The sequence below is a fragment of the Methylophilus sp. OH31 genome (genome assembly GCF_000576615.1).
Lineage (GTDB): Bacteria > Pseudomonadota > Gammaproteobacteria > Burkholderiales > Methylophilaceae > Methylophilus.
This window is the reverse complement of the sequence record NZ_BAUS01000002.1, coordinates 1-55,334: the sequence shown is the minus strand read 5'-3', so window position 1 is coordinate 55,334 and position 55,334 is coordinate 1. Positions and strand designations below refer to the sequence as shown.

Annotated in this window: 67 protein-coding genes, 1 tRNA gene and 1 pseudogene (1 of these 69 running past the window's edge); 21 read left to right on the top strand and 48 right to left on the bottom strand. The window is 50.3% G+C overall.

The features are described from left to right. The 3 genes from OH31_RS01925 to OH31_RS01915 form a co-directional block, all read right to left on the bottom strand. Positions 1-666 carry the 5' portion of a homoserine kinase gene (locus OH31_RS01925; RefSeq protein WP_019881297.1) on the bottom strand. It extends 261 nt beyond the left edge of the window, so the window shows 666 of its 927 coding nt (coding positions 1-666); it begins with the start codon at positions 664-666; its stop codon lies beyond the left edge, outside the window. Between the two features lie 40 nt (positions 667-706). Further along, positions 707-1,051, bottom strand: coding sequence for a DUF2782 domain-containing protein (locus tag OH31_RS01920; RefSeq protein ID WP_024929398.1), 345 nt, complete (start codon positions 1,049-1,051; stop codon positions 707-709). 115 nt (positions 1,052-1,166) lie between these two features. After that, a complete protein-coding gene (locus OH31_RS01915) occupies positions 1,167-1,892 on the bottom strand; it encodes a TIGR00730 family Rossman fold protein (RefSeq protein ID WP_024929397.1) in 726 nt (241 codons plus the stop codon). A 95-nt stretch (positions 1,893-1,987) separates the two neighbouring features. Here OH31_RS01915 and polA point away from each other — a divergent pair, with 95 nt between their 5' ends. From polA to OH31_RS01900, 3 genes are all read left to right on the top strand, one after another. Continuing rightward, positions 1,988-4,747: a DNA polymerase I gene (gene polA / locus OH31_RS01910; protein ID WP_024929396.1), complete on the top strand. Its 2,760-nt coding sequence runs from the start codon at positions 1,988-1,990 to the stop codon at positions 4,745-4,747. Positions 4,748-4,798: 51 nt separating this feature from the next. Beyond that, positions 4,799-5,017 (top strand): hypothetical protein, encoded by a 219-nt coding sequence (locus tag OH31_RS01905; protein ID WP_024929395.1) that lies wholly within the window; start codon positions 4,799-4,801, stop codon positions 5,015-5,017. A 121-nt stretch (positions 5,018-5,138) separates the two neighbouring features. Next, on the top strand, positions 5,139-5,378 hold the full coding sequence (locus OH31_RS01900) for a GlsB/YeaQ/YmgE family stress response membrane protein (protein WP_019881289.1): 240 nt from the start codon (positions 5,139-5,141) through the stop codon (positions 5,376-5,378). A gap of 20 nt (positions 5,379-5,398) precedes the next feature. Here OH31_RS01900 and OH31_RS01895 read toward each other — a convergent pair whose 3' ends face one another. Further along, positions 5,399-6,997: a diguanylate cyclase domain-containing protein gene (locus OH31_RS01895; protein ID WP_242402169.1), complete on the bottom strand. Its 1,599-nt coding sequence runs from the start codon at positions 6,995-6,997 to the stop codon at positions 5,399-5,401. Positions 6,998-7,268: 271 nt separating this feature from the next. Between OH31_RS01895 and OH31_RS01890 the strand changes: the two genes are divergently transcribed. Further along, complete coding sequence (locus OH31_RS01890) at positions 7,269-8,009, top strand: molybdopterin-binding protein (RefSeq protein WP_024929393.1); 741 nt, start codon at positions 7,269-7,271, stop codon at positions 8,007-8,009. Between the two features lie 6 nt (positions 8,010-8,015). Beyond that, positions 8,016-8,294, top strand: a complete 279-nt coding sequence (locus OH31_RS01885; RefSeq protein ID WP_081624275.1) for a YkgJ family cysteine cluster protein — start codon at positions 8,016-8,018, stop codon at positions 8,292-8,294. Here OH31_RS01885 and lgt read toward each other — a convergent pair. The 5 genes from lgt to OH31_RS01860 form a co-directional block, all read right to left on the bottom strand. Further along, positions 8,291-9,082: a prolipoprotein diacylglyceryl transferase gene (gene lgt / locus OH31_RS01880; protein ID WP_024929392.1), complete on the bottom strand. Its 792-nt coding sequence runs from the start codon at positions 9,080-9,082 to the stop codon at positions 8,291-8,293. The two genes, OH31_RS01885 and lgt, sit on opposite strands and share 4 nt — an antisense overlap. 44 nt (positions 9,083-9,126) lie before the next feature. Beyond that, positions 9,127-10,401: an MFS transporter gene (locus OH31_RS01875; protein ID WP_024929391.1), complete on the bottom strand. Its 1,275-nt coding sequence runs from the start codon at positions 10,399-10,401 to the stop codon at positions 9,127-9,129. Between the two features lie 113 nt (positions 10,402-10,514). Next, the gene (locus OH31_RS01870; protein WP_036298557.1) at positions 10,515-11,966 is read right to left on the bottom strand and encodes an efflux transporter outer membrane subunit; all 1,452 of its coding nucleotides are present in this window, start codon (positions 11,964-11,966) and stop codon (positions 10,515-10,517) included. A gap of 8 nt (positions 11,967-11,974) precedes the next feature. Continuing rightward, positions 11,975-15,109: an efflux RND transporter permease subunit gene (locus OH31_RS01865; protein WP_019881279.1), complete on the bottom strand. Its 3,135-nt coding sequence runs from the start codon at positions 15,107-15,109 to the stop codon at positions 11,975-11,977. 102 nt (positions 15,110-15,211) lie between these two features. Next, on the bottom strand, positions 15,212-16,378 hold the full coding sequence (locus OH31_RS01860; protein WP_019881277.1) for an efflux RND transporter periplasmic adaptor subunit: 1,167 nt from the start codon (positions 16,376-16,378) through the stop codon (positions 15,212-15,214). Between the two features lie 198 nt (positions 16,379-16,576). On the opposite strand from OH31_RS01860, the gene OH31_RS01855 reads away from it, so the two are divergent. The 8 genes from OH31_RS01855 to OH31_RS01820 all read left to right on the top strand — a co-directional run bounded on the left by OH31_RS01855 (position 16,577) and on the right by OH31_RS01820 (position 25,313). Further along, positions 16,577-17,203, top strand: coding sequence for a TetR family transcriptional regulator (locus OH31_RS01855; protein ID WP_024929389.1), 627 nt, complete (start codon positions 16,577-16,579; stop codon positions 17,201-17,203). An 80-nt stretch (positions 17,204-17,283) separates the two neighbouring features. Beyond that, positions 17,284-18,312 (top strand): tRNA dihydrouridine synthase DusB, encoded by a 1,029-nt coding sequence (dusB, locus tag OH31_RS01850; RefSeq protein WP_019881274.1) that lies wholly within the window; start codon positions 17,284-17,286, stop codon positions 18,310-18,312. Continuing rightward, a complete protein-coding gene (locus OH31_RS01845) occupies positions 18,312-18,548 on the top strand; it encodes a helix-turn-helix domain-containing protein (protein WP_019881273.1) in 237 nt (78 codons plus the stop codon). Before dusB ends, OH31_RS01845 begins: the two co-directional genes overlap by 1 nt. Positions 18,549-18,624: 76 nt before the next feature. Further along, entirely contained in the window at positions 18,625-20,229 is a 1,605-nt protein-coding gene (gene purH / locus OH31_RS01840; protein ID WP_036298554.1) for a bifunctional phosphoribosylaminoimidazolecarboxamide formyltransferase/IMP cyclohydrolase, read from the top strand. 106 nt (positions 20,230-20,335) lie between these two features. Further along, positions 20,336-21,604, top strand: a complete 1,269-nt coding sequence (gene purD / locus OH31_RS01835; RefSeq protein WP_024929387.1) for a phosphoribosylamine--glycine ligase — start codon at positions 20,336-20,338, stop codon at positions 21,602-21,604. 21 nt (positions 21,605-21,625) lie between these two features. Next, entirely contained in the window at positions 21,626-22,540 is a 915-nt protein-coding gene (hemF, locus tag OH31_RS01830) for an oxygen-dependent coproporphyrinogen oxidase (RefSeq protein WP_036298552.1), read from the top strand. 2 nt (positions 22,541-22,542) lie between these two features. Next, entirely contained in the window at positions 22,543-23,847 is a 1,305-nt protein-coding gene (locus tag OH31_RS01825) for a M18 family aminopeptidase (RefSeq protein WP_024929385.1), read from the top strand. 68 nt (positions 23,848-23,915) lie between these two features. Next, positions 23,916-25,313, top strand: a complete 1,398-nt coding sequence (locus OH31_RS01820; protein ID WP_024929384.1) for an amino acid permease — start codon at positions 23,916-23,918, stop codon at positions 25,311-25,313. 64 nt (positions 25,314-25,377) lie between these two features. Here OH31_RS01820 and OH31_RS01815 read toward each other — a convergent pair whose 3' ends face one another. From OH31_RS01815 to OH31_RS01795, 5 genes are all read right to left on the bottom strand, one after another. Beyond that, positions 25,378-25,701, bottom strand: coding sequence for a c-type cytochrome (locus OH31_RS01815; protein ID WP_024929383.1), 324 nt, complete (start codon positions 25,699-25,701; stop codon positions 25,378-25,380). A gap of 204 nt (positions 25,702-25,905) precedes the next feature. Continuing rightward, positions 25,906-26,841: a D-hexose-6-phosphate mutarotase gene (locus OH31_RS01810; RefSeq protein WP_024929382.1), complete on the bottom strand. Its 936-nt coding sequence runs from the start codon at positions 26,839-26,841 to the stop codon at positions 25,906-25,908. Then, a complete protein-coding gene (gene ilvD, locus OH31_RS01805; RefSeq protein ID WP_024929381.1) occupies positions 26,841-28,697 on the bottom strand; it encodes a dihydroxy-acid dehydratase in 1,857 nt (618 codons plus the stop codon). Before ilvD ends, OH31_RS01810 begins: the two co-directional genes overlap by 1 nt. Before the next feature lie 111 nt (positions 28,698-28,808). Further along, complete coding sequence (locus tag OH31_RS01800) at positions 28,809-29,003, bottom strand: YbdD/YjiX family protein (protein ID WP_024929380.1); 195 nt, start codon at positions 29,001-29,003, stop codon at positions 28,809-28,811. A gap of 9 nt (positions 29,004-29,012) precedes the next feature. After that, positions 29,013-31,064, bottom strand: coding sequence for a carbon starvation CstA family protein (locus OH31_RS01795; RefSeq protein ID WP_024929379.1), 2,052 nt, complete (start codon positions 31,062-31,064; stop codon positions 29,013-29,015). A gap of 261 nt (positions 31,065-31,325) precedes the next feature. On the opposite strand from OH31_RS01795, the gene OH31_RS01785 reads away from it, so the two are divergent. Next, on the top strand, positions 31,326-31,559 hold the full coding sequence (locus tag OH31_RS01785) for an ANTAR domain-containing protein (protein ID WP_242402168.1): 234 nt from the start codon (positions 31,326-31,328) through the stop codon (positions 31,557-31,559). A 103-nt stretch (positions 31,560-31,662) separates the two neighbouring features. Beyond that, a tRNA-Val gene (locus OH31_RS01780) sits at positions 31,663-31,738 on the top strand. An 18-nt stretch (positions 31,739-31,756) separates the two neighbouring features. On the opposite strand, the gene radC is transcribed toward OH31_RS01780, so the two are convergent. After that, positions 31,757-32,431 (bottom strand): DNA repair protein RadC, encoded by a 675-nt coding sequence (radC, locus tag OH31_RS01775; RefSeq protein ID WP_024929378.1) that lies wholly within the window; start codon positions 32,429-32,431, stop codon positions 31,757-31,759. A 12-nt stretch (positions 32,432-32,443) separates the two neighbouring features. After that, complete coding sequence (locus OH31_RS01770) at positions 32,444-33,211, bottom strand: hypothetical protein (protein WP_024929377.1); 768 nt, start codon at positions 33,209-33,211, stop codon at positions 32,444-32,446. A 100-nt stretch (positions 33,212-33,311) separates the two neighbouring features. Between OH31_RS01770 and coaBC the strand changes: the two genes are divergently transcribed. The 5 genes from coaBC to rpmG all read left to right on the top strand — a co-directional run bounded on the left by coaBC (position 33,312) and on the right by rpmG (position 37,847). Beyond that, positions 33,312-34,508 carry a bifunctional phosphopantothenoylcysteine decarboxylase/phosphopantothenate--cysteine ligase CoaBC gene (coaBC, locus tag OH31_RS01765; protein ID WP_024929376.1) on the top strand — a complete coding sequence of 399 codons (1,197 nt, stop codon included), beginning with the start codon at positions 33,312-33,314 and terminating at the stop codon, positions 34,506-34,508. A 100-nt stretch (positions 34,509-34,608) separates the two neighbouring features. Next, positions 34,609-36,750: a TonB-dependent receptor gene (locus tag OH31_RS01760; protein ID WP_024929375.1), complete on the top strand. Its 2,142-nt coding sequence runs from the start codon at positions 34,609-34,611 to the stop codon at positions 36,748-36,750. A 123-nt stretch (positions 36,751-36,873) separates the two neighbouring features. Further along, positions 36,874-37,326 carry a dUTP diphosphatase gene (gene dut / locus OH31_RS01755; protein WP_019881252.1) on the top strand — a complete coding sequence of 151 codons (453 nt, stop codon included), beginning with the start codon at positions 36,874-36,876 and terminating at the stop codon, positions 37,324-37,326. Between the two features lie 96 nt (positions 37,327-37,422). After that, positions 37,423-37,659 carry a 50S ribosomal protein L28 gene (gene rpmB, locus OH31_RS01750; protein WP_018986249.1) on the top strand — a complete coding sequence of 79 codons (237 nt, stop codon included), beginning with the start codon at positions 37,423-37,425 and terminating at the stop codon, positions 37,657-37,659. Positions 37,660-37,691: 32 nt separating this feature from the next. Then, complete coding sequence (gene rpmG, locus OH31_RS01745; protein WP_011478679.1) at positions 37,692-37,847, top strand: 50S ribosomal protein L33; 156 nt, start codon at positions 37,692-37,694, stop codon at positions 37,845-37,847. Between the two features lie 75 nt (positions 37,848-37,922). On the opposite strand, the gene OH31_RS01740 is transcribed toward rpmG, so the two are convergent. Both OH31_RS01740 and mgtE read right to left on the bottom strand, forming a co-directional pair. Continuing rightward, positions 37,923-39,221, bottom strand: coding sequence for a mechanosensitive ion channel family protein (locus OH31_RS01740; protein WP_036298549.1), 1,299 nt, complete (start codon positions 39,219-39,221; stop codon positions 37,923-37,925). A gap of 6 nt (positions 39,222-39,227) precedes the next feature. Next, the gene (mgtE, locus tag OH31_RS01735; RefSeq protein WP_019881250.1) at positions 39,228-40,685 is read right to left on the bottom strand and encodes a magnesium transporter; all 1,458 of its coding nucleotides are present in this window, start codon (positions 40,683-40,685) and stop codon (positions 39,228-39,230) included. Positions 40,686-40,763: 78 nt separating this feature from the next. On the opposite strand from mgtE, the gene OH31_RS01730 reads away from it, so the two are divergent. Next, a complete protein-coding gene (locus tag OH31_RS01730; RefSeq protein WP_024929373.1) occupies positions 40,764-41,006 on the top strand; it encodes a glutaredoxin family protein in 243 nt (80 codons plus the stop codon). Between the two features lie 59 nt (positions 41,007-41,065). Here OH31_RS01730 and rplQ read toward each other — a convergent pair whose 3' ends face one another. The 30 genes and pseudogenes from rplQ to OH31_RS14635 all read right to left on the bottom strand — a co-directional run. Beyond that, positions 41,066-41,452, bottom strand: coding sequence for a 50S ribosomal protein L17 (gene rplQ / locus OH31_RS01725; protein ID WP_019881247.1), 387 nt, complete (start codon positions 41,450-41,452; stop codon positions 41,066-41,068). Positions 41,453-41,485: 33 nt separating this feature from the next. After that, entirely contained in the window at positions 41,486-42,472 is a 987-nt protein-coding gene (gene rpoA, locus OH31_RS01720; RefSeq protein WP_019881244.1) for a DNA-directed RNA polymerase subunit alpha, read from the bottom strand. A 56-nt stretch (positions 42,473-42,528) separates the two neighbouring features. Then, positions 42,529-43,158, bottom strand: coding sequence for a 30S ribosomal protein S4 (rpsD, locus tag OH31_RS01715; RefSeq protein WP_019881243.1), 630 nt, complete (start codon positions 43,156-43,158; stop codon positions 42,529-42,531). 47 nt (positions 43,159-43,205) lie between these two features. Next, on the bottom strand, positions 43,206-43,595 hold the full coding sequence (gene rpsK, locus OH31_RS01710; protein WP_018986256.1) for a 30S ribosomal protein S11: 390 nt from the start codon (positions 43,593-43,595) through the stop codon (positions 43,206-43,208). A 40-nt stretch (positions 43,596-43,635) separates the two neighbouring features. Continuing rightward, positions 43,636-43,998, bottom strand: coding sequence for a 30S ribosomal protein S13 (rpsM, locus tag OH31_RS01705; RefSeq protein ID WP_019881242.1), 363 nt, complete (start codon positions 43,996-43,998; stop codon positions 43,636-43,638). 109 nt (positions 43,999-44,107) lie between these two features. Then, the gene (gene rpmJ / locus OH31_RS14640) at positions 44,108-44,221 is read right to left on the bottom strand and encodes a 50S ribosomal protein L36 (RefSeq protein ID WP_081620790.1); all 114 of its coding nucleotides are present in this window, start codon (positions 44,219-44,221) and stop codon (positions 44,108-44,110) included. A gap of 24 nt (positions 44,222-44,245) precedes the next feature. Then, on the bottom strand, positions 44,246-44,464 hold the full coding sequence (gene infA / locus OH31_RS01700; RefSeq protein WP_019881241.1) for a translation initiation factor IF-1: 219 nt from the start codon (positions 44,462-44,464) through the stop codon (positions 44,246-44,248). A 2-nt stretch (positions 44,465-44,466) separates the two neighbouring features. After that, positions 44,467-45,780, bottom strand: a complete 1,314-nt coding sequence (gene secY, locus OH31_RS01695) for a preprotein translocase subunit SecY (RefSeq protein ID WP_019881240.1) — start codon at positions 45,778-45,780, stop codon at positions 44,467-44,469. A 25-nt stretch (positions 45,781-45,805) separates the two neighbouring features. Then, positions 45,806-46,243 (bottom strand): 50S ribosomal protein L15, encoded by a 438-nt coding sequence (gene rplO / locus OH31_RS01690; RefSeq protein ID WP_024929372.1) that lies wholly within the window; start codon positions 46,241-46,243, stop codon positions 45,806-45,808. A 2-nt stretch (positions 46,244-46,245) separates the two neighbouring features. Beyond that, positions 46,246-46,440, bottom strand: a complete 195-nt coding sequence (gene rpmD, locus OH31_RS01685; protein WP_019881237.1) for a 50S ribosomal protein L30 — start codon at positions 46,438-46,440, stop codon at positions 46,246-46,248. A gap of 2 nt (positions 46,441-46,442) precedes the next feature. Beyond that, positions 46,443-46,949, bottom strand: a complete 507-nt coding sequence (rpsE, locus tag OH31_RS01680; RefSeq protein ID WP_019881236.1) for a 30S ribosomal protein S5 — start codon at positions 46,947-46,949, stop codon at positions 46,443-46,445. Positions 46,950-46,963: 14 nt separating this feature from the next. Then, the gene (gene rplR, locus OH31_RS01675) at positions 46,964-47,317 is read right to left on the bottom strand and encodes a 50S ribosomal protein L18 (protein ID WP_019881235.1); all 354 of its coding nucleotides are present in this window, start codon (positions 47,315-47,317) and stop codon (positions 46,964-46,966) included. Positions 47,318-47,392: 75 nt separating this feature from the next. After that, positions 47,393-47,926, bottom strand: a complete 534-nt coding sequence (gene rplF / locus OH31_RS01670) for a 50S ribosomal protein L6 (RefSeq protein ID WP_019881234.1) — start codon at positions 47,924-47,926, stop codon at positions 47,393-47,395. An 11-nt stretch (positions 47,927-47,937) separates the two neighbouring features. Continuing rightward, entirely contained in the window at positions 47,938-48,333 is a 396-nt protein-coding gene (gene rpsH / locus OH31_RS01665) for a 30S ribosomal protein S8 (RefSeq protein WP_019881233.1), read from the bottom strand. Between the two features lie 14 nt (positions 48,334-48,347). Further along, complete coding sequence (gene rpsN / locus OH31_RS01660; RefSeq protein ID WP_024929371.1) at positions 48,348-48,653, bottom strand: 30S ribosomal protein S14; 306 nt, start codon at positions 48,651-48,653, stop codon at positions 48,348-48,350. Positions 48,654-48,656: 3 nt separating this feature from the next. Further along, on the bottom strand, positions 48,657-49,196 hold the full coding sequence (rplE, locus tag OH31_RS01655) for a 50S ribosomal protein L5 (protein WP_019881231.1): 540 nt from the start codon (positions 49,194-49,196) through the stop codon (positions 48,657-48,659). An 8-nt stretch (positions 49,197-49,204) separates the two neighbouring features. Continuing rightward, entirely contained in the window at positions 49,205-49,522 is a 318-nt protein-coding gene (rplX, locus tag OH31_RS01650; RefSeq protein WP_019881230.1) for a 50S ribosomal protein L24, read from the bottom strand. A 19-nt stretch (positions 49,523-49,541) separates the two neighbouring features. Next, positions 49,542-49,910: a 50S ribosomal protein L14 gene (rplN, locus tag OH31_RS01645; RefSeq protein WP_019881229.1), complete on the bottom strand. Its 369-nt coding sequence runs from the start codon at positions 49,908-49,910 to the stop codon at positions 49,542-49,544. 189 nt (positions 49,911-50,099) lie between these two features. Next, entirely contained in the window at positions 50,100-50,357 is a 258-nt protein-coding gene (rpsQ, locus tag OH31_RS01640) for a 30S ribosomal protein S17 (RefSeq protein WP_019881227.1), read from the bottom strand. After that, on the bottom strand, positions 50,354-50,548 hold the full coding sequence (gene rpmC / locus OH31_RS01635; protein ID WP_019881226.1) for a 50S ribosomal protein L29: 195 nt from the start codon (positions 50,546-50,548) through the stop codon (positions 50,354-50,356). Before rpmC ends, rpsQ begins: the two co-directional genes overlap by 4 nt. Before the next feature lie 12 nt (positions 50,549-50,560). Continuing rightward, positions 50,561-50,977 (bottom strand): 50S ribosomal protein L16, encoded by a 417-nt coding sequence (rplP, locus tag OH31_RS01630; RefSeq protein ID WP_019881225.1) that lies wholly within the window; start codon positions 50,975-50,977, stop codon positions 50,561-50,563. Beyond that, positions 50,961-51,674, bottom strand: coding sequence for a 30S ribosomal protein S3 (gene rpsC / locus OH31_RS01625; RefSeq protein WP_019881224.1), 714 nt, complete (start codon positions 51,672-51,674; stop codon positions 50,961-50,963). Before rpsC ends, rplP begins: the two co-directional genes overlap by 17 nt. A 1-nt stretch (position 51,675) precedes the next feature. After that, a complete protein-coding gene (gene rplV / locus OH31_RS01620; RefSeq protein ID WP_018986274.1) occupies positions 51,676-52,014 on the bottom strand; it encodes a 50S ribosomal protein L22 in 339 nt (112 codons plus the stop codon). A 10-nt stretch (positions 52,015-52,024) separates the two neighbouring features. Next, on the bottom strand, positions 52,025-52,300 hold the full coding sequence (gene rpsS, locus OH31_RS01615; protein ID WP_019881223.1) for a 30S ribosomal protein S19: 276 nt from the start codon (positions 52,298-52,300) through the stop codon (positions 52,025-52,027). 5 nt (positions 52,301-52,305) lie between these two features. Continuing rightward, positions 52,306-53,139, bottom strand: coding sequence for a 50S ribosomal protein L2 (rplB, locus tag OH31_RS01610; RefSeq protein ID WP_019881222.1), 834 nt, complete (start codon positions 53,137-53,139; stop codon positions 52,306-52,308). A gap of 11 nt (positions 53,140-53,150) precedes the next feature. Beyond that, the gene (gene rplW / locus OH31_RS01605) at positions 53,151-53,465 is read right to left on the bottom strand and encodes a 50S ribosomal protein L23 (protein WP_019881221.1); all 315 of its coding nucleotides are present in this window, start codon (positions 53,463-53,465) and stop codon (positions 53,151-53,153) included. Next, positions 53,462-54,088 (bottom strand): 50S ribosomal protein L4, encoded by a 627-nt coding sequence (rplD, locus tag OH31_RS01600; protein ID WP_019881220.1) that lies wholly within the window; start codon positions 54,086-54,088, stop codon positions 53,462-53,464. The genes rplW and rplD overlap by 4 nt, the downstream gene beginning before the upstream one ends. Then, positions 54,088-54,738, bottom strand: a complete 651-nt coding sequence (gene rplC / locus OH31_RS01595) for a 50S ribosomal protein L3 (protein ID WP_019881219.1) — start codon at positions 54,736-54,738, stop codon at positions 54,088-54,090. The genes rplD and rplC overlap by 1 nt, the downstream gene beginning before the upstream one ends. Positions 54,739-54,874: 136 nt before the next feature. Beyond that, complete coding sequence (gene rpsJ, locus OH31_RS01590) at positions 54,875-55,183, bottom strand: 30S ribosomal protein S10 (protein ID WP_018986280.1); 309 nt, start codon at positions 55,181-55,183, stop codon at positions 54,875-54,877. 58 nt (positions 55,184-55,241) lie between these two features. After that, a pseudogene (locus OH31_RS14635) lies at positions 55,242-55,334 on the bottom strand (elongation factor Tu); the annotation flags it as partial.

Below are 55,334 nucleotides of genomic sequence, written 5' to 3'. Positions count from 1 at the left end.
AATCGCCACATCGTAGGCAAGCACATCGTGGCAGGCATAGTAAAAATCAATAAAGCCACCCAGCACATCGCCATCAAACAACACATTGTCCCGGAACAAGTCACCATGGATCACGCCATGTGGCAAACGCGACAAATCCAGACCATGCTGGAACTCTAATTCTTCTTGCAGCAGATGTTGCTGTACCGGTGCCAATTTAGGCATCACCTGCTGCGCGGTCATCACGCGCCAGCCCTGCCCACGTTGATTATGTGACTGCTCATGAAAATCCAGCCCGGCCACATGCATGCGCGCCAAGGTTCTCGCCACGGCCTCAATCTGTTTGACATTGGGCTGGCTGACATCGCTGCCTTTCAGGCAACTCACCATCAAGGCCGGTTTACTGTGAATACGGTGCAAGGCGGTATTATTCTGGTCCGTAATGGGCTTGGGACAAGGGATGCCATGCCGGGACAAATGCGTCATCAAATGGACGAAATAAGGCAGTTCGTCAAAGTCATTCTTCTCAAACACGGTCAGCACAAAACGCGACTGACTGGTTTCAACGAAATAATTGGTATTGGTGATACCGGCAGCGATGCCACGCAAGGTATGCAGCTCGCCAACATTAAAAGGCGCCAGCCACTGGCGCACTTCATCCAAACTCAGAGTGGTAAAAACAGACATGTTTATTTGCTAACCTGCCAGCAATGGCAGGCGATCAGAATTAGAATCGGAACAGAATCCATTTGGGAACGGACAGTGGACGGGTCGGGCCATCATGCACCCAGTCACCATTACGGTCTTCGCGATGCAAGTAATAAGATTTGCCACTTGGCGGCGTCACTTTCACCATATACACCTCGCCGTTCAAGCTATACTCCTCGACGTCATTCTCGCCATCTTTGCGTTTATTGACGCTAGGCTGGTCAATCGGTTGCCCTTCAATCACCTTGGGTGGTGGTGGCACTTCTTCAAGCAGCTCGGCATCTTTGGGGGCTGCAGCCCACACCGGCATCGCAATCGCAGCGATGCAGATACCTGCCAGCAATAAACGGGAAAAATCACGCATGGAAGACTCCTTAGTCATTAACGACTATTCTAGCAAAAACCCACGCGCTGGCGGTCACTGCATACATAATAAACTTTGCATCATACTGCCCGGCTAACAACACCAGGGCAAACAATTACAGATAAAGCTGCATCTTGCGTTCGGCCGGGGTCAGCTCAAAGCCTGTGGTTTCATAATGCTTGAAAATCGCATCGACAATCTGTTGCGGCTCATCAATGATCTGAATCAGGTCCATATCCTCGGGCGACGCCATGCCTTCCGCCACCAGCGTATTGCGCAACCAGTCAACCAAACCGGCCCAGAACTTGCTGCCAACCAGGATAATCGGAATCTTGCGGCTCTTACCGGTTTGCACCAGCGTAATCGCTTCCATCACTTCATCCAGCGTACCAAAACCACCCGGCATCACCACAAACGCGCTGGCATATTTAACAAACATGACCTTGCGCATAAAAAAGTATTTAAAGCTGATGCCGATGTCCTGATACGGATTGCCATGTTGTTCAAACGGCAACCTGATATTGAGGCCAACACTGGCACCACGGCCCGGGAACGCCCCTTTGTTGGCAGCTTCCATCACGCCAGGGCCGCCACCGGAAATCACACTGAATCCGGAGTCTGACAGCAAACGCGCAATTTCTTCAGTGAGCAGGTAGTAAGGATGATCAGGCTTGGTACGCGCACTGCCAAAAATAGACACGGCAGGCATGATGGCTTTGAGGCTTTCGGTCGCGCCGACAAACTCGGCCATAATCTCAAATGCCCGCCAGGATTCATGGCTGACATCATCGCCATCCAATAATTCTGGCTCCACCATGCTTGGTAGTTTTTGACTGCTCATACATCTATCCTTCAAATCACAAACCAAATTAGTGTACATGAAGTCGCTTTGAAATGCGTAAAATACGCCATTGATTTGATTCACGAGAACGCACAATGAAAACCTTGCTTCTGGTAGACGGTTCCAGTTACCTTTATCGCGCCTTTCACGCCATGCCGGATTTGCGCAATTCGGCCAATGAGCCGGTCGGCGCGATTCAGGGCGTGCTCAACATGCTGCGCCGCTTGCATAAAGACTATCCATCAGATTACAGCGCCTGTGTGTTCGATGCCAAAGGCAAAACTTTCCGCGACGACTTGTACCCGGAATACAAAGCCAATCGTGCCAGCATGCCGGATGACCTGCGGGCGCAAATCGAACCGCTGTATGAAACCATACGCGCCATGGGCTGGCCGTTGATTATTGAAGAAGGCGTGGAAGCCGATGACGTCATAGGTGCGCTGGCCAAGCAGGCCGAAAAAGAAGGCATCAAAACCATCATCTCCACTGGTGATAAAGACATCACACAACTTGTGAATGAGCATATCACGGTGGTCAATACCATGCGTGATGCCTTCCGCAAGACAGATGATGTACTGGACATTGCCGGGGTTGAGAATAAGTTTGGCATTCCGCCTGACAGGATTATCGACTACCTGATCCTGGTCGGCGACACCGCAGACAACGTGCCCGGCGTGGAAAAGGTCGGCCCGAAAACCGCCGTCAAATGGCTGACCGAATATGGCACACTGGATAACATTATTGCCAATGCCGACAATATCAAAGGCGTGGTCGGCGAGAACCTGCGCAAGGCCCTGCCCTGGCTACCGACAGCGCGCGAGCTAATTACCATCCGCTGCGATATCGGCTTATGTGAGAGTTTTGACGAACTGATTGCGCAAACGCCCGATAAAGAAAAACTGCTGGCGTTGTTTGACCACTTTGAGTTTCGTAGTTGGAAGCGTGAACTGGACAAGCTGCCGGACGGTGCGACTGCGACTGAAAATTCGTCTATATCCACAGTAGATTCACTGAGTACAGTCCCCGCCACGACGTATACCCCTGACACGCGTCGTCAGTACCAGACAATTTTAAATGATGCCGACCTGGATAGCTGGCTAGCCAAACTGCAGCAAGCTGAGCTAGTGTGTTTTGACACCGAAACCACCTCGCTGGATGCCATGCAGGCAAAAATTGTCGGCGTGTCTTTTAGTGTGACTCCCGGCGAAGCCGCTTATGTGCCACTCACGCATGACTATTTTGATGCGCCAGAGCAGCTTTCTTTGCAGGCCACTTTGAACAAGTTGCAGCCAATTCTGGAAAATCCGGCCATTAGAAAAGTCGGCCAGAATCTCAAATATGATATGCATGTGCTGGCCAATCATGGCATCCAGCTGCAAGGCGTGGCACACGACACCCTGTTGGAATCTTATGTATTCGAGAGCCACAAAGGCCATGGCATGGATGAGCTCAGTGAGCGTCATCTGGATATTACGCCCATCAGCTACGAAAGCGTGGCGGGCAAAGGGGCCAAACAAGTCGGCTTTAGCCAGGTCACCGTCGAGCAGGCATCAGAATATGCCGCCGAGGATGCGGACATTACACTGCAACTGCACCAGGCTTTATATCCACAAGTAACCGCCTCGGACAAACTCAATTTCATTTATGAAAAGATTGAATTACCCAGCATGCTGGTGCTGCAACGCATGGAGCGCAACGGCGTACTGATAGACAGCCATATGCTCAATCGACAGAGCAATGAAATCGGCTTGCGTTTGATGGAGGTTGAAAAACAGGCATTCGAACTGGCCGGACAACCGTTTAACCTCGGCAGTCCCAAGCAATTGCAAGAGATTTTGTTCGGCAAACTGGGCATCAAACCGTTGAAAAAAACGCCTTCAGGGGCGCCATCGACTGACGAAGACGTGTTGCAGGAACTGGCGCTGGACTACCCGTTGCCAAAAGTGATTCTGGAACACAGGAGCCTGGCCAAACTGAAGTCGACCTACACCGACAAACTGCCGAAAATGATTAATGCGCAAACCGGCCGCGTGCATACCAATTACAACCAGGCCGTTGCCATCACCGGCCGCCTGGCGAGCTCTGACCCCAACCTGCAGAACATCCCGGTGCGCACGGCTGAAGGCCGCCGTATCCGCGAAGCTTTTGTGGCGCCACCTGGCTCGCACATTGTCTCTGCTGACTATTCGCAAATTGAATTACGTATCATGGCGCATCTGTCACAAGATGCTGGTATGCTCAGCGCATTTGCCAACAATGAAGACATTCACCGCGCCACTGCCGCAGAGATTTTTGGCGTTGAGCGCGCGGCAGTCGACAGCGAACAACGCCGCTACGCCAAGGTGATCAACTTCGGCTTGATTTACGGCATGAGTGCGTTTGGCCTGGCACAAAACCTCAATATCGAACGTAGCGCCGCTGCCAACTACATCGAGCGCTACTTTGCCCGCTACCCTGGCGTACGCCAATATATGAACGACACACGCGAACTGGCCAAACAGCAGGGCTATGTGGAAACTATTTTTGGCCGCCGCCTGTGGGTGCCGGAGATCAACAGCGCCAATGTGCAACGCCGCAACGGCGCCGAACGTGCCGCCATTAACGCACCTATGCAAGGCACCGCCGCTGACTTGATTAAACTGGCCATGATTGCGGTCGACCAATGGCTGACGGCAGAAAAACTGCAGACTAAACTGATCATGCAGGTACACGATGAACTGGTACTGGAAGTGCCGGAGACCGAACTTGAACTGGTGAAATCCACCTTGCCTAAACTGATGCAGCATGTCGCCACACTGGATGTGCCCTTACTGGCCGAAGTGGGCAGCGGTAGCAACTGGGAAAGTGCGCATTAAATGCACGCCATATGTTAAGGTAATACATCCATCACACACAGGGGACCCGCGATGAAATCGTCGCTTATGATCGGTATTATTTTGATAGCACTTGGCACGGCCGGATTAGTATTCAAAGGCTTTAGTTACGAGAGCAAAGAAACCGTGGCTAAAATCGGCTCCCTAGAAGCCAGTGCGGAAATCACTAAAGATGTCGAGATTCCGCAAGCACTCAGCATCATCGTCCTCGTGGCCGGTGTGGCAATGGTGCTGGTTGGCCTGAAAAAATAACGCTGGCCAATCACTCAAGTTTGCCAGTCTTTTCTGACAGACTTTTACTGCGCCCGCTGACAGATCACACCAGAGGTTCTGGTTAGCATACGATTTCATCACAACAATAAGGGAGATTCACATGCTTTGGACGATTGTAGTTGGCATTATTGCAGGTTGGTTGGCTGGTTTGATTATGAAGGGCGATGGTTTTGGCCTGATCTGGGATTTGATTTTGGGCATCGCCGGTGCAGTCGTTGGCGGCTGGCTGTTTGGCTTGCTTGGCCTCAGTGCCAGCGGCGGCATGGTGGGTAGTATTATCGTGGCCACCATCGGTGCAGTGTTCCTGATTTTCATTTCACGCTTGCTCAGGTCCGCCTAGACGCATCAGGCAGTACCAGACTAAATGCTGGAAAAGACTACTTTTCCAGCATTGCCTTTTTTAGCCAGATACATGGCGGCATCTGCCTTTTCAAGCAAGGCCTCAATCTCTTCTTTTTTCCGTGGCCATGCAAATGCCACACCTATGCTGCAACCCACCGTGATTTCCTGCCCGGACTGAAAGCGGATCGGCTGTTGAATGGATTCGATCAGTTTCTCTGCAATCCTGGTGGCCAGGACGCGTGGATGGTCAGTAAATGTGAGTAGAATCACAAACTCGTCACCCCCAAACCGGCACACCATATCGTCTTCACGTAATACTTTTGGGATACGTTGCGACACCGTAATCAAGACTTCATCCCCTGCCGCATGCCCCAGCGTATCATTGACTGACTTAAAGCCGTCTAAATCCAGAAACAGCAAGATCATGCCACGGCTGACGTTGTGTGCGTGGGCGCCACTGGCAATACCGCGCATCAGGCTCAGCAGGCCACGCCGGTTAAACAATCCGGTCAACGGATCTTCTGTCAGCAGTTTTTCCAGCGCATTTTGCTGCGTGTGAAACGCCGTCATATCCATCAGAAAGCTGATGCAAAAATTCGACTCATACTCCATGACCCGCGTCAGCGCAATCCTGAGCGGGATTTCATGGCCATCAGCATGAAATCCATGACGTTCCGCCACAACCTTCTCAGAGGTATCTTGCTGCCTGCGTTTTCTGGCATAGGCATTCAATTGTTTCCAGTCGGGAATCATTTTTGAGATATGTTTACCGATAATTAACTGTGCCTGATAACCAAACATGCCTTCAAACGCGCGATTGACCATTTTGATAAACCCTTTGGCATCGGTAATCACAATGGCATCAATCGCGTTTTGAAAGATGACCCGCATTTGGTGTTCCTTGAACTGTAAATCGCGGGCAAGCTGGCGCTGCCTGGCAAGCATATTTTGCGCAATAGCAGCGCCGATCAAGATCATCGTCCCCAACGTCACCAGCGTCGACAAATACCAGCGATCGACCGTCGGCACGGGCCGGGCAAACTCGGCGATCCCCACGAATGCTGCAGCCGCCATCCCGATGTAATGCATAATCGTAATGGCCGCCCCCATCACTAGCCCGCTGACGACATGACGCCAGGCACGCAGCCGTTGCAATCGCTCACATTGCTGGCCAAACCATAATGCAAGCACCGCAAGCAACACGGCAGCCACCACAGAAATCAGGACCCACCATGGTTTGAATGTCATGGTCGCGGCGGTACGTATGGCCAACATGCCGCTGTAGTGCATGATGCCAATACCCAGTCCAATAATCATGCCGCTTAACCATAAATGCTTGACGCCTTTTTCAGCGCGTGAGATCCAGCGCATGGCAGCCCAGGAAGCGACAAAAGCAGGCCAGATAGAGAGCAAAGTGATGAGCGGATCGTATTTAACGGTGACGCAAAGCTCGAATGCCAGCATACCGAGGAAGTGCATGCTCCAGACCGCCGCGCCTAATACCGTGGCACCGCTCAATAGCGCAATTTTCTGATCTCTTTTTAACTGGAATTGGGGGGCCAGGTCAGCCAGGTACATGGCTAATATAGAAGCTATTGCAGCAATGAAATAAGACAACACCACCATCCATCCCTCGTAACGGGACAGAATGAGAGAACCTGCTGGACTCACAACCTCAAACAAAAAGTTCGTCAATTGCTGGTATCCAATCACGCATGGTGACTTTATCAGGGTGTGGAGCGCGGATCGATTACCGTACCTGAGCGCTCACGGCTGGCGCTGATTGAATTTAGTGTGCATGCATCACAGTGACATAAATTTAAAAGCGCTCACTGGTATTATGATGACCTTGAAAAACACTTTCAAAACACATTTACGCAAATTAACCATGAATCAGTTCGGCATTTATATCATTGGCGATGAAATCCTGTCTGGCAAACGTCAGGATGCGCATCTTGGCAAAGTGATTTCGCTGCTGTCAGCCCGCGGTTTGCAATTGAGTTGGGCGCATTTTATTGGCGATATCCCCGACCAGATCACCAGTCACCTCAAAGCCAGTATGGCTCGCGGTGATGTCGTATTCAGCTTTGGCGGTATTGGCGCCACGCCGGATGACCATACGCGACAATGTGCGGCCGCGGCCGCAGGCGTGACGATTGAGCGTCATGCAGGCGCCGTTGCCAATATCGAGGCGCAGTATGGCGCAGGCGCTTACCCTAAGCGGGTGCTGATGGCCGACTTTCCACAAGGCTGCGATTTGATTCCCAACCCAATTAATCGCGTGGCCGGATTCAGCCTGAATCAGCATTACTTTGTGCCGGGCTTTCCTGAAATGGCCCACCCCATGGTGGAATGGGTACTCGAGACGTATTACAGCGACCTGTTTCATACGGCAGACTACCTGGAACAAGCCATCGTTGTCACCGAGGCGGGGGAAAGTGACCTGATTGATTTAATGCACCAGATGTTAAGCCAGTATCCCATGCTGAAATTGTTCAGCCTGCCGCGCACCAATCAGCGTCGCACCACTGAGGTCGGCATGAAAGGGCAAAGTGCATTGGTCAAACAGGCCATGCAAGACCTGAAAGCTGGCGTGTCGGCGCTTGGCTACCCCTGGGTAGAGGTATAAATCGCGATGGATTGCCGCCCGCAATGCGGTGCATGTTGTATTGCACCATCGATTACCAGTGCGATCCCCGGTATGCCTGATGGTAAACCGGCGGGGGTGGCCTGCATTCAACTGGACGAATTATTCAGGTGCAAACTGTTTGGTCAACCCGAGCGCCCGGATTTTTGTGGCGGCTTGCAACCCAGCCTGGAAATGTGCGGCGATGCCGAACAGCCGCGTGAATATGCCATACGCTGGCTGAGTGCACTAGAATTAGCGACCCAGCCAGAGACGCCTGGCCATTAGGGTTTACGGTAGGCCCAACGCATCAGGCCCAGCCCGACCAGGATCATGGGCACGCATAACCACTGCCCCATACTCAGGCCCAGAGACAGCAACCCTAAAAAGCTGTCCGGCTCACGGGTGAATTCGACAATAAACCGGAAGCTGCCATAACAGAGCAGGAACAAGGCAGAGATTGCGCCGATGGGGCGTTTTTTACCCGCGAACGTCCATAACACCAGGAACAACACAATCCCTTCCAGCGCAAATTCATACAACTGCGACGGATGGCGGGCCACCTGGTCCACTGCAGGAAACACCATGCCCCAATCCGCATTGGTCGGGCGCCCCCATAACTCGGCATTGATAAAATTACCCAGGCGTCCGGCGCCAAGGCCAATCGGCACTAAAGGCGCTACAAAATCCATCAGTTGCAACCAAATCACGCCACGTTTGCGCGCAAACAGCGCCATTGCCACCATTACGCCAATAAAGCCGCCGTGAAACGACATACCGCCCTGCCATAAGGCAAAAATCTCTAGCGGATGTTGCAGAAAATAAGCCGGTTGATAAAACAGCACATAGCCCAAACGACCACCAAACACCACACCCAGCGCAATGTAAAACAGCATATCGTCCGGGTCGCGTTCCTGCCAGGGCGAGGCCGGATCCAGCTTGCGCAAGCGCTTGACCTGGTATTGCCCCAGCCACAAGCCGCCAAAAAAACCGACCAGGTACATCAGGCCATACCAATGAATACCGAAACTGCCAATTTGCAATGCGATGGGGTTAAAGCCCGGATGGGTAAACATGCCGTATCACCGTGAAAAAACTGCATTATACCTGCTCACCACGCCTACGCAGTGACGTCTTGCAGCGCTGCAGGCGATGTCATTCGCCACACCGCTAACAGGCTGATAAGCGCCATCAGCGACATATAGGCGCCCACCCAGGGTAAGCCTCCCTGCTGCACCAGGGATTGCGCAATCGCTGGCGCAAAAGACGCGCCTAAAATACCGCCCAACTGGTAACTCAAGCCGGCACCACTATAGCGCACGGCGACCGGGAACTGCTCGGGCAAAAATGCGCCCATGGGGGCAAACGTCACCCCCATCAAAAACAACGCTGAGAATAAAAACAGCAATATCCATAACCAGTCGCCGCTCCCCAACAGTGGCGCCAGTGCAAAGCCCAGCAACAGTGCCAGTACTTGCCCGCACATCAGCACCGGGCGCCTGCCAACACGGTCTGCCCACCAGGCCGCAAGCGGTGTCGCGAGTGCCATGCCGATGACGGCCACGCATAACAAACCCAAAAACACTGGCCGCGCGATATGCAGGGTTTGTGTACCATAGCTCAGGCAAAACACCGTTGCCGTGTAAAACAGGTGATAACACACGCCCATGGCCAGCGCCCCCAATACAATGGCGCGCCCATGTTGCAGCAACAAGGCTTTCAACGGCCAGCGGTGTAAATGCTGTGCGGACTGCGCCTGTGCAAATACCGGCGTTTCAGCCAATTTAAACCTGACATATAAGCCCACCATCACCAGCGCCGCACTGATGATAAACGGCACACGCCAACCCCATTGTTCAAACTGGGCCTCGCTCAGGCCAAGACTCAGGGCTAGAAATGTCAGCGTGGCCAGCAGAAAACCGATCGACGGCCCCAGTTGCGGAAACATGCCATACCAGCCACGCTTGTTCGCAGGCGCATACTCGGTGGCCAGTAAGGCCGCCCCCGCCCACTCGCCCCCCAGGCCGATACCTTGTGCGAACCTGAGCAAGCAAAGCACGACTGGCGCCCAGATGCCCCAGCTGGCATAGCCTGGTAGCAGACCAATCAAAAAAGTGGCGCTCCCCATTACCAGCAATGAAGCGGCCAGTGTCGACTTACGGCCAATACGGTCGCCAAAGTGACCAAACAATAATGCCCCTACCGGCCGCGCAATAAAAGCCAGGCCAAAGGTGAGCAGCGCATTCAGGGATTGTATGGCCGGATCGCTGGCAGGAAAGAATACCTGCCCGATCACCAGCGCAGCGGCCATGGCATAAATATAAAAATCGTAAAACTCGATGGCGGTGCCGATAAAGCTGGCAAAGGCGATATGCTTTAATGAAGGTGTCGTCATGCCGGCATCTTAAGGCTGCCGCCAGGTTTTGCCTAGCCAATAAAAAACCGGGGTAACGATCTCTCGTTACCCCGGCTAGCTCACACATACTCAAAAAATGACTGTTTAGGACATTATTTCTTAGCCTCAGCCTCGGCAGTGACACTTTCCGGTTTCCAGCCACCACCCAGTGCCTTGAACAGGTCCACCGACGCGGTCAGCGTATTCTGGCGGCTCTGCACCACAGCTTGCGTAGCCTCATTATGGTTACGCTGTGCATCCAGCACCTCCAGGTAGCTGGTATAGCCTGCCTCATAGCGGTTTTTCGCCACGCGCAGAATATTGCCAGTGGTTTTTTCCTTGGACTCGGCCAAGGCCTCTTGCTCACGGTATTGTTGCGCATTCACCAGTGCGTCGCTAACTTCGGTAAACGCAGTTTGCAAGGTGTTCTGATAAGTTGCCAGTACTTGTTTTTGCTGCGCTGTCGCCTGATCCAGACGTGCATTCAAGCGGCCACCGTTGAAAATCGGCATGCTGATATCCAAACCAAGTGACCAGACACGTGCAGGCGATTTCAGCAAGTTATTCAGCGCGATACTTTCACCACCATAAGTGGTGGATAGCGAGATACTTGGGTAAAACGCGGCGCGTGCCACGGCAATGTTGGCATTGGCTGACACCATGTCCTGCTCTGCCTGGCGCACGTCCGGACGGGCTTCCATCAGGGCTGAAGGCAGACCGGTTGGCGCGACTGGAGGGGTTGGCATCGCCATCAGGTCACCCGCCGCGATTTTCAGGCCAAGATCATTGGTCAGTAAACCGATCTGATGCTCACTCAAAGCGCGCAAACGCTTCAATTCCAGCGTCTGCGTTTGCAGCGTGGTGACGACCAGCTCCGCCTGATGTGCGTCCAGAATGGTAGACACGCCACCTTCCACCCGACGTTTGGCCAGGTCCAGGCTGTCCTGTGCGGTTTTCAGGTTTTGCGTATTGACCAGCAATTGCGCATCCAAACTGCGTATCATCAGGTAATGATTAGCCACCAGGCTGGACAATGACCAAGTCACCGCCTCTTTGGCATAACGCGTCGCCAGCAGTTGCGCACGCGCAGCTTCATTGGCACGGCGCAGTTTGCCCCACAGGTCCAGCTCATAACTGCCGTTCAAACCGACTTTGTAGGTTTTACGCGGGTTATTGCCAAACACCGGGAACACACCGGACTCGGTAACACGGTTACGTAAACCGGAACCGGTTGCGGTGACGGTAGGCAACAAGTTACCGCCGATTTCGCGCATTTGCGCGTCAGCCTCTTCAATGCGTGCTACAGCCAGTTGCACGTTATTGTTTTTGGCCAGCGCAGTGTCTACCAACTGGTTTAACTGGCTGTCATTAAACAGTGTCCACCATTGCTGCAACGCCAGTTGCTGCTCGGTACTGAGTGCGTCAGCACCCGCAGCGCCATATTGGTCTGGCAACTGCGGTGCCGGACGCGAATACAAATCACCCAGCATCTGGCAACCGGTCATGGACAAGGTCAACAACCCCAGCAGCAATGATCGCTGTAACGGTTTTAATGCAATTTTCATTGTCGGTTTCATACCGATTCCTCTTCTACAATGTGCCCATGGTGACGAACCTTTTTCTCATTGGTCAACCAGGTAAAGAACAACGGGATAAAGATGGTGGCAATAAACGTTGCCAGCAACATACCGCCAAACACACCAGTACCCATAGACTGACGGGCTGCCGCACCTGCACCGGTCGCGAATACCAGCGGGATAATCCCCAGCATAAACGCCATCGACGTCATCACGATCGGTCTGAAACGCAGACGGGCTGCTTCCAGTGCCGCTTCAGCCAACGGCATGCCTTCTTCCATTTTCTGTGACGCAAACTCCACAATCAGGATGGCGTTTTTCGCTGCCAGGCCGATCAGGGTAATCAAGCCAATCTGGAAGTAGATATCGTTGTTCATGCCACGTGTCAGCACGGCAATCAACGCACCTGTCATCGCAAATGGAATTGCCATAATCACCGCCAATGGCAATGCCCAGGTCTCAAACTGCGCGGCCAGGATCAGGAACACCATAATGGTCGCGAAGGCAAAGGCTACCAGCGCAGCGGAACCAGTACGATTCTCCTGGTAGGCTTGGCCAGTCCAGGCAATCTGGTAGCCATCCGGCAGGTTTTCCTTGGCAATTTTTTCCACCAGTTTGATGGCATCACCTGAGCTCACGCCAGGCGCACCGCTACCAAATACTTTGGCAGACAGCAGGCCGTTGTAGCGCTCCAGTTGCTCGGCACCAACAATATTGCTGACCTTCGCCAATGCCGACATAGGCACCATATTGCCGTCCGGATTTTCGGCGGTTGGCTGGCTACGCACATACACTTTGCCCAAGTCTTCCGGCTTCATGCGGTACTCAGCCTCCGCTTGCAACTGCACGCGATAGGTACGGCCACTACGGTTAAAGTCGTTGACGTAGAGCGAACCCATGGTACTTTGCAAGGTGGCGTAAATATCCGCAATTTTCACGTTTTGTGACAGCGCTTTGGCTTCATCGACCTCAATAAACAACTGAGGCACGGTCGGCCGGAAAAAGCTGTTAATACCGGTCAATTGCGGGCTCGCACGCATCGCATCCATAAAGTTATTCATGACCTGCGCCAACTTGATCGGATCGGTATCGCCATGGCTTTGTACATACACTTCAAAACCACCGGCAGAACCCAAGCCACGAATCGCAGGCGGGTTCACGGCAAAGCTCAAGCCATCTGGCTGGCTCATGCCGATGCCAATCAATTTACCCACCATTTGGTCAGCATTGGTGGTGCGTTGATCCCAGTCTGTCATACGCACAAACATGGTCGCAGCATTGGTTTTGTTCGCACCTGTCAGCAATTCAAAGCCGTTCACCGCAAACTCATGCGCCGTTGCCGGATCTTTAGCGATAGTCGCACGGATGTTTTCCGTGGTTTGTGACGTACGCTTCAAGGTTGCACCATCTGGCATCACGACGATACTGATCACATAGCCCTGATCCTCTGGTGGTACAAACCCACCCGGTACTGCACGGAACAGGAAAATCATGACCACCACCATGGCCCCAAATACCACGGCACCAATAATCTTGTGATGCAGGGTCAGGTTAACGGTACCGGTGTACAGGTTGGTCAAGCGGCTAAAGCCACGGTTAAATTTCCTGAAGAAGGCATTTTCATGGTGACCATTCTTCAAAATCATGGCGCACAGAGCTGGCGTCAGCGTCAACGCTACCACGCCTGAAATCACCACAGAAATGGCCACTGTGACCGCAAACTGGCGATACAACTCACCGGCGATACCGCCCTGGAAAGCCACCGGCACGAACACCGCACACAACACCAGCACAATCGCCACCACCGCCGCTTGTACCTGGGCGATAGACTTGATCGCCGCATGTAAAGGATTGAGGTTTTCTTCCTTCATCAAGCGTTCGGTGTTTTCCAGCACCACAATCGCATCATCCACCACGATACCGATCGCCAGAATCATGGCAAACAGCGTCAGCAGGTTGATTGAGAATCCAAACAGATACAAGCCGGCAAACGTACCCACAATCGAAATTGGCACGGCAATCATCGGGATCAAGGTCGCGCGCCAGCTCTGCAGGAACAGGAACACCACCAGCACCACCAGAATCAGCGCTTCACCAAAGGTATGAAACACTTCCTTGATGGTCGCTTTCACAAAGTCACTGGTATCGTAAGGAATGTTGTAATCCATGCCTTCTGGGAACTTCAGCTTCAGTTCATCCACTTTGGCCTTGATGGCTTCGGCAGTTTCCAGCGCATTGGCGCCGCTTTGCAAGAAGATAGGTAACGCTACACCAGGCTGCCCATTCAATGCAGAAGCCACGTTATAGGTTTGTGCGCCCAGCTCAATACGCGCCACATCCTTCAGGCGCAGGACGCCGTTAGGGCCTTGCGCACGGATAATAATATTACCAAACTCTTCAGGCTCAATTAGGCGCCCTTTGGCCGTCACGGTGAATGCCAACTGCTGATTCGGCGTGGCAGGCTCGGCACCAATTTTACCGGCAGCATACTGCGCGTTTTGTGCACCAATCGCGGCAGAAATATCACTGGTAGACACACCCAGCTGCGCCATACGGTCAGGACGCAACCAGACACGCATGGAGTAATCCTGGCCACCAAAAATAGTGACATCGCCCACGCCTTTGATGCGCTTGAACTCATCCAGCACATTCAGCGTGGCGTAGTTACTCAAGAACAAACGGTCATGTTCTTTTTTCTTGGAGATCAGCATCACCACCAACAGAATATCGTTGGAGCGTTTTTGCACCACGACACCGGTTCTGCGTACATCTTCCGGCAAACGCGGCAAAGCAATGTTAACGCGGTTGCTGACGTTAAAAGTCGCCTGGTCAACATTGGTGCCAATATCAAACGTAGCGGTAATGGTTAAAGTACCGCTGCTGTCAGAACTGGAGTTAAAGTACAGCAGGTTTTCCACTCCGCTTAACTGCTCTTCAATCGGTGCTGCCACGGTTTTAGACAGTGTTTCAGCACTGGCACCAGGATAGCTGGCCGTAATCAGCACAGTTGGCGGCGCAATTTGCGGATATTGCGCAATCGGCAATTTAAATGCCGCTGCCAACCCTGCCAACACGATGATGATAGACAGCACGCTGGCAAAAATCGGCCGTGTGATAAAAAATCGGGTCATATCGTTTTCCCTGAGACGGGCCTGAATATTGAACTCAGGCCCCAGATAACATGATTAAATCAAAAACAAACTAAGCATTTAGCAAATAAGGCTATGACCAAATTAGCTTTTAGCTGGCGCGGCAGGTGCCGCATCTGCCGCATGCGGCGCCACAGGTGCACCCGGACGGACTTTGATCAGGTTATCAACAATCACCTGGTCACCGGCTTTCAAGCCATCAAGTACGATCCAGCGATCATTGAACCAGCCACCCGCCACGATAGGACGCACAGCCGCGACGGTTTTGCCTTCCTTGTCTTTTTCGGCCACAAAGATAAATTTACCTTGTTGTCCAGTCAGCACCGCTGTTTGCGGAATCAGGAAGACACCATCGCGTTTGCCCGTGATCAAACGCACGCGGACAAACTGCCCTGGCAACAATGCACGGTCAGGGTTCTGGAACTCGGCCCGCAGTTGTTGCGTGCCTAATGCCGGATCGATCTGGCTGGCAGAAAAGTTAATTTTGCCTGATTGTGGATACTCGCTATTGTCAGCCAGAATCAGTCTCACATCTTGCACACGGCCCGGGCTCAAATGGCCGCCCAATGCCAGCAAGTCAGACTCAGACAAACTGAAGCGCACCCAAATTGGCGACACTTGCACGATGGTACTGAGCAAACTGGTATTCGCATTCACCAGCGCACCTTCGGATAATACAAAACGACCCGCTATACCACTTTCAGGCGCTTTAACATGGGTGTATGACAGGTTTAACTCCGCTTCACGCAGTTGCGCCTGATATTGCAACAAGGTCGCAGAAGCGACAGTGTTATCAGAAGCCGCGTTATCATATTCACGTTGGCTGATGGATTTAGTTTCCAGCAAGCCTTTTAAACGCAGCGCTTCACGTGCAGTTTGTTCGATACGGGCTTTTTGCTGTGCAATCAGCGCCCTGGCTTGTTCAACTTGCAGTTGGAAAGGCACCGGGTCAATCAGGAACATATCCTGACCGGCTTTCACCGACTCCCCTTCTTGATACAAACGTTTCAAGACAATACCACCCACACGTGGACGGACTTCAATTTGTTTGGCACCCTCGGTTTGCGCCACGACTTCGGTTTGCACCGGCACCGTTTCTGCCGTGACTGTTTGTGCCGTCACTGGCATGGCTGGCATACCGCCCGCCGCAGGGGTTTGTTCGTTGGATGATTTTCCGCAAGCACTCAGTACAACGCCCAAAGCAAGCACAAGCAGCGTACGACGAGGCTGGATAGTCTGTGAAATCAACATGTTATCCTCTAAAAATTTTTAAAATAGACTTGATTACATACAATCTTGGATGTATATTATATACAAACACGAATGTATGTAAATGGGTTTTGCAAAAAATTTGCCGTACAAGCTGCCAAAAACGAGTCAGCGGTCACAACTGGTAAAATACACAACCTACAAGAAACTTTAATGAATATGAAAGAGCGATAGAAACTTATGGTACGTAAAACCAAAGAGGATGCCGCAATCACCCGCCAGCGCATTATTGATGCTGCACGAGAAATGTTCCTGCAAAAGGGCGTCAGTCGCACCAGCCTGGAACAAATTGCCACACACGCCAGCGTGACACGGGGCGCCGTCTACTGGCACTTTCAAAATAAAGCTGAACTGTTTCACGCGATGCGCGAAGAGGTCTACCTCCCCCTGATTGACCGCATGGACGACACCCTGCTCGGCAATAGCGAGGAAGCCAATAGCGACCCGCTAGGCCGTATCCGCAAATATATGGCAAGCACCATTCTCATTCTGGACGATGACCCAACCACACGCGCAACCTATGAAGTCATGATGACCAAATGCGAATATGTCGATGAGTTTGCCGATGTATTGAAATCAATTTTAAGTAACTGTAGCGGACTGGTGCACAAAATGGAACAGGCTTATGCCAAAGCCCAGGAAATTGGCCAGGTCGGCATTCAGCTGACCGCCGCCGAACTTGCCATGGACTCGCATCTGTTTTTCTCCGGCCTGCTGCATATGTGGGTGAAAGACACCGAAGGCACTTTATTTCGTGACCACGCCTTGCAACTCATAGACACACATATCAAGCTGCGTAAAAAATAAGCAAAAATTCCTGTTTACGGATTCCCTGATCCGCGATTTGCAGTTAAAATAGTCGGTCTTTTCACTGATTTATCAATCACATGCAAATCGGCCCACACATACTGAAAAACAATCTGGTTGTCGCACCCATGGCGGGCGTGACCGACAGGCCTTTCCGTATGCTGTGCAAAAAAATGGGCGCCGGATTGGCCGTGTCGGAGATGGTCACGTCCAATTCCTTATTGTATGGCAGTGAAAAAACCAAGCGCCGCGCCAACCACGAAGGCGAAGTCAGCCCGATTTCAGTACAGATTGCAGGTGCCGAACCAGCCATGATGGCAGAAGCCGCCAGACACAACGTCGATAATGGCGCACAAATTATCGACATCAATATGGGCTGTCCGGCCAAAAAAATCTGTAACGTGATGGCAGGTTCTGCCCTGCTGCGTGACGAGCCATTGGTCTCACAGATCCTCAGGGCGGTGGTCAATGCCGTTGATGTACCGGTAACCCTCAAAATCCGCACTGGCTGGGACAGACAAAACAAAAACGCGATCCAGATCGCCAGAATGGCCGAGGATCTTGGCGTGCAGGCACTGACTATTCATGGCCGCACCCGTAACGATCTTTACCATGGCGACGCAGAATACGATACGATTGCTGCCGTCAAACAGGCAATCAACATTCCATTGATTGCTAACGGTGATATCACCACGCCAGAAAAAGCCAAATTTGTGCTCGACTACACCAAAGCCGATGCGGTGATGATTGGCCGCGCCGCACAAGGCCGTCCATGGATTTTCCGTGAAACAGAGCATTTCCTGAACACCGGCGAACATATGCTGGCACCCACTGTAGATGAAATTCACCAAGTGATGCTGGAGCATTTGCATGACCTGTATGACTTCTACGGCGACCTCACCGGCATGCGCGTCGCCCGCAAGCATATTTCCTGGTATACCAAAGGCTTATCAGGCTCGGCTGCTTTCCGCCACAACATGAATACGCTGCAAACCATAGAATTACAATTACAAGCTATTAACGACTTTTTTGCCGAACTCAAAGCGAAGAATGACCGACTGGTCTATGTCGACAACGAGGAGAACGGTGATGAGGAGTTGGCAGCATAATGCAAAACGACAGTAAATTGAGTCTCGCTGTGCGCGAGTCACTGGACGACTATTTCACGCATCTCGATGGGCAACCGCCGCATGCCATCTATGACATGGTACTGGGTTGTGTCGAAAAACCCATGCTGGAATACGTATTAAACAAGGTCGGCGGCAACCAGAGTAAAGCTGCAGACATGATGGGCATTAACCGCAATACCCTGAGAAAAAAAATGGCCGCCTACGGTCTGGAATAAACTACACCGGGCCTGATGACATTTCATCATCAGGCCTTTTCATTTTCTTTATCACGCAATTCCACTCAAATTCATTATGACGATTAAACGCGCGCTTATCAGTGTTTCCGATAAAACCGGTGTGCTTGAACTGGCACAATCCCTGCACCAGCTTGGTGTAGAAATCCTTTCTACTGGCGGCACCGCCAAACTGTTCCGTGACAACAATATCCCCGTGAAGGAAGTCAGTGACTTTACCGGCTTCCCGGAAATGCTGGATGGCCGCGTCAAAACCTTGCACCCGAAAGTACACGGTGGTTTACTGGGTCGTCGCGATTTGCCTGAACATGTAGCGGCCATGCAGCAATATGGCATTGAGAATATCGACCTGCTGGCAGTGAACCTGTATCCGTTTGAAGCCACCGTTGCCAAAGCCAACTGCACATTAGAAGATGCGATTGAAAACATCGATATCGGCGGCCCGGCCATGGTGCGCTCCGCGGCTAAAAACTGGAATGACGTGGCGGTGTTGACCGATGCGGCGCAATACGCTGAAGTCGTCAATGAGCTGAAAGCCAATAACGGTGCCGTCTCCAAAGCAACGCGCTTTAAATTGTCTGTGGCTGCATTTAACCGCATTGCACAATATGACGCAGCGATCAGTAACTATCTGTCCGCCATCGACTTTACTGAAACAGAATCCGCTGGCAAGCCAGTGTTGAGCCAGTTCCCTGGCCAGATGAACAGCAACTTTGTCAAAGTGCAGGATCTGCGTTACGGTGAAAACAGCCACCAGCAAGCGGCGTTCTACCGCGACTTGTACCCGGCACCGGGCAGCCTGGCTACTGCGCAACAATTACAAGGTAAAGAGCTCAGTTATAACAATATCGCCGATGCCGATGCCGCCTGGGAAGCCGTAAAATCCTTCACTGGCCCAGCTTGCGTGATTGTGAAACATGCCAACCCATGTGGCGTGGCATTGGGCGCGAACGCGCTGGAAGCCTATAGCAAGGCTTTCAAAACTGACCCGACCTCGGCCTTTGGTGGCATTATCGCCTTTAACAGTACGCTGGATGGTGCAGCTGCCGAAGCCGTGTCTAAACAGTTTGTAGAAGTACTGATCGCACCGGACTTTACACCAGAAGCGCTGGCCATTTTCACGGCCAAAGCCAATGTGCGCGTGTTGAAAATTGCTTTACCGCAAGGCGGCAATACTGCCTGGGAACAGGGCCGCAACGCGGTAGACTCCAAACGCGTAGGCTCCGGCATTTTGCTGCAATCAGCAGACAATCACGATTTACAACTGGCCGATATCAAAATCGTCACCAAGCTGCAACCGACCCCGGCACAACTGCAAGACCTGTTGTTTGCCTGGAATGTAGCCAAATATGTGAAATCCAACGCCATCGTTTTCTGTGGCAATGGCATGACCTTGGGCGTGGGCGCTGGCCAGATGAGCCGTGTCGATAGCACCAAAATCGCTGCCATCAAGGCACAAAACTCAGGCCTGAGCCTGCAAGGTTCCGTGGTCGCTTCAGATGCCTTCTTCCCGTTCCGTGACGGCGTCGATGTGCTGGCCGACGCGGGTGCCAGCTGCGTCATTCATCCAGGCGGCAGCATGCGCGACGAAGAAGTCATCGCCGCCGCAGACGAACGTGGCTTGGCCATGGTAGTGACTGGTATTCGCCACTTCAGACATTAATTCTATAGCCACAGAGGGCTCAGAGATCACAGAGAACTTCTTTAATCATGTTTTCCTCTGTGGTCTCTGTGTCCTCTGTGGCTCAAACTCAATTAGGTAATACAAAATGAAAATTTTAGTGATTGGTTCTGGCGGTCGTGAGCACGCACTGGCATGGAAAGTGACACAAAACAAAGAAGTCAGCCGTGTGTATGTGGCACCTGGTAACGCTGGTACGGCCACCAACCCGGATATGGTCAATGTGCCCATCACCAAAATTGATGAACTGGTGAAATTTGCTGAAGACGAGCAAATCGCCTTGACCATCGTTGGCCCAGAAGCACCACTGTCACAAGGCGTGGTCGATGCTTTCCGCGCGGCCGATTTAAAAATCTTTGGTCCTACCAAGGCAGCGGCACAGTTGGAAAGCTCCAAAGACTTCGCCAAGGCGTTTATGGTGCGCCACAATATTCCAACAGCCAAATACCAGACATTTAGCGATGCCGCACAAGCCCATACTTACATCGAAGCCAATGGCGCGCCGATTGTGATCAAGGCAGATGGCCTGGCTGCAGGTAAAGGCGTCGTGGTTGCCATGACACTGGAAGAAGCACATACCGCCGTCGACGCCATGTTGTCAGACAACAAGCTCGGCGATGCAGGCGCGCGCGTCGTGATTGAAGAGTTTTTAACCGGCGAAGAAGCCAGCTTTATGGTCATGGTCGATGGCAAAAATATCCTGCCTTTGGCCACCAGCCAGGATCACAAGCGCCTGCTGGATGCAGACCAGGGGCCGAACACTGGCGGCATGGGCGCTTACTCGCCAGCGCCAGTGGTGACCCCAGAGATTCACGCCAAAGCCATGCGCGAAATCATTGTGCCTACGGTAGAAGGCATGGCAAAAGACGGCATTCCCTATACCGGTTTCTTGTATGCCGGTTTGATGATCAGCCCCAGCGGTGAAGTCAAAACACTGGAATTCAATTGCCGCATGGGTGATCCGGAAACCCAACCGATCATGATGCGACTGAAATCAGACCTGGTGGAACTGGCTGAACATGCCGTGGATGGCACACTGGACCAGGCCAAAGCCGAATGGGACTGGCGTTTTGCCTTAGGTGTCGTGATGGCGAGTGCACACTATCCTGACACGCCAAGACTGGGCGACGAAATTACCGGCCTGCCAAAAGACGTGCAAGACGGCCATGTGTTCCACGCTGGCACCACACTCAAAGATGGCAAGGTGGTCACCAGTGGTGGTCGCGTATTGTGTGTGACCGCATTGGGCGAAACCGTTAAATCTGCGCAGCAGCAAGCGTATAAAGTGCTGGAGCAAATCAAGTTCGACGGCGCGCAATACCGCAAGGACATTGGCTACCGCGCCATCAAGAACTAAGCGCCATTAGAGCTCACGACCATGACAGACCAGATCCAGCCTCAAGCCGTTTTTGATTTCCTGCAAGGCTTGCAAGCACGCATTGTAGAAGCCGTAGAACTCGTTGATGGCAAAAACTTTTTGCAGGACAGCTGGCAACGGCCAGAAGGCGGTGGCGGCAACTCTTGCCTGCTAGAAGGCGGCAACGTTTTTGAACGCGCCGGTGTTGGTTTTTCACATGTGCTAGGCAATAAACTCCCCCCAGCCGCCAGCGTCGCCCACCCGGAAGCAGCTGGCCGCCCGTGGGAGGCCATGGGCGTTTCCCTGGTGTTTCATCCGCACAATCCCTATGTGCCCACAGTGCATATGAACGTACGCTTTTTTGTCGCCAAAGCGCAACAGGCTGGCGAACAGGATATCTGGTGGTTTGGCGGCGGCATGGACCTCACGCCTTACTATGGCTTTGAGGATGACTGCATCCACTTTCATCGCGTGAACAAAGAGGTATTGGCACCGTTTGGCGCCGACTACTACCGCAGTTTTAAAAAGCACTGCGACGAATACTTCTTCCTCAAGCACCGTAAAGAGCCACGCGGCATTGGCGGCGTGTTTTTTGACGACTTTAGCGAATTAGGCTTTGAGAAAAGTTTTGCCTTGCAGCGTGCCGTCGGCGATGCCTTTATCAATGCTTATTTGCCGATTGTACAGCGTCGCAAAGACACCGTTTACGGCGAACGCGAGCGTGACTTCCAGGCCTACCGCCGTGGCCGCTATGTCGAATTTAACCTGATTTTTGACCGTGGCACCATTTTTGGCCTGCAATCGAATGGCCGTACCGAGTCTATCCTTCTGTCTATGCCGCCGATTGTGAAGTGGCGCTACGACTGGAAGCCGGAAGCCAATAGCGCAGAAGCCAAATTGTATAGTGACTTTTTGATTGAGAAAGACTGGGTGTAAGCATGCAAGTTTCAATAGAAGCCAGACAACAAGCGCAAGCCCTGCTGGACTTTATTGATCACAGCCCCAGCCCCTGGCACGCCGTAGACACGGTAGCAAATCAACTTAAAGCGCATGGCTTTACACCGCTGCAAGAGAGCGAATCCTGGCAATTTCAGGCCGGTGGAAAATATTTTGTCATACGTGATGGCGGCTCCATCATTGCCTTTACGCTTGGCCAGCAAGCGATTGCAGACAGCGGTTTCCGCATCGTTGGCGCGCATACTGACTCTCCCGGCTTGCGCCTCAAACCGCAAGCAGCTTATAGCACCGAAGGCACGGCACAATTGGGGGTAGAAGTCTATGGCGGGCCTATTTTGGCCACGTTTACCGACCGTGATTTAAGCCTGGCCGGGCGCGTCGTGATACGTACTGCTGAAGGCCTGGACACCCGATTGGTCAGGCTGGACCAACCGCTCGCACGCCTGCCTAACCTGGCAATACACATGAACCGCGAAGTCAATGAAAAAGGCCTGGCGCTTAACAAACAAACCGGCCTGCCGTTGATCTTTGGCCATGCAGCAAATACTGCCGCAGCAAAACAATTACTGACTGAAACCCTCGCGGGCAAACTGGCCATACCAGCAGAGGCCATCGCCGGCTGGGACCTCGCACTCTATGATACGCAGCGCGGCAGTTTCTGGGGCATAGAACAAGAGTTTATCGCCAATAGCCAACTGGATAACCTGGCCTCCTGCCACGCCGCACTTGAGGCGCTGATTAGCAACGAAACACCACAGTCCACGACGATTTGCGCCCTGTTCGACCACGAAGAGGTTGGCTCAGAAAGCGCCACCGGCGCCGGTGGCAGCTTTTTGCTGGATGTGATCAACCGTATTTGTTTATGCTCAGGCCTGACGCAAGAAGACCAGCTGCGCAGTTTTGCCAATAGTTTCTTCATCAGTGCCGATATGGCGCATGCGTTTCACCCGAATCATGCTGGCAGCTACGAGCCTTGCCATCATGTACACATCAATCAAGGGCCGGTGATCAAAACCAACGCCAACCAGCGCTACAGCACCAATGCCGTCACTGCTGCGCGCTTTATCCAGCTATGTGAGCAAGCACAGGTGCCGCACCAGCAATATGCACACCGCACTGACTTGGGTTGCGGCAGCACCATAGGCCCCATCATGGCGGCACAACTGGGCATTGCCACGGTAGATGTCGGTAACCCGATGTGGGCCATGCACAGCATCCGCGAAAGCGCAGGCGTGCTTGACCATCGCTATATGATTGCCACATTGCAGCAACATTACGCCAGCTAATTTCTCACCAGCATTGACGCTGGTACAACGATTGCTTTACCCTAGGCGGATAAGGGGAGAATCAATCAATGTTAGAACAATTATTGCGCAAAAAACCAATCCAACCACATGCGCACACCGGCCTGAAGAAATGTTTAACCGCCTTTGACCTGGCCTTATTAGGCATAGGCGGTGCCATCGGCACTGGCATCTTCGTACTCACCGGCATTGCCGCCGCCACGCAATCAGGCCCTGCCGTTGTACTATCCTTCATTATTGCCGCTATTGCTGCGGGTTTTGCCGCGCTCTCTTATGCCGAGTTATCGTCGTCCATAGGTGGCTCTGGCAGCGCCTATGGCTATAGTTATGTGGCATTTGGTGAGTTTGCCGCCTGGATGATGGGCTGGATGCTGCTACTCGAATATGGCGTAGGTGCCGCCGCCGTAGCCAATGGCTGGTCGGGCTATTTTGTAAATACCTTGAGCAACCTCGGCTGGCAAATGCCAGAGCACCTTACCAAAGCGCCCATCCTTGGCGGCTCGATCAACCTGCCCGCCTTTGCCATTATCTGGATATTGACCTTGCTGCTCATGGTCGGCGTCAAGGAAAGTGCCCGCGCCAACAACATCATGGTGATTATCAAACTTTCCACCATTGCCATTTTCCTGGCCTTATCTGTGGGTCATATCAGCACCGCCAACTGGCAACCATTTATGCCATTCGGCTGGTTTGAAACCTTAGACAATGGCAAGAATATTGGTGTACTGGCCGGTGCCTCGCTGGTATTTTTTGCTTACTTTGGCTTTGATGCCGTGTCTACTGCTGCCGAAGAATGCCAGCAACCGCAACGCGACTTGCCTATCGGCCTGATTGCTTCGCTGACCTTTTGCACCATTATTTATATCATTGTGTCTGGCACGCTCACCGGCGTGATTCCCTATACCGAGCTCAACACGTCTTCCCCGGTGGCATATGCGTTAACCAAGCTAGGTTATACCTGGTCATCGACACTGGTCGCCACTGGCGTACTGGCCGGGCTTATTACTGTATTGCTGGTGCTGCTGTATGGCCTGACCCGCATTTTATTTGCCATGAGCCGCGACGGTTTGATTTCACCTGTGTTTTCAGCAGTGAACCCCGAACGCCAAACCCCCAGCAAAATCATCCTGATGTGCGGTATCGTGGTGTCTATCGTCGCTGGCTTTATTCCACTGGGTGAATTGGCCGAAACCGTCAATATTGGCACGCTGGCCAGTTTTATCATGGTGTGTTTTGGTGTCATGCGTCTACGCAAAACCCACCCCGAACTTGCACGCCCGTTTAAGAATCCGTTTAACCCACTGATTCCGGTTGGCGGCATTATCTCGTGCGCGGCACTGATGTCCTTTTTACCGGCAGAGACCTGGCACCGCTTTATCTCCTGGGCCGTCATCGGCGTGATTTTTTACTTTGTTTACTCGCTGAGACATAGTAAGTTACGCGCATAACCATCGCCGCCAATAAAAAAGCCGACTAATCAGTCGGCTTTTTCGTATCACAGCAAGGCTGGAATTACAGAGACAACACCCAATCAACGATGGTTTTGATGTCTTCGTCTTTCACTTGTGGGCTGTTTGCAGGCATAGGGATATTACCCCAAACACCAGCACCACCTTTTTTCACTTTTTCAATCAGCTTGGCTTCAGCCGTTTTGTCGCCTTTGTATTTTGCTGCAACATCTTTGTATGCAGGGCCTAATACTTTGGCATCAACACTATGACATGCCAGGCAACCACTTTTTTGTGCCAGTGCTTTAGCTGCAGCGGCGTCAACAGCGTGTGCTGAACCTGCCGTCAACAAAGTCGCTGCTGCGATTGCGGATAATAAAACTTTCATGCGATCTCCTTGAATATCCTCTAAACAAATAGAACCCCGTAATGCAATTCTCATGCATGTGGCATATTACCTGACCAGTCAAAATCTACAATAGAAAAACCGTTAAAACCAACGGTGATTCACATAATTTCAACCGGTTTGGCGTTTTGCCAACAAGCTAAAAACGCACGTGCAACGCTACGGTTGACACGCGTCACAATAACGTTACAAGGTCTCGATCGAGTATTCCGCACTGAGGACATGCTTACGTCCCGGGTTAATCACCACCATGTTGTCCATGGCATTGGTGGTTTCCACACAAATAGTTTTGCGCCATTCATCGCCCACGCCCATATCGCCCATGGCACCGGCTTTTTCAGCACCCGGGTTCCACACGACGGTGGTATCACTGCCAGACTTGGAGACATGGATAATACGGTTAAAGCCGCTATCATGAATGGCACAATCAGAACTGTGATGCACATAGACACGGTCATACTCTTTACCGTCAAATGTCAGCGCGTTGTGCTCCACGTTGCGCTCGTACTTGAGTAACTTATCCAGGTAGACCAGGTCTTGCATGCCAGTGATTTTAACGTTCGATAAATCGCTGACATTAAAGTAAGTGTGAAACGCTTCACTGATCACAAACGGATGTTCCGCCAGGTTGGTGGTGGCCAGGTCAATACGCAAACGGCGACCGATAGTGATCGTCAAGGTCAGTTCATAGGGGTAAGACAGTTGACGCTGGGCTTCTGGGGTTTGCTGCATTTCGAGAATAATGCGCGTGGCACCGGTAGGCGTTGCATCAATATCCATTACGCGCCAGGGAATTACGCGCGCAAAGCCGTGCGGACACAGCGTGCTGTCAGTGGGGTGTGCGCCAAACCATGGCCAGCAGATAGGTGTACCACCACGAATGGAACGACCTTTAACATAGCGCGCATTGCTGGAGAGCCATAACACCGGGTTCGCCAGGAATTTGGGTTGCCACTGCATGACATGCGCGCCTTGCAAGGCAATTTTGCCGGTCGCCAGCGGGTTATCAATTTCCAGATACTGCAAACCATTTTCGTCCTGCCATTGGGTGACATGCGCATGCAAAGTCATGCGCTTGGTCATTTCCATACTGTTGGCCAGGATACTACATTCGTCGCTCATTACTTCCCTCTCTCAATCTGCGCTACATCACGCACCGCACCTTTGGCCGCGCTGGTACTCATGGCGGCATAGGCACGCAAAGCTGGCGAAACCACACGCTCACGATTCAATGGCTTCCAGGCATCCCGGCCTTTGGCATCCATCTGGCCGCGGCGATGTGCCATTTCCTCGTCACTAATGACCAGGTGTATCGTCCGGTTCGGGATATCGATCTCGATGGCATCGCCTTCTTGCACCAGGCCAATCGCACCACCTTCGGCCGCTTCCGGCGACGCATGGCCAATACTCAAACCGGAGGTTCCGCCTGAAAAACGGCCATCCGTGAGCAAGGCACACGCTTTGCCCAGGCCTTTGGATTTCAGGTACGAAGTGGGGTACAGCATCTCTTGCATGCCAGGCCCACCGCGTGGACCTTCATAACGAATCACCACCACATCACCGGCGACGATTTCATCATTCAAAATACTTTCTACTGCGGCATCCTGACTCTCGAACACACGGGCGCGGCCGTTAAATTTAAGAATGCTGTCATCCACGCCTGCCGTTTTTACAATACAGCCATCTAGTGCAATATTGCCGTAGAGCACGGCCAAACCACCATCTTGTGAGTAAGCATGCGCTTTGTTACGGATGCAACCATTTTCGCGGTCATCATCCAGCTCAGGCCATAACATACTCTGGCTAAAGGCAATCGTGGTCGCAACGCCACCAGGCGCGGCACGGAAAAACTTTTTCACTTCTTCATCTTGCGTGGTGACGATATCCCATTTGGCCAGCGCATCGCCCATACTAGGACTATGAACGGTTGGCACATCAGTATGGATGACACCGGCACGATTGAGTTCCGCTAAAATGCCCATCACACCACCAGCACGATGCACATCTTCCATATGATACTTGCTGGTTGCCGGGGCAACTTTAGACACGCAAGGCACCTGACGTGAAATACGGTCTATGTCTTTCATGGTGAAATCCACACCCGCTTCATGCGCAGCGGCCAGCAAATGCAGCACAGTATTGGTTGAACCGCCCATGGCCACATCCAGGCTCATGGCATTTTCAAACGCCTGCATGGTCGCAATACTACGCGGCAATACGCTGTAATCATCTTGCTCGTAATGGCGCTTGGCAAGTTCCACAATCAGGCGGCCTGCCTGCAAAAACAACTGCTTACGCGCTGCATGCGTCGCCAGCGTAGAACCGTTACCTGGCAAACTTAAGCCCAGTGCCTCGGTCAGGCAGTTCATGGAGTTAGCGGTAAACATACCAGAACAGGAACCACAGGTAGGACAGGCAGAGCGCTCAATCTCAGCTACTTCAGCATCGCTGACATGGCTATCAGCCGCTTCTACCATGGCATCGACCAAGTCCAGCTTGCGCACATTGCCCTGCCAGTTCACTTTACCAGCTTCCATCGGGCCGCCAGACACGAACACCACCGGGATATTCAGGCGCAGTGCCGCCATCAGCATACCGGGGGTGATTTTGTCGCAGTTGGAAATACACACCAGCGCATCAGCACAGTGGGCGTTGACCATGTATTCCACGCTGTCAGCAATCAGGTCACGGCTAGGCAAGCTATACAGCATGCCGCTATGGCCCATAGCAATACCGTCATCCACGGCAATGGTATTAAACTCTTTGGCAACCCCGCCCGCCTTCTCGATCTCACGGGCGACCAGTTGGCCCATATCTTTTAAATGGACATGACCTGGCACAAATTGCGTGAACGAGTTGGCCACCGCAATAATCGGCTTGGAGAAGTCTTCATCTTTCATACCGGTGGCACGCCACAACGCGCGAGCACCAGCCATGTTACGACCTTGCGTGGTCGTGTGAGAACGGTATTTAGGCATGAGAAACACTAGGATTGTCGTTAAAATCTTATTTTAACTGAATCCGCAGCCGCATGCGCGCCTGAAACAGGTTTGTTACATTCAGGTGAACAAGCGATGCCTTATGCACTGCTAGCAGCAGCGCTTAATCCCGGTCCACTTTTGGTCTTGCCACTGCTTGAAGAATTCAGCACGTGAAAGCGGCGCATGTGCCTCTGGCTGCCCGGCGTGCGTGTCTGCATAATGGGCCAGATAACGCTCATAAGCATCATCCCCAGAGAGCTGGCGTATCCGCTGCCAGGTTTGCTTTAACCAATACGTACGCATTTCGCCTCCTTAAACCAAGCGTGAAGCAACATAAGCCACCTCACTCGACGGCCTGACCGGCTGTCCGGCAAAATAGCGACGACTCATTCTGGCCATATCCAGCACCACGACCCATAACATGGCGACAAAAAATAATGTTAACCAGGCATCCAGTTGCTGGTTAAAAATTAACTGTGGTGCCACAGCGGCTTTTTCTGGCGGCAAAACGCCGTCAGCCAGTTTTTGCGACAAATCATTTGCTGCCGCAAAAAAGCCGACGCGGATATCGCTACTGAAGACTTTTTCGTAGGCCGCCGTCGTGGTAATCGCCAGCAGCCAGATCAATGGCAAGCCGGTAATCCATGCCTTGCTTACTTTACCGGATTTAATCAATACACCGGTTGCGACGGAGAGCGCAATCGCCGCCAGCATCTGGTTGGCAATGCCAAATAAGGGCCACAGAATATTGACACCACCATTCGGGTCAATGACGCCGATATAAAGAAAGTAGCCCCAGCCAGCCACCACCAGCGCACTAGTAAGAATCACCGAAGGCGTGTAAGAGGTTTCACCTAGTTTGGGATGCAGATTGCCCAGCATATCCTGTAGCATAAAGCGACCCACGCGCGTACCGGCATCCAGCGTGGTGAGGATAAAAATGGCTTCAAACATGATGGCAAAGTGGTACCACAAGGCCAGCAGATGTTCGCCAAACACCGTGCCTAAAATACTGGCCATGCCCACGGCAAGGCTGGGGGCACCGCCGGTGCGGGCAAACAAGGTACTTTCGCCCATCGCGCTGGCTAAATGCTGCATCTGCTCAACGGTTACCTGATAACCCCAGCCGCTGATGGTATTCACCGCATCCAGCGCTTCTTTACCAACCACACCGGCCGGACTGTTGATCGCGAAATAGACACCCGGCTCCAGCACAGTAGCGGCGATCATGGCCATAATCGCCACAAAGCTTTCCAGCAACATGGCGCCATAACCAATCATGCGGATATCACCTTCACTGGTGATCAACTTGGGCGTTGTGCCGCTGGCGATCAGGGCATGAAAGCCTGAAATCGCCCCGCAAGCGATAGTAATAAACACGAACGGAAATAATTTACCGCCAAAGATCGGGCCGGTACCGTCAATAAAAGGCGTGATCGCAGGCATATGGATTTCTGGCCGCAACCATAAAATCGCAATGGCCAGCATAAACACCGTCCCCAGCTTCATATAGGTAGACAAATAATCACGTGGTGCCAACAATAGCCACACCGGCAACACAGCCGCCGCAAAGCCGTAGGCAATCACGCTAAACGCCAGCGGCAGGCCTTCATGATCAAACATGGCCGCCAACACCGGGTGATGATCTATCCAGCCGCCAAAGACGACAGATGCCAGCAATAAAATCACCCCCAGCAAGGAGGCCTCAAGCACGCGGCCAGGACGCAAATAGCGCATATAGACGCCGACCAGCATGGCAATCGGAATCGTGGCTGCCACGGTGGAGGTTCCCCATGGGCTGTGTTTCATGGCATTCACCACGACCAGGCCGAGCACGGCGATCAGGATAATCATGATTAAAAATGTGCCTATCATTGCCGCCGTACCGCCAATTGCCCCGATTTCGTCACGCGCCATCTGCCCCAGGCTACGCCCATTGCGGCGGGTAGACAAAAACAGTGTGACCACATCCTGCACTGCGCCGCCCAGCACCGCGCCGATTAAAATCCATAATGTGCCCGGCAAGTAGCCGAATTGCGCCGCCAGAGTCGGCCCTACCAGCGGACCCGGCCCGGCAATCGCCGCAAAATGGTGGCCGAATACCACCCAGCGGTTGGTTGGCACATAATCGCGTCCATTGTTCAAGCGTTCCGCTGGCGTCGCCCGTGTGGCATCAATGGCCAGCACATTGGCCGCAATCCAGGCTGAATAAAAACGGTAACCGATCAAATACACGCACACCGCGGCCGTAATCAACCACAATGCATTTAATGACTCCCCTCGCGCCATAGCGACATGCGCCAGTGCAGCTGCCCCCAACAAGGCCACACTGGCCCAGCCTGCACGACTCCAAAAAGCTTTCATAATGATGGCATTCTTTCCTGTTTTTTTAATGATTTGCACTGTAACAAAAAGCCTCACTGTGCGCAAAAAACACCATGAGTCACCAACACCTGTTGCGGTGGTGCAACGGCACTGCTGTGGTGCACAAAAGCACCTGTGCGCATTAGTACACCAGGGCTAAAAATCATGGAATTATTGTTTAAAATCATTGCATTAACAAAAACTCACCAACTGGCATGCAGATTGCTAAATTGAAGTAGCGAAATTTTTCCATGAGTATCAATGAGACCCGCCAGCCCCAACATGCCAGCCCCACCTTTCTCAAAGCCACGCATCATCCTGAGCATGGAGGACCAGAAGCTGGTCGACTCCGCCAAGGATATTTTGATGCACCAGCGCGACCTGAGTGAAGAACAAGCGTATTCTTTATTATCCGAAATGGCTGACAAACGCAAAACCGGCATGGCCGACATCTCACTGCAATTAATCAATATCACTAAACGGCTGACCGTTTAAAGCTGCCCGCTCACCGCCCATCTCACAAACCTCCAATAATTTTTTTGCGGGCTCTTGCAGGAAAAAAGAGTTTCGGTATAATGCGGCCTTCGTTGCAAGGCACGGGTGCTTAGCTCAGTTGGTAGAGCGTCGCCCTTACAAGGCGAATGTCAGCGGTTCGACCCCGTTAGCACCCACCACCTCCCTGCCTGCACATTTCAAATCAATCCCCGCTCGCTAAACGAAAACGTTTCCTGCCTGGCCACAATGATGTGATCAAGCACCTTGATATCCACCAGGTTTAAAGCGTCTTTCAAACTGATGGTCAATTGTTCATCAGCACGACTAGGCTCAGCATTACCCCCTGGGTGATTATGGCTCAATATCACTGCTGCCGCATTTAAGGCCAGTGCACGCTTCACGACCTCTCGCGGATAGACACTGGTTTGCATCAAGCTGCCTTCAAACAAGGTTTCATAAGCAATCAGGCGATTCTGCGCATCCAGAAACATCATGCCAAACACTTCGCGCTGCAGATGCGACAATTGCAACTGCAAATAATCCTTGACCTGCTTGGGCGAGCGAAAACTATCTTTTTGCTGCAAGGCTTCACCCAGCGCACGCTTGCTCATCTCGAGCACCGCCTGCAACTGGCAATATTTGCTCGTGCCCATGCCCGGTACCGCCGTCATCTGCTGCACATCCGCAGAAAACACGCCATTCAGGCTTTGAAAATGCTGTAACAGATCACGCGCCAGATCCACAGCGGTTTTGCCAGTCATGCCGACACGCAAAAAAATGGCCAGCAACTCCGCGTCTGACAGCGCTGTCGCGCCAGCCCGTAATAACTTCTCGCGTGGACGCTCTTGTTCGGGCCAATCAGTGATTGCCATCGCGCCTCCCGCTTACTTTGACCAGCCAATTTCACGCGCGGTGGGCCTGCCGATCACCACAGCGTCCAGATTTTTGGCCATGCGCGCGTTCTGTGCCGTTTGCGGCACTTTGCCTGCCATGACTTCGGCCATTGCCTGAGGATAGCGCGGTTGCGCATAAGGCTCGGCATAGCCTTGCGGGAACAAAGGCAGACTGGTGTTCAGGTCATATTTATCCGAGGCGCTCAAGGTATGCAGCAATTCATGGCTGATAATGACGGCATTGGTGGCATGCTGACTGTTTTCGGCAAACAGATTAACTCGGCCAATGCGGCCTTTGTGCAAAGCGGTGGAATGCAATAAATGGCGATGCTGTGACGGGTCGTGATACAGCAGATACAGTTTGATATCGACGGGCACACCTACCTCAGGCTGATGGCGCCAGCTAAACCATCGAAACTTAAGGCTCCACAGGATAATATCCAATAATTGCCCATTGACCGCTGGTGGCGCGGGAGGGATATCGTGAATTTCAGGCCCTAAATAAACCGTCACAGGTCGACGCAAAGACAATTGATACTTCAGTGCTTCACGCGAAAAAAACTGCGCAATAATGTCAAAGTCCTGCGCACGCAAGCTGGCAATATAGGTATCCACCACGGGAGCACCATCAGCATTGACTGGGTATACCGCCACGTTCAAGGGCTTGCGCCATTGCAAGGTGAGATATTCTTGCCAAAGCTGCATCAATGCAGTCAGCACCACAACCACCCAGAACAAAATCCTGACTAACTTTATCATGTGCCCCACCCCATGGATGACCCGATGTTAACATTTTTAAAGAAAATGCTACATAGCTGAGAAATGGCAATTGCATGTGGTTTACAGTTAAAATGCAGCCATGATTCCAACGCACTCACATTCCCGCCATCTACTGCTAGGCGTGACTGGCGGCATTGCCGCTTACAAGACGGCAGAACTGGTGCGCTTACTGGTCAAACAAGGCCATAGCGTACAAGTGGTGATGACAGAAGCAGCGACGCATTTTATGACGCCCACGACCTTGCAGGCATTGTCCGGCAACCCGGTGTTTATCGACAGCTGGGATCAACGCATTCCTAACGGCATGCCGCACATAGAGCTCAGCCGCAAAGCGGATGCCATTTTAGTAGCGCCAGCCAGCGCAGACTTTCTCGCCAAACTGACACATGGTTTTGCCAACGATTTACTCTCCACATTATGCCTCGCACGTGAGTGCCCACTCCTGGTAGCACCAGCAATGAACAGGCAAATGTGGGAGAACCCTGCAACACAGCGCAACATCGTGCAACTGCAACAAGACGGCATCACGATATTAGGCCCTGATAGCGGGGAACAGGCATGTGGTGAGGTTGGTCAAGGCCGGATGTTGGAGCCAGAAAACTTGCTGGAGGAGGTCAACAGCTTTTTTACGCCCAAATGGTTAACTGGTAAAAAAATCATGATCACGGCGGGTGCCACACTGGAGAAACTGGACCCGGTGCGCGGCATCACCAACTTGAGTAGCGGAAAAATGGGCTATGCCCTGGCGCAGGTCGCCATGCGCATGGGCGCGGAAGTCACATTGGTATATGGTCATGCGAGCGCCACGCGCCCGGCAACCAGCCATGCCTACTTTACCAGTAGCGCACAAGACATGTACCAAACCGTGATGCAACATATCGCCAGCCAGGACATATTTATTGGGGTCGCTGCCGTTGCTGACTACAGACCTGATGTTTCCTCTGAGCAGAAAATCAAAAAAAGTGAGGAAACACTTACCGTTAACCTCATAAAAAATAAAGACATTCTGGCGGATGTTGCTTCTTTACCCAACCCACCCTATTGCGTTGGCTTTGCTGCAGAAACAGAACAAGTAGTCGATTATGCCAAGCAAAAAAGACTGGCGAAACGCATCTCCATGATCGTGGCCAATCACGCCAATACCGCCATGGGCAGCGACCAGAACGCAGTCACCATCATCGACGAACACGGCGAATATGCACTGGGCACAGATGACAAAATTAACATTGCATTCAAACTCTTAACGCACCTTAAAAGCCAATTTGATCCAAGCTAATTAAATCGGTCATTCTCAGTATTTTCATGAAAATACTGAGACCTCCAAGCTTACACTCAGCTTACAATCGCGCAGTCTATTTTTAGCACTGAGAATTACAATGCGCGCACCTCGTTTTACGCCCTTATACATCGCCCTTTCTGCTGCCTTTGGCAATATGCCACAAGCCATGGCGGACGAAGAAAAAACCCTCACACTTTCGCCGGTAGTCGTCACAGCTACCCGTCAGGCACAAAACAGCTTTGACTTGCCTGTGGCCATTGATGTGGTTGAGCAAAAGAATATCAAAGACGGCCAGTTGCAAATGAACCTGTCCGAAAGCCTGATTCGCGTGCCTGGCATCACGGCACAAAACAGGACACAGCAAGCACAAGATCCACAAATCTCCAGCCGCGGCTTTGGCTCACGTTCATCCTTCGGTGTACGCGGCATCCGCGTCTATGTCGATGGCATTCCCCTCACCATGCCAGATGGCCAGGGCCAGCCTGGGGTTGTAGACCTGTCATCGATCAAAAGCATTGAAGTCATGCGCGGCCCGTTCTCATCCCTCTACGGCAACTCATCCGGCGGTGTGATTCAGATGTTTACGCAAGACGCGCCAGCCACACCAACAATTGGTGCTACCACGATGTTTGGTAGCTATGACACTAAACGCAATGTGCTGGAAGCTGCGGGACAATTAGAAGGGTTGGAGTATTCATTGAATGTATCCAACTATGAATCTGACGGCTACAGAGCCAATAGCTCAAGTAATAAACAAATGGCGACCGCCAAATTCAAATTTAATTTGAACGAAGACACCAAAGTCACAACGCTGGTGAACTGGTTTGATCAGGAAGCACAAGATCCGCTGGGGCTAGACCGTGCAAGAGCTTTTTCTAACGGCACACGAGATAAAGTTGTCCCTGCTGCCTTATTTGCGAACACCAGTGTTAAACGTGACCATACGCAAGTTGGTTTTAACATCGAGCATGCGTTTAACGAAAATAACAAAATCAGCTTTATTCCCTACGTAGGCAGTAGAAATAATGCTCAGATTCTAACAACAACCGCAACCGCTACAACTCTCGCCTCGACCAGTTCAAGACTCAGCGAAATCAATAGAGAGTTTTACGGTGCAGACTTAAGATGGGACAACAAAGGCAGCCTAGGCAACCTTCCTTACCAAATAACTTTGGGGTTGAATTATGGAAAGTCCACAGACGACCGCAAAGACACCAATCTTTTGCGTTTAGGTTCAATGGTGAACACGCCTAACAGACTAGAACAGAATATCTCTAGTAACTTCGATCAATATTTACAAGGCAATTTAAGCATTACGCCCAATCTTGATTTGCACGCTGGCGCACGTCACACCAAGGTGAAACTGGAGGTCCAAGACAACTTCATTACCGGCACTGGCTCAAACGGTGATAACAGTGGAGATGTTGAGTACCAGAAAACCACTCCGGTGATCGGCATTATCTGGAAAGCAACTGAGAAGTTAAACCTCTATGCTAACGTTGGCAAAGGCTTTGAAACGCCTACTTTCATTGAAGCGGCTTTTGACAATGTCACTGGCGGTGTAGCAAGTAAACCCAACCTGTCACTGAAAGCCGCAGAAAGCACCAATATTGAATTAGGCGCAAAAGCATTTATCACCGACGACATCAGAGCCAACGTCACTCTATTTAAAGTGGACACCGACAATGAAATTGTGACCCGTCAAACTGTTTCAGGGCGTTCAAGCTATCAAAATGCAGGCAAAACAAAAAGAACAGGCATTGAGGCTTCGATTGATGCAAATTTGGACAACAACATCACCGTATTCGCTGCCTACACATTACTCAATGCAAAATTCGATGACCCTTTCGTGACAGTGATTAACGCAGCAGGCGCAACCGGTCCCGTCAACTCAGGCAACCGCATCCCTGGCACTTATAAGTCACAAGTGTATGGGGAAGTCGCTTGGAAACATCCTAGCCTTGGATTTTTCTCGGCACTCGAAGGCCGCCATAATAGCCAAGTCTACGTGAACGATATCAACACAGACAAAGCGCCTTCTTACACCATATTCAATATCCGTGCAGGATTTCAACAAAACCTGACCAACTGGCGATTTAAAGAATACATACGTATTGAAAACATTACCGATAAGGATTACATCGGCTCTGTACGCGTGAATGACGGTAACGGCTTATTTTTCGAGCCAGCTGCCGGTCGTAACTATCTGTTGGGCTTGAGCGCACAGTACAAGTTCTAAATATCACCACTCTTTGTAAAGCCAGCAACTGCTGGCTTTTTTGTTGCCGACTAATTATCGTAATCAGTGATTTTCGGTCACATTTCGTGTTTAATAGCGCAATCTTTTTCTGGAGTATGCAGCATGTCGATTACCGTAGACCTCAAGATTCTTGACCCCCGCCTGCATCACATGATGCCTAACTACGCAACGCCTGGCTCAGCCGGGTTGGATTTACGTGCCTGTATTGAGCATACGCAAACCATACAGCCGGGCGAGACCATCATGATTCCGACAGGCATGGCGATTCATATCGACAATGCTTATTATGCCGCCATGATCTTGCCGCGCTCAGGTTTAGGCCATAAACATGGCATTGTGCTTGGCAATCTGGTTGGATTGATTGACTCGGACTATCAAGGACAATTGCTGGTTTCATGCTGGAACCGCAGTAAAGAGCCGTTTATCCTGAACCCGATGGAACGGGTGGCGCAGATGGTAATCGTGCCTGTTGTGCAGGCAGATTTTCATATTGTGGATGAATTCACCAGCAGCGAACGGGGTGAAGGTGGCTTTGGCAGCACGGGCAAGCACTAAATTATGAGAAAAATTACAATAAGCGCTTGATTTGTGCATACGATTCAATCTATAATCTCGCTCTTTCTGAAAAGATAAAAGTATTTGGAGACAACCATGGCACGTGTATGTCAGGTAACCGGTAAAAAACCAATGGTGGGCAACAATGTTTCTCACGCACAAAACAAAACAAGACGTCGTTTCTTGCCTAACTTGCAAAACCGTAAGTTTTGGGTTGAGAGCGAAAACCGCTGGGTAAGCCTGCGCATTACCAACGCTGCTTTGCGTACGATCGACAAAAATGGTATCGACGCTGTGTTGGCTGATTTGCGTGCTGCTGGCGAAAAAATCTAACTCGCGACATTTAGTCAGCAAAGGATATTATCATGCGTGAAAAAATCAAATTGGAATCCAGTGCTGGTACAGGTCATTTCTATACCACCACAAAAAACAAACGTACTATGCCAGAGAAAATGGAGATCAAGAAATTTGACCCAGTAGCTCGTAAGCATGTGCTGTACAAAGAAACTAAATTGAAATAATTTCAGTTTCCAGCATTAATAAAAAAGCCTGCAATCGCAGGCTTTTTTATTTTGGTCGCTATACCAACCTTCCCATTATTCTGAAGCCAGATTTAAAGCTGCCTGACCGGAAATAATACGCACATCCTGCTGTGAGTATGGGATCTGAATATTATTCGCTTTAAAGCGCTGCCAAATCTCGTAATAAACCTCACTCTGCAGCTTGGCGGTCGCCTCCTCGGGATTAAGCACCCCTACCGCCAACTGTAAATCAATGCCATTCTGGCCGAATGATTTAATAATCACCTCCACAGCAGCTTCATCCCTTAGTGTACGCTCATGCGACCGACCAATCTCTTGCAATAGCTTGATGGCCAAATCCAGATCACTTTCATAAGAGATTTGGACTAAAACAGGCACCTTCGCTTTATGGGCTGCAGAAGTATGATTAATCACCACATCTGTGATCATCGTTTCGTTAGGAATGATGAATTCAGTTCCATCCAGCTTGCGTAAAACAATATAACGCGACCGCAACTCTTTGACGATGCCATAGTAACCGCGAATCGTCACAATATCGCCCATATGCAGCGACTTATCCATGAGGATAATAAAACCACTCACATAATTGCTGGCGATCTTCTGCAAACCAAAGCCAAGCCCTACACCAAGCGCACCGCCAAACACAGACAGCATGGTGACATCCATGCCTACAGCCGCCATCGACATCAGCAAGGCAATGACAATGGCCACCATACGCACCAGCTTGACCATAATGACACGCCAGTTACTATTGATATTCTCTGAGGCCATCAGCCGCAGTTCTATCATGCGACTTAACCACAAGGCAACCAGCATAGTGATGACGATGGTGAGCCCGCCCTGGATCAGCAGCAACAGGTTTAACTTCTGCTTGCCAACACTAAACGTCACATCCTCCAGAATCTGCAAGGCAGGATCCAGGAAGCCGCTGATATGCAAAGCCACCACCACCCATACAACCCATGCGATGACCCGCTCAAACGAATGCAACCAGGCGCTCGGTGAGAACACATAGCGCAAGACGTAAATCAGGCTACGAATAATCACCATCGCCAGCAGCATGCGCGCTGCAAGTCGCAACAAACCGACATGCATAAAGCCTTCAAGCGAATAGCGTGCAATGACCAGCAACAGAAAAGCCACAAACGGGAAAAACAGGCGCTCAATGCCACCCAACAACATTTTATAAACAGTGTTTACTTTGCCGGCTGCAATTTGCTTGCGCAGGTGCCAATTGAGTAAACCGCTCACGGCCAGAATCACGCCAAATACAAACAACTGCCACAAAGCAGAGACCGTGCTCAGGTCCTGAACAATTTCTTTCCAGAGAATATTAATATCGTTATCCATCATAGATTTTTATAACAAAAAGATTGTGGCCAGGCCGAGGAAAATCATGAAACCACCGCTATCGGTCAACGCAGTAATCAACACACTGGAGCCAACGGCCGGGTCCCTGCCCATCTTGTTCATGACCAATGGAATCATGACGCCGATAATGGCCGCCAACAACAAATTCAAGGCCATCGCCGCCATCATCACTAATCCCAATGCGGCATTGTGGTACAACCAGAACGCAATCAGACCGAGGACACCGCCCCATAGCAAGCCATTCATGAGCGCAACACCCATTTCCTTTTGCAGTAATGATTTCATGTGATAGCCGGAAATCTGGCCCAAGGCCAAACCGCGTACAATCATGGTGGTGGTTTGGTTACCTGAGTTGCCGCCAATACCAGCCACAATAGGCATCAATGCAGCCAGTGCCACAATCTTCTCGATACTGCCTTCAAACAAGCCAATCACACGTGATGCCACCAATGCGGTCACCAGGTTAATCGCCAGCCAGGCCCAACGGTTTTGCACAGACTTCCAGATGGAGGCAAAAAAGTCTTCTTCTTCGCGCAAACCGGCCAAAGACAGCATGTCTGACTCAGCCTCTTCACGAATAATATCCATCACCGTATCCACCGTAATCCGCCCGACCAGCTTGCGGTTATTGTCGACCACCGGCGCCGTCACCAAGTCATAACGCTCAAACGCCATCGCTGCCTGATCGGCCATATCCTCGGGGTGGAACACCACGGCATCTGTCGACATAATGTCGCCGACACGGGTCTCCGGATCATTCAAGATAATGCGCTTCAGGGGCAACACCCCTTGCAGGATGTCGTCGCGATTAATGACGAATAATTTATCCGTATGGTCAGGAAATTTTGGCAGCCTGCGCAGGTAGCGCAACACGACTTCCAGCGTGATATCGTCACGAATCGTCACAATATCGAAGTCCATGATGGCACCGACGGTGTCATCAGGATAAGAAAGCGCAGATTGCAAACGCTCGCGATGTTGCGTATCCAGACTGTAAAGCAAGTCCTGCAACACGTCTTTTGGCAAGTCAGGTGCCAGGTCTGCCAGCTCGTCAGTGTCCAGTTGCTCGGCAGCTGCCAGCAACTCATCACTATCCATGTCCGCAATGAGGGTTTGACGAACAGCGTCGGAGGCTTCAAGCAGAATTTCGCCATCACGATCGGCTTTCACCAGATCCCAGACCATTAAACGGTCATCTAATGGTAGCGATTCGAGGATATAAGCCACGTCAGCCGGATGTAACTGATCCAGCTTATGCTGCAGAATATTCAGATTTTGCTTGTGAACCAGGTTCTCTACCAGATCATGCTTAGGCATATCTTGCCGATGCACGACATGTTCGACCAGCTTGTGCTTATCCAGCAAGTGGATCACCTGCTGCAAAGTCTCGCTCAGGCTTTCCTTGCCCTCGGTCACTTTCTCATCTTGTTCGCGAATTTCTGTCATGCATGATCCAATATTGAGCAGGCGTTATTTTTGCAGGTATCATTGTACAAAGCGTTGATGACACTACCTAGAGTTTTTATGCAAAAGCAGTTGATATTATTGGGCACCAAAGGCTGCCACCTTTGTGAGGATGCAGAGCGGCTATTGCAGGAGCTCAATCTACCTTACCAATACCTAGACATCATTGATGACGAAAAATTGCTGCAGCACTATGAAATTAGCATTCCCGTGCTACTTTTCGCATCAACCGACAATACAAATGAGCTGTGCTGGCCCTTTAACACGGAAATGATTAGCCATTGGTTAATGCATAACGAATAGAGGGGGTTTAGAAAATAAAAAAGCCAGCGAAAGCTGGCTTTTTTATTGATGCGTCTGTCTTATTCTGCTGCTGGTGCTTCGGCAACTTCTGGACGATCTACCAATTCAACGAATGCCATTGGCGCATTGTCACCTTGACGGAAACCACATTTCAGAATGCGCAGGTAACCGCCATTACGTGCATTGTAACGTGGACCCAGTTCACCGAACAACTTACCTACGATGTCACGGTCACGCAGACGGCTGAACGCCAGACGACGGTTTGCCAATGTAGGTGTTTTACCCAAAGTGATCAATGGCTCTGCATATTTACGCAGCTCTTTTGCTTTAGGCAAAGTTGTTTTGATCACTTCGTGACGCAGCAAAGAGGTCACCATGTTGCGGAACATGGCTGCGCGGTGGCTGCTGGTTCTGTTCAATTTACGATTGCTATTACCGTGACGCATAGTAATTTCCTTAAGTATTTATCTGATCAGAAATTAAGCTTTTTCCAGACCAACAGGTGGCCAGTTTTCCAGCTTCATTCCCAGTGTCAGGCCTTTAGAGGCCAACACGTCTTTAATTTCGTTCAATGATTTTCTACCCAGGTTAGGCGCTTTCAGCAATTCGTTTTCTGTACGCTGAATCAAATCACCAATGTAGAAAATATTTTCTGCTTTGAGGCAGTTGGCAGAACGCACTGTCAGCTCCAGGTCATCGACCGGGCGTAACAGGATTGGATCTACCTGAGGTGCAGCTTTCACTTCAACATCAGCAGAAGCACCTTCCAGATTTGCAAACACGGACAACTGACCAATCAGGATACGCGCAGCATCACGAATCGCCTGCTCAGGCTCGATAATGCCGTTAGTCTCAACATCCATAATCAGTTTGTCGAGGTCAGTACGCTGCTCAACACGTGCGCTCTCAACATGGTAGCTCACTTTGTTGATCGGGCTGAAAGAAGCATCCACCATCATAAAGCCTAATACGCGATCTTCATCGTTGGCTTTTTGACGGGCTGGAACAGGCTGATAACCACGGCCCATTTCAACTTTCACTTCCAGGTTCAACTTACCACCTTTGGTGATGTTTGCCAGGATGTGGTTCGGATTAACGATCTCAGCATCATGACCAACTTCAAAATCACCAGCTGTCACAATACCTTCACCAGTTTTGTTCAATACCAAAATGGTTTCGGTTTTGTTGTGCAGCTTTAAGGCAACACCTTTCAGGTTCAGCAAGATGTCAACAACGTCTTCCTGCACACCTTCAATAGTGGAGTACTCATGTACAACACCATCGATTTTTACTTCAGTAATGGCAAAACCCGGGATGGAAGAAAGCAATACTCTTCTCAACGCATTACCCAAGGTATAGCCAAAGCCACGTTCCATTGGCTCTAAAGTCACACGTGCACGCAGTGGAGTAATCACTTCAACGTCCACAACACGTGGCTTCAAATAATCTGTAGGGTTATTTTGCATACAACTCCTTGAAGTAATTGGGTAGTAACAAGTAATCCTTAGCCTAAGCTAAGCGATTACTTAGAATACAATTCAACGATCAATGATTCATTGATGGTAGCAGGCAACTCATCACGCTGAGGTTTAGCCTTGAACTTACCAGACAATGCTTTGACGTCGACTTCCAACCACTCAGGGAAACCACGTTGTTCAGCCGCTTCAACCGCAGCTTTAATACGCAATTGTGTTTTTGATTTATCAGCCACAGTAACTACGTCACCGGCCTTCACTTGATATGAAGGGATGTTTACGCGTTTGCCGTTAACCAAAATGCTGTTATGACGCACTACTTGACGTGCTTCAGAACGCGAACCAGCCAGACCCATGCGGTATGCTACATTGTCCAAACGGGACTCCAGCAATTGCAACAGGTTCTCACCAGTAATGCCTTTTTGACGATCAGCTTCAGCGTAATAAGTACGGAACTGACCTTCCAACACGCCGTAAATACGACGTACTTTTTGCTTCTCGCGCAATTGCACGCCGTAGTCAGACAGACGTGAGTTGCGGCGCTGACCATGCTGACCTGGTGCGAAGTTGCGCTTTTCAATTGCGCATTTGTCTGTAAAGCATTTTTCTGCTTTCAGAAACAGTTTTTCACCTTCACGACGGCATTGACGGCATTTAGGGTCTAAATTTCTAGCCAAAATAGTTCTCCAGTAATCGATTCGCTAATTTATCGAAGCGAAATGAATTAAATTCTGCGTTTTTTCGGTGGACGGCAGCCGTTATGCGGCACCGGTGTCACATCAGTAATGCTGGTGATTTTAAAACCGGCAGCATTCAACGCACGCACAGCGGATTCACGACCTGGACCTGGACCCTTGATACGCACTTCCAGATTTTTAACACCGGACTCTTGAGCAGCTTTACCAGCCACTTCAGAAGCTACCTGTGCAGCAAATGGAGTACTTTTACGTGAACCTTTAAAACCTTGACCACCGGAAGTAGCCCATGACAACGCATTGCCTTGACGATCGGTAATCGTAATAATCGTGTTGTTAAAAGAAGCGTGCACGTGAGCGATACCCTCGGCAATATTCTTTTTAACTTTTTTTCTAACGCGTACATTAGCTTTTGCCATGTTGTACTGTCCTTAATATCTACTGATGTTCAATAAAAGATTATTTAGATTGCTTGATGGCTTTAACCGGACCTTTGCGAGTACGCGCATTGGTTTTGGTACGCTGACCGCGCACTGGCAAGCCACGACGATGGCGAATACCGCGGTAGCAACCCAGGTCCATCAAACGCTTGATGTTCATGGTTACTTCACGACGTAAATCACCTTCTACAGTGTATTTAGCCACTTCGTCACGCAATTTTTCAACTTCTGAGTCGCTCAGGTCTTTAACCTTTGCTGTTGTCAGTACACCAGCCGCAGCACAGATTTTCTGCGCAGTATCGCGACCAATACCGTAAATAGAGGTCAAAGCAATTTCTGCATGTTTGTGGTTTGGGATATTTACCCCGGCAATACGAGCCATACTTAAACTCCAATAATCAATCGTTTTTCACGATCAAACTTGTGCGTAGAAAAGAAAAGCCGCATATTATATCAGCCAATCAATGCTCTCACAAGCAAATGTTTTACCATTAACCTTGACGTTGTTTGTGACGTGGGTCAGTACAAATAATACGAACAACGCCGCGACGTCTAACTACTTTACAGTTACGGCATAATGTTTTAACTGATGCGCGAACTCTCATCTTACTTTCCTTTATTTAATTCACTTACTTTGCGCGGAATGTAATTCGCGCACGGGTTAAATCATATGGGGTCATTTCTACTGTGACTTTGTCACCAGGTAAAATGCGTATGTAGTGCATGCGCATTTTGCCTGAAATGTAACCAAGCACTGTATGACCGTTTTCAAGTTTCACTTTAAAAGTTGCATTCGGCAAATTTTCCAGAATCTCGCCTTGCATCTCAATGCGATCCTCTCGTGCCATTGCTACTTGCCCGAACCTTTAAAATTGGCTTTTTTCAGCAATCCCTCATACTGTTGCGACATCAGGTGTGATTGCACCTGCGTCATAAAGTCCATCGTTACGACAACGATAATCAACAATGAAGTACCACCAAAATAGAACGGGGTATTAAACTTCAACACCAAAAACTCTGGCAACAAACAAACCAGCGTAATGTAGAGCGCACCAATCAATGTCAAACGACCCATGATGCGATCAATATATTTTGCGGTTTGATCACCAGGACGGATGCCTGGCACAAACGCGCCACTTTTCTTCAGGTTATCTGCCGTTTCTTTCGGATTGAAGACCAATGCCGTGTAGAAGAAAGCAAAAAACAAAATTGCGGCAGCAAACAACAAGATGTACAAAGGTTGGCCTGGAGAGAGTTTCGCACTCACATCCTTCAACCAGTACATATGTTCACTGCTACCAAACCAACCAGCCAATGTGGCTGGGAACAAAATAATACTCGAAGCGAAAATCGGTGGAATCACACCTGACATATTCAACTTCAGTGGCAAGTGCGTAGACTGGCCTCCATAAATACGATTACCAACCTGGCGCTTGGCATAATTCACTGTAATCTTGCGTTGGCCACGTTCTACGAACACAACCAGCGCGGTTACCAGAAGCACTGCGACAAACAGGAACATTACCAAGGGAATGGAGAATGCACCGGTTTTTGCCAGATCTAAAGTACTGCCAATCGCATGCGGCAAGCCCGCAACGATACCGGCAAAAATAATGATTGAGATGCCATTACCGATACCACGCTCGGTAATCTGCTCACCCAACCACATCAAAAACATCGTGCCAGCAACCAACGTGGTCACGGCAGTAATACGGAATGCAAAGCCTGGGTCTAATACCAAACCTGCCTGACCTTCCAACGCGATGGCAATGCCCAAGGCTTGAAAGGTAGCCAATAACACCGTGCCGTAGCGGGTGTATTTGGTAATTTGACGACGACCAGCTTCGCCTTCTTTCTTCAGCTGCTCCAGCTGTGGTGAAACCACTGTCAGCAACTGCATAATAATTGAGGCAGAAATGTAAGGCATGATGCCGAGGGCAAACACGGTGAAGCGTGACAACGCACCACCGGAGAACATGTTAAACATGCCCAAAATGCCATCTTTCTGCGTATCAAACAACTGCTTTAACACAGTTGGATCAATGCCTGGCACTGGAATATGCGCACCTAAGCGGTAAACCACCAATGCGCCCAACAAGAACCACAAACGGCTTTTTAATTCGCCAAGTTTGCTTACGGAACTTAAGATATTATCCTGTGCCAAGCTGATACTCTTTTCTTACAACTGATTAGACTTCAAGTACTTTTCCGCCAGCAGATTCGATGGCAGCTTGAGCACCTTTAGTCAACAACAACCCTTGAACTTGTACTTTGGCAGCAACTTCACCAGACAGGTAAACCTTCACTGCTTTTGCAGAGACTGGCACCAATTTGGCTGCTTTCAGAGACAAGATGTCGATCACTTCGGCATCAACCAAAGCCAATTCGCTAGTACGGATACGTGCGGTGTCAGCTTGTGTCAGTGAGTTAAAACCACGTTTTGGCAGACGGCGTTGCAAAGGCATTTGACCGCCTTCAAAACCGACTTTATGAAAACCGCCAGCACGGGATTTTTGACCTTTATGACCACGGCCACCAGTTTTACCCAAACCAGAGCCAATGCCACGACCTAAACGACGAGGTGCTTTTTTTGCGCCTGCAGCAGGCTTAATCGTGTTTAATTGCATGATTATTCAACCTTCAAAAGATAACTCACTGCATTGATCATGCCGCGAATTTCAGGAGTGTCCTGCACTTCTACAGTGTGGTGCATACGACGCAGACCCAGACCACGTACAGTGGCTTTGTGTGCTTCAATACGACCAATCAAACTTCTAACCAACGTTACTTTTAAAGTAGCGCTCTCTTTTTTTGCTTTAGCCATGATTAACCTCTGATTTCTTCTACGGTCTTACCACGTTTAGCGGCGATTTCAGCCGGCGTATTCATGGATGCCAAACCGTTCAAAGTTGCGCGAACCAGGTTGTAAGGATTGGTAGAACCAATACTTTTTGCAACCACGTTAGTCACACCCATTACTTCGAAGATAGCGCGCATTGCACCACCGGCAATAATACCGGTACCTTCAGAAGCTGGCTGAATCAGCACCTTGGCTGCACCGTGAACGCCAGTCACTGCGTGATGCAATGTACCGTTGTTCAGGTTCACTTTAACCATGTTACGACGGGCTTCGTCCATGGCTTTTTGTACAGCCACTGGCACTTCACGCGCTTTACCTTTACCCATACCAACGGCACCATCACCATCACCAACTACGGTCAACGCAGCGAAGCTCATGATACGACCGCCTTTAACCGTTTTACTTACACGGTTAACGGTAATCATTTTTTCGCGCAAACCATCGGTTTGCTGCTGTTCAATATCTTTAGCCATTCTTTATCTCACCCTTAGAATTTGAGACCGGTTTCACGGGCAGCTTCGGCCAAAGCCTTGATACGACCGTGATACTTGTAGCCTGAACGATCAAATGCAACAGTGGTAATACCAGCCTGCGCTGCTTTTTCAGCAATACGCTTACCAATCAGGGTTGCAGCTTCGATGTTGCCGCCATTTTTCAGTTGTTGACGCACTTCAGCCTCAACGGTGGATGCACTCGCCAATACGCGATCGCCAGTTTCAGCAATGATCTGTGCGTAGATATTGGTATTGGTGCGATGTACACTCAAACGTGTAACTTTTAACTCGGCGATTTTGGCACGGGTTTTACGTGCTCTGCGCAAGCGGTTATTTACGTTCTTCATTGAATTTACCTTTAATGTTGATTCACTGTTAAGGCCAGTGTCTAACCTTGCAGCATTACGCTGCAAGTGCCTTAGTTATTTTTTCTTGGTCTCTTTAATAGTGACCACTTCATCTGCATAACGAACACCTTTGCCTTTATATGGCTCAGGAGCACGGTAAGCACGAATCTGCGCAGCCACTTGACCAACCACTTGCTTGTTAGCGCCAGTCAAAATCACCTCTGTAGGAGTAGGTGTTTGCACAGTCACGCCTTCAGGCATTTTGTGGTTAATCGGGTGAGAGTAGCCTAACTCCAGGTTCAGGGTAGAACCTTGAGCATTTGCTTTGTAGCCAACACCAATCAGTGACAATTTACGGGTAAAGCCAGTAGAAACACCTTGCACCATATTGGCCAGCAAAGCGCGAGTCGTACCTGACATCGCTCTTGCATGTTGTGTTTCGCTGGTCGCTTTAACCAACAACTCTTCACCTTCACGGGAAACAGAAATTTCTGAAACCAGCGCTTGGCTTAACTTACCCAGAGGACCGCTTACGGAGATCTCTGAAGGAGAAATTACAACTTCTACTTTCGCAGGAATCGCAATCGGGTTTTTAGCAACACGTGACATATTGATTCTCCTTAGGCCACGATGCACAAAACTTCACCACCGATACCGGCAGCTTGTGCTTTACGATCAGTCATCACGCCTCTAGAAGTGGAAACGATAGTCACACCTAAACCGTTCATCACTTTAGGCAGGTTCTGACTACCTTTATAAATACGCAAACCTGGCTTGGATACACGCTCAATCTTCTCAATTACTGGACGACCGGCATAGTATTTCAGGCTAATGTTCAAAACTGGCTTACCGTCATTGTTTTGAACGTTGAAATCATCGATGTAACCTTCATCTTTCAACACGTTTGCAATAGCGCCCTTCACTTTAGAAGCAGGCATTGAAACGGTTGTTTTATTCGTACGTTGCGCGTTACGAATACGGGTCAACATATCGGCAATCGGATCACTCATACTCATGTTCTACTCCTCCGTTACCAGCTGGCCTTGGTGACGCCTGGTACGTGACCAGCCATCATCAATTTACGCAACTCGTTACGTGCGATACCAAATTTACTAAACACACCACGTGGACGACCAGTCAAAGCACAACGGTTACGTGTGCGAACAGGACTGGAGTTGCGCGGCAGACTTTGCAACTTCAAACGAGCAGCCATGCGATCTTCGACGCTGGCAGACTGATCGTTGCTAGCAGCAACCAATTCAGCACGTTTAGCTGCATATTTTTTAACGGTTTCGCGACGCTTTTGCTCGCGCTCTGTCATACATACTTTTGCCATGACTTAACCTCTGAAAGGGAAACTGAACGCAGCCAAAAGAGCTTTCGCTTCTTCGTCTGTTTTCGCAGTTGTAGTAATCGTGATGTTCATCCCGCGCAGCGCATCGATTTTATCGTATTCGATTTCTGGGAAAATGATTTGCTCTTTCACGCCCATGTTGTAGTTACCACGGCCATCAAAAGACTTGCCAGAGATACCACGGAAGTCACGAATACGAGGAATAGCCACAGTGATCAGGCGATCCAGGAATTCATACATGCGCTCACGACGCAGCGTTACCTTGCAACCAACAGGATAGTCGTCGCGAATCTTAAATGCAGCGACAGATTTCTTAGCCTTGGTTACGATTGGTTTCTGACCTGCAATTTTCTGCATATCAGCAACAGCGTTTTCCATGACTTTTTTGTCAGCCACAGCCTCGCCCACACCCATGTTCAGGGTAATTTTCTCGATACGTGGAACCTGCATTGCAGATGTATAACCAAATTGTTCTGTCAATTTGGCAACCACGCTATCGTTATAATACTGTTTTAAACGTGCCATATATTATCCTATGCGTCGATAGACTCGCCGCTAGATTTGAATACACGAATCTTGCGACCATCTTCCAGTACCTTAAAACCAACACGATCAGCTTTTTGTGTTGCAGCATTGAAGATTGCCACATTGGAGCCGTCTACCGGCATTTCCTTGCTGATGATGCCACCAGTGATACCACGCATCGGGTTTGGGCGAGTGTGTTTTTTAACCACATTCAAACCTTCAACCACTACATGGCCTGTTGGCAAGACGCTTAAAACAGCACCTGTTTTACCTGCATCTTTACCTGTATTTAAAATGACCTGGTCACCTTTGCGAATTTTGCTCATTTGATTGTCTCCAAGCCGATTACAACACTTCAGGCGCCAGTGAAACAATCTTCATGAAGCGCTCACTACGCAATTCACGAGTCACAGGGCCAAAAATACGCGTACCAATAGGCTCCAGCTTGTTATTCAACAAGACTGCGGCATTGGCATCAAATTTAACTAACGAACCATCTGGACGGCGAACACCTTTAGCAGTGCGCACAACCACAGCGTTGTAGATTTCACCTTTTTTGACGCGACCACGCGGCGCAGCATCTTTAATGCTGACCTTGATGATGTCGCCAATGCTGGCATAACGACGCTTGGAACCACCCAAGACTTTGATACACTGAACGGAACGCGCACCAGTGTTGTCGGCTACTTCAAGCCGAGATTGCATTTGAATCATGAGAAATAATCTCCAACTTAATCCGTTATAACCACTACAGCCGCTTGCTTTCACAATTTCGGCCAATAGACCACGGTCAGTATTGGGGTGCCAGCTACATGCCAACTAAGGCGGGCACCGAAAAGTCCAACATTATACAACCAAAAAAACGCTTATGACAAGCGTTTTTCCGGTTTTATATTTGAAGCCTTATTTAGCTTCGATTTTGCTTACAATCCAAGACTTGCTCTTGGAGTATGGGCGTGTTTCAGTGATTGTCACAACATCGCCTTCGTTACATGCATTTGTTTCATCATGCGCATGGAACTTGTTCGATTTAACAACCACTTTACCAATCAGAGGGTGTTTCACTTTACGCTCGACAAGCACAGTCACGGTTTTATCCATCTTGTTGCTTACCACGCGGCCAGTCAAACTGCGTACTACTTTCGCTTTTTCAGTCATCATGCCTGTTTCGCTTTCTCAGCCAATACAGAGTTCACGCGAGCGATATCTTTGCGCACTTTACCCAGCTGATCTACTTTGTTCAATTGTTGGGTGGCTACTTGCATGCGCAGAGAAAACTGCGCACGGCGCAACTCAACCAACTCGTTATTGAGCTCATCTGCTGACTTTGCTCTCAATTCAGAAGCTTTCATCGTTACTACTCCTTAACTGCCAATTTGACGGGTCATGAATGTAGTTTCGACTGGCAGCTTCGCAGCAGCCAATTTGAAAGCCTCACGTGCCAGCTCTTCGCTCACGCCATCCATTTCGTACAGCATTTTGCCTGGCTGAATCTGGGCGATGTAGTAGTCCACGCTACCTTTACCGTTACCCATACGTACTTCAGCAGGTTTCTTAGAGATCGGTTGATCCGGGAACACACGAATCCAAACGCGGCCACCACGTTTAATGTGACGAGTCATCACACGACGTGCAGCTTCAATCTGGCGTGCTGTCAAACGACCGCGACCGACCGCTTTCAAACCAAATTCACCAAAGCTCACCTTGTTACCAGTAGTCGCAATACCTTTATTGCGACCCTTTTGCATCTTACGGTATTTCTGTCTAGCTGGTTGCAGCATCTTTAGCCCTCGGCTTTCTTACTTTTTTCTCTGGCTCAGCATCAGCAACGGCAGCGTTAGCAGCGTTGTCACCGAAGATCTCGCCTTTGAATACCCAAACTTTAATTCCGATAATACCGTAGGTGGTTGAAGCTTCAGCCACACCGTAATCGATATCAGCACGCAGTGTATGCAAAGGCACACGGCCTTCACGGTACCACTCGGTACGTGCGATTTCGATACCGTTCAAACGACCGGAACTCATGATCTTGATACCTTGTGCGCCCAAACGCATGGCGTTTTGCATGGCACGTTTCATGGCACGGCGGAACATCACGCGCTTTTCCAATTGCTGTGCAATGGATTGTGCGATCAAAGTAGCGTCCAATTCTGGCTTACGCACTTCTTCAATGTTCAGGTGCACCGGCACGCCCATCAGGCCTTGCAGGCTAGAACGCAAAGATTCGATATCTTCGCCTTTCTTACCAATCACAACACCAGGACGTGCACTGTGGATAGTGATTTTAGCGTTCTTGGCAGGACGCTCAATCACGATACGGCTCACAGCAGCACTCGCCAGTTTCTTGTTCAAGAACTCGCGCACTTTGATGTCGCCTTGCAACATCGCAGGGAAGTTCTGGCTATTAGAGTACCAACGTGAGGCCCAGTTTTTCTGAACGCTCAAACGGAACCCAATTGGATGAATTTTCTGTCCCATATTATTCCTTTGAGTCACCGACTGTCACATGAATATGACAGGTTGGTTTCGTAATACGACCAGCGCGACCTTTTGCACGAGCACGGATACGCTTCATCACCAAGCCTTTATCCACATAGATTGAAGTCACCTTCAATGTGTCGATATCAGCACCATTGTTATGTTCGGCGTTAGCAATCGCAGACAAAACCACTTTTTTGATAATCTCGGCACCACGCTTAGGGGTGAATGCCAGGATATTCAGTGCTTGATCTACTTTTTTGCCACGGACCAGGTCAGCCACCAGACGCGCTTTTTGCGGAGAAAGGTGTACGCCTTTTAAAACTGCAGTAACTTGCATAATCAGCCCCTTACTTCTTCGCTTTTTTATCAGCCGCGTGACCCTTGAACGTACGTGTCAACGCAAATTCACCGAGTTTGTGACCAACCATGTTTTCAGAAATCAACACAGGCACATGTTGTCTACCGTTGTGCACTGCGATGGTTAAACCAATAAAGTTTGGCAATACAGTCGAACGACGTGACCAGGTTTTAATTGGTTTTCTGTCGCGGTTCGCAGTGGCAGTTTCGACTTTCTTAGCCAAGTGAGCGTCCACAAATGGACCTTTTTTAATAGAACGTGCCATAGCGATTACCTTACATTTCTCGGACGACGACTTACACGCATGTTATCAGTACGCTTATTCTTACGAGTACGATAACCCTTAGTTTTCTGACCCCATGGTGACACAGGGTTCATACCAGCAGCTGTACGGCCTTCACCACCACCGTGCGGGTGATCAACCGGGTTCATCACCACACCGCGAACGGTTGGACGAACACCGCGCCAGCGCATTGCACCAGCTTTACCGATAGAACGCAGTGAATGCTCTTCGTTACCTACTTCGCCCAATGTGGCTTTACAGTCAACGTGCACACGGCGCACTTCACCTGAACGCAAACGCAACTGAGCGTAGGAGCCTTCACGCGCCAGCAACTGTACTGATGTACCTGCTGAACGGGCGATTTGCGCACCTTTGCCTGGTTGAATTTCGATGCAGTGAATCGTGCTACCGACTGGAATGTTGCGCAAAGGCAAGGCATTACCAGCACGGATAGGCGCTTCAGAACCGCTGATCAACTGTGCACCGGCAGCAATGCCACGTGGTGCAATGATGTAACGACGCTCACCATCGGCGTAGCACAACAGTGCAATGTTCGCCGTACGGTTTGGATCGTACTCAATACGCTCAACAGTCGCAGGAATACCATCTTTATTGCGACGGAAGTCAACAATACGGTAATGCTGCTTATGACCACCACCTTGGTGACGGGTTGTAATGCGGCCGTTGTTGTTACGACCGGCGTTTTTACTTTGACTTTCCAACAGTGGCGCGTAAGGTTTGCCTTTGTGCAAATCTGGTGTAACGACTTTCAATACACCGCGACGACCGGGGGAAGTTGGTTTGACTTTAACTAATGCCATGTCTTCTCTCCTTATTCGCCAGCTGCAAAGTTAATTTCTTGACCTGGCTTCAAGCTCACATAAGCTTTTTTCCAGTCGTTACGCTTACCAATACGACGGCCAGCACGCTTCACTTTACCTGCGACGTTAATCACAGATACAGAAGCCACTTCGACTTTGAACACCAGTTCAACAGCCGCTTTAATTTCTGGCTTAGTCGCGTCAGTGCGTACCTTGAAAGCAATTTGCTGATGTTTGTCAGCAATGAAAGTTGCTTTTTCAGTAATCTGAGGCGCCAAAATCACTTGCAATAAACGATCTTGTGTTTTAGTTGCTGCGGTAATCATGCCAAGATCTCCTCAAGTTTTTTCACAGCATTGGCTGTGACCAAAACGTTAGGGAAACGCACCAGACTTACTGGATCAGCATACTGCGCTTCAACCACCAATACGTTTGGCAGGTTACGGGAAGACAAGTACAAATTCTCATCAAAACCGTCAGTCAACAGCAATACACCGCCATCGATGCCCAGAGCATTGATTTTCTGTACGAATTGTTTAGTTTTTGGTGAGTCGATTGAAAAATCGTCTACTACCTTCAAACGGTCCTGACGTACCAACTCAGACAAAATAGTCTGCATGCCAGCACGGTAAGCCTTACGGTTTACTTTGTGGCTGTAGTTTTCGTTAGGGCTGTTTGGGAATGCGCGACCGCCTCCACGCCAGATCGGGCTGGATGCCATACCGGCACGGGCGTTACCAGTACCTTTTTGCGCATATGGCTTGTGTGTCGTGTGAGCAACGGTTGCACGTGTTTTTTGTGCACGAGTCGCAGTACGAGCGTTTGCCAGATAAGCAACAACCACTTCATGCACCAGGGACTCGTTAAATTCACGACCGAAAGTAACGTCAGACGCATCAACGCCTTTTTTAGCTACCTTGCCGTTTTGATCGATTAATTTCAGTTCCATTATTTAGCCCCTTTCGCTTTGATGGCTGGACGTACAACAACATTGCCACCTTTAGAGCCAGGTACGGAACCTTTAATCAACAACAGGTTACGCTCTGCGTCTACACGAACGATTTCCAGGTTTTGGGTTGTGACTTTAGCATCACCCAAATGGCCAGGCATGCGCTTACCAGGGAATACTCGACCTGGATCCTGCGCCATACCGATAGAGCCTGGTACGTTGTGCGAACGTGAGTTACCGTGAGAAGCACGGTTGGAGGAGAAGTTATGACGCTTGATCGCACCGGCAAAACCTTTACCGATGGAAGTACCTGTCACATCAACCAACTGACCAACAGAGAAAATATCAACAGTGACATTTCCACCTACTTGGAAGTTAGCCAATACATCTTCAGCCACATTGAATTCTTTGATACCAGCACCGGCAGTTACGCCCGCTTTGGCAAAGTGACCAGTCAACGCTTTGTTGATACGGCTGGCACGACGCTCACCGTAAGCAACCTGCAGGCCTGTATAGCCATCCGTTGCGACTGTCTTAACTTGTGTCACGCGGTTAGGAATCACTTCCAGCACAGTTACAGGAATGCTTGCGCCTTCATCTGTAAAAATGCGGGTCATGCCCACTTTGCGACCAATAAGCCCTAAGCTCATGATCAGTTCCTTATAATAGTTAAAGTGGACGATTACAATTGACCGTCCACCGAAGAGCGCGGATTATACCGAACTATTCTAGATTTGACAATAACCTTTTCTTTCGAAAAGGCTTATTGCAATGTCAGCTTTTAAATTAAAGCTTGATTTCTACATCCACGCCAGCTGGCAAATCCAGCTTCATCAATGCATCAACAGTCTTGTCTGTTGGATCCACGATGTCCATCAGACGCTGATGGGTACGGATTTCAAACTGGTCACGGGAAGTTTTGTTCACGTGTGGTGAACGCAGAATGTCAAAGCGCTCGATACGTGTTGGCAATGGCACTGGACCTTTAACAACTGCACCAGTACGTTTAGCAGTATCTACGATTTCCAAAGCAGATTGGTCGATTAAACGATAGTCAAATGCTTTCAGACGGATACGAATTTTTTGAGCTGCCATGTTTTTTCCTTAAAAAGAGCAAAAAGCGGCAGGATAACCCTGCCGCTCATAAAGATAATTACTCGATGATTTTGGCAACGACGCCAGCACCAACGGTACGACCACCTTCACGGATAGCGAAGCGCAAGCCTTCTTCCATCGCGATTGGAGC

What these genes read in the sequence shown, in the direction of transcription:
- purD (WP_024929387.1), top strand. Translation starts at nt 20,336, where the DNA reads ATGAAAATTTTAGTGATTGGTTCTGGCGGTCGTGAGCACGCACTGGCA.
- OH31_RS01865 (WP_019881279.1), bottom strand. Translation starts at nt 15,109, where the DNA reads ATGACCCGATTTTTTATCACACGGCCGATTTTTGCCAGCGTGCTGTCT.
- coaBC (WP_024929376.1), top strand. Translation starts at nt 33,312, where the DNA reads ATGATTCCAACGCACTCACATTCCCGCCATCTACTGCTAGGCGTGACT.
- rpoA (WP_019881244.1), bottom strand. Translation starts at nt 42,472, where the DNA reads ATGCAAAATAACCCTACAGATTATTTGAAGCCACGTGTTGTGGACGTT.
- polA (WP_024929396.1), top strand. Translation starts at nt 1,988, where the DNA reads ATGAAAACCTTGCTTCTGGTAGACGGTTCCAGTTACCTTTATCGCGCC.
- rpsN (WP_024929371.1), bottom strand. Translation starts at nt 48,653, where the DNA reads ATGGCAAAAGTATGTATGACAGAGCGCGAGCAAAAGCGTCGCGAAACC.
- OH31_RS01810 (WP_024929382.1), bottom strand. Translation starts at nt 26,841, where the DNA reads ATGAGCGACGAATGTAGTATCCTGGCCAACAGTATGGAAATGACCAAG.
- OH31_RS01845 (WP_019881273.1), top strand. Translation starts at nt 18,312, where the DNA reads ATGCAAAACGACAGTAAATTGAGTCTCGCTGTGCGCGAGTCACTGGAC.
- rplO (WP_024929372.1), bottom strand. Translation starts at nt 46,243, where the DNA reads ATGCAATTAAACACGATTAAGCCTGCTGCAGGCGCAAAAAAAGCACCT.
- purH (WP_036298554.1), top strand. Translation starts at nt 18,625, where the DNA reads ATGACGATTAAACGCGCGCTTATCAGTGTTTCCGATAAAACCGGTGTG.
- rpmD (WP_019881237.1), bottom strand. Translation starts at nt 46,440, where the DNA reads ATGGCTAAAGCAAAAAAAGAGAGCGCTACTTTAAAAGTAACGTTGGTT.
- rpmJ (WP_081620790.1), bottom strand. Translation starts at nt 44,221, where the DNA reads ATGAGAGTTCGCGCATCAGTTAAAACATTATGCCGTAACTGTAAAGTA.
- rplB (WP_019881222.1), bottom strand. Translation starts at nt 53,139, where the DNA reads ATGGCATTAGTTAAAGTCAAACCAACTTCCCCCGGTCGTCGCGGTGTA.
- rplQ (WP_019881247.1), bottom strand. Translation starts at nt 41,452, where the DNA reads ATGCGTCACGGTAATAGCAATCGTAAATTGAACAGAACCAGCAGCCAC.
- OH31_RS01740 (WP_036298549.1), bottom strand. Translation starts at nt 39,221, where the DNA reads ATGATGGATAACGATATTAATATTCTCTGGAAAGAAATTGTTCAGGAC.
- dusB (WP_019881274.1), top strand. Translation starts at nt 17,284, where the DNA reads ATGCAAATCGGCCCACACATACTGAAAAACAATCTGGTTGTCGCACCC.
- rplX (WP_019881230.1), bottom strand. Translation starts at nt 49,522, where the DNA reads ATGAGCAAAATTCGCAAAGGTGACCAGGTCATTTTAAATACAGGTAAA.
- rpsE (WP_019881236.1), bottom strand. Translation starts at nt 46,949, where the DNA reads ATGGCTAAAGATATTGAACAGCAGCAAACCGATGGTTTGCGCGAAAAA.
- rplC (WP_019881219.1), bottom strand. Translation starts at nt 54,738, where the DNA reads ATGAGCTTAGGGCTTATTGGTCGCAAAGTGGGCATGACCCGCATTTTT.
- OH31_RS01730 (WP_024929373.1), top strand. Translation starts at nt 40,764, where the DNA reads ATGCAAAAGCAGTTGATATTATTGGGCACCAAAGGCTGCCACCTTTGT.
- rpsK (WP_018986256.1), bottom strand. Translation starts at nt 43,595, where the DNA reads ATGGCAAAAGCTAATGTACGCGTTAGAAAAAAAGTTAAAAAGAATATT.
- OH31_RS01915 (WP_024929397.1), bottom strand. Translation starts at nt 1,892, where the DNA reads ATGAGCAGTCAAAAACTACCAAGCATGGTGGAGCCAGAATTATTGGAT.
- hemF (WP_036298552.1), top strand. Translation starts at nt 21,626, where the DNA reads ATGACAGACCAGATCCAGCCTCAAGCCGTTTTTGATTTCCTGCAAGGC.
- OH31_RS01920 (WP_024929398.1), bottom strand. Translation starts at nt 1,051, where the DNA reads ATGCGTGATTTTTCCCGTTTATTGCTGGCAGGTATCTGCATCGCTGCG.
- dut (WP_019881252.1), top strand. Translation starts at nt 36,874, where the DNA reads ATGTCGATTACCGTAGACCTCAAGATTCTTGACCCCCGCCTGCATCAC.
- rplV (WP_018986274.1), bottom strand. Translation starts at nt 52,014, where the DNA reads ATGCAAGTTACTGCAGTTTTAAAAGGCGTACACCTTTCTCCGCAAAAA.
- rplR (WP_019881235.1), bottom strand. Translation starts at nt 47,317, where the DNA reads ATGAAGAACGTAAATAACCGCTTGCGCAGAGCACGTAAAACCCGTGCC.
- rpsJ (WP_018986280.1), bottom strand. Translation starts at nt 55,183, where the DNA reads ATGGCAGCTCAAAAAATTCGTATCCGTCTGAAAGCATTTGACTATCGT.
- rpmB (WP_018986249.1), top strand. Translation starts at nt 37,423, where the DNA reads ATGGCACGTGTATGTCAGGTAACCGGTAAAAAACCAATGGTGGGCAAC.
- OH31_RS01860 (WP_019881277.1), bottom strand. Translation starts at nt 16,378, where the DNA reads ATGTTGATTTCACAGACTATCCAGCCTCGTCGTACGCTGCTTGTGCTT.
- OH31_RS01820 (WP_024929384.1), top strand. Translation starts at nt 23,916, where the DNA reads ATGTTAGAACAATTATTGCGCAAAAAACCAATCCAACCACATGCGCAC.
- rpsQ (WP_019881227.1), bottom strand. Translation starts at nt 50,357, where the DNA reads ATGATGACTGAAAAAGCGAAAGTAGTACGCAGTTTGACTGGCCGCGTG.
- OH31_RS01800 (WP_024929380.1), bottom strand. Translation starts at nt 29,003, where the DNA reads ATGCGTACGTATTGGTTAAAGCAAACCTGGCAGCGGATACGCCAGCTC.
- infA (WP_019881241.1), bottom strand. Translation starts at nt 44,464, where the DNA reads ATGGCACGAGAGGATCGCATTGAGATGCAAGGCGAGATTCTGGAAAAT.
- OH31_RS01885 (WP_081624275.1), top strand. Translation starts at nt 8,016, where the DNA reads ATGGATTGCCGCCCGCAATGCGGTGCATGTTGTATTGCACCATCGATT.
- rpmC (WP_019881226.1), bottom strand. Translation starts at nt 50,548, where the DNA reads ATGAAAGCTTCTGAATTGAGAGCAAAGTCAGCAGATGAGCTCAATAAC.
- OH31_RS01770 (WP_024929377.1), bottom strand. Translation starts at nt 33,211, where the DNA reads ATGATAAAGTTAGTCAGGATTTTGTTCTGGGTGGTTGTGGTGCTGACT.
- rplE (WP_019881231.1), bottom strand. Translation starts at nt 49,196, where the DNA reads ATGGCACGTTTAAAACAGTATTATAACGATAGCGTGGTTGCCAAATTG.
- OH31_RS01760 (WP_024929375.1), top strand. Translation starts at nt 34,609, where the DNA reads ATGCGCGCACCTCGTTTTACGCCCTTATACATCGCCCTTTCTGCTGCC.
- rpmG (WP_011478679.1), top strand. Translation starts at nt 37,692, where the DNA reads ATGCGTGAAAAAATCAAATTGGAATCCAGTGCTGGTACAGGTCATTTC.
- rplP (WP_019881225.1), bottom strand. Translation starts at nt 50,977, where the DNA reads ATGCTGCAACCAGCTAGACAGAAATACCGTAAGATGCAAAAGGGTCGC.
- OH31_RS01870 (WP_036298557.1), bottom strand. Translation starts at nt 11,966, where the DNA reads ATGAAAATTGCATTAAAACCGTTACAGCGATCATTGCTGCTGGGGTTG.
- OH31_RS01795 (WP_024929379.1), bottom strand. Translation starts at nt 31,064, where the DNA reads ATGAAAGCTTTTTGGAGTCGTGCAGGCTGGGCCAGTGTGGCCTTGTTG.
- OH31_RS01900 (WP_019881289.1), top strand. Translation starts at nt 5,139, where the DNA reads ATGCTTTGGACGATTGTAGTTGGCATTATTGCAGGTTGGTTGGCTGGT.
- OH31_RS01855 (WP_024929389.1), top strand. Translation starts at nt 16,577, where the DNA reads ATGGTACGTAAAACCAAAGAGGATGCCGCAATCACCCGCCAGCGCATT.
- OH31_RS01825 (WP_024929385.1), top strand. Translation starts at nt 22,543, where the DNA reads ATGCAAGTTTCAATAGAAGCCAGACAACAAGCGCAAGCCCTGCTGGAC.
- OH31_RS01815 (WP_024929383.1), bottom strand. Translation starts at nt 25,701, where the DNA reads ATGAAAGTTTTATTATCCGCAATCGCAGCAGCGACTTTGTTGACGGCA.
- OH31_RS01890 (WP_024929393.1), top strand. Translation starts at nt 7,269, where the DNA reads ATGAATCAGTTCGGCATTTATATCATTGGCGATGAAATCCTGTCTGGC.
- rpsH (WP_019881233.1), bottom strand. Translation starts at nt 48,333, where the DNA reads ATGAGTATGAGTGATCCGATTGCCGATATGTTGACCCGTATTCGTAAC.
- radC (WP_024929378.1), bottom strand. Translation starts at nt 32,431, where the DNA reads ATGGCAATCACTGATTGGCCCGAACAAGAGCGTCCACGCGAGAAGTTA.
- rplF (WP_019881234.1), bottom strand. Translation starts at nt 47,926, where the DNA reads ATGTCACGTGTTGCTAAAAACCCGATTGCGATTCCTGCGAAAGTAGAA.
- lgt (WP_024929392.1), bottom strand. Translation starts at nt 9,082, where the DNA reads ATGTTTACCCATCCGGGCTTTAACCCCATCGCATTGCAAATTGGCAGT.
- rpsC (WP_019881224.1), bottom strand. Translation starts at nt 51,674, where the DNA reads ATGGGACAGAAAATTCATCCAATTGGGTTCCGTTTGAGCGTTCAGAAA.
- OH31_RS01785 (WP_242402168.1), top strand. Translation starts at nt 31,326, where the DNA reads ATGAGACCCGCCAGCCCCAACATGCCAGCCCCACCTTTCTCAAAGCCA.
- rpsS (WP_019881223.1), bottom strand. Translation starts at nt 52,300, where the DNA reads ATGGCACGTTCTATTAAAAAAGGTCCATTTGTGGACGCTCACTTGGCT.
- rplW (WP_019881221.1), bottom strand. Translation starts at nt 53,465, where the DNA reads ATGATTACCGCAGCAACTAAAACACAAGATCGTTTATTGCAAGTGATT.
- ilvD (WP_024929381.1), bottom strand. Translation starts at nt 28,697, where the DNA reads ATGCCTAAATACCGTTCTCACACGACCACGCAAGGTCGTAACATGGCT.
- OH31_RS01905 (WP_024929395.1), top strand. Translation starts at nt 4,799, where the DNA reads ATGAAATCGTCGCTTATGATCGGTATTATTTTGATAGCACTTGGCACG.
- OH31_RS01875 (WP_024929391.1), bottom strand. Translation starts at nt 10,401, where the DNA reads ATGACGACACCTTCATTAAAGCATATCGCCTTTGCCAGCTTTATCGGC.
- rplD (WP_019881220.1), bottom strand. Translation starts at nt 54,088, where the DNA reads ATGGAACTGAAATTAATCGATCAAAACGGCAAGGTAGCTAAAAAAGGC.
- rplN (WP_019881229.1), bottom strand. Translation starts at nt 49,910, where the DNA reads ATGATTCAAATGCAATCTCGGCTTGAAGTAGCCGACAACACTGGTGCG.
- rpsM (WP_019881242.1), bottom strand. Translation starts at nt 43,998, where the DNA reads ATGGCTCGTATTGCCGGGGTAAATATCCCAAACCACAAACATGCAGAA.
- mgtE (WP_019881250.1), bottom strand. Translation starts at nt 40,685, where the DNA reads ATGACAGAAATTCGCGAACAAGATGAGAAAGTGACCGAGGGCAAGGAA.